This window comes from Sulfurospirillum cavolei (assembly GCF_001548055.1).
Taxonomy (GTDB): Bacteria; Campylobacterota; Campylobacteria; order Campylobacterales; family Sulfurospirillaceae; genus Sulfurospirillum.
Window position 1 is genome coordinate 401058 of record NZ_AP014724.1, and the last position, 54800, is coordinate 455857.

Sequence of the window (54800 nt, forward strand, 5' to 3'; positions counted from 1 at the left end):
AGTACGGGAGGTACGGAGGCTTTGAAAGTCGTCTTAAGAGGGCTGCCTAAAAATTCTCCGGCAGTCATTATCGTGCAACATATGCCCGATACGTTCATTGCTACGTTTGCGGCACGCCTGAGCGAATTGTGCGCTATCGACGTTAAAGTAGCGCAAAACGGAGCTTTTTTGGAAATCGGTACGGCTTACGTTGCACGCGGAGGATTGCACATGGTGTTGCGTCGTTCGGGAGCACGTTATTACGTCGAAATCGGAGAAGGTCGCAAAATCAACGGGCATTGTCCGAGCGTCGACGTGATGTTCAATTCCGTTGCGAAAGTGGCCGGAGCCAATGCGATCGGAGTGATTTTAACCGGTATGGGAAACGACGGGGCAAAAGGGATGCTTCATATGCATCAAAACGGTGCTAAAACAATTGCCCAGTCTGAAGAGAGTTGCGTCGTGTTCGGTATGCCAAGAGAGGCTATCAAACTAAGAGGCGTCGATGCCGTCGTACCGCTTGAAGAAATTTCGCAATCGGTCTTAAGCTTTTTGGAGACATAGCACCATGGAAGCTTCCGTCTTACACACGCATAACGTATCGTTGAATATTTTAGTGATCGGTGAGATGGTAGCGCATCAAGAACTTTTACATGTCGCTTCGTTGACGCACCATCGTTTCTATTGGGAAACCGATGCCGCGTCGATTTTTGAGTTGGCTTCGCACACGCGCTTCGATCTTATCTTCGGTACGATTTCGTATCAAGGAACGTCCTATTTCTCGACGCTTCAGAGCATCAAACAACACAATCTCGATCTTGCGATCATCATCTTTATAAGTCCCGAGGATGCATTTAATTTGAATGAAGTCTTGATGTTGCAATGCGAACGTTATTTGTGTTTGGAAACGGAAAAAGACAAAGCGGCGGTACATCTTAAATCTGCCATCCAAGAGTTGTCGCAAAGCGACATTTTTTTAAGCGATATGCAGTATTTTGAAGCACTCTTGGACGCTTCGATCGTATCGCAATCGGATACGGAAGGCAATATTACCTACATTAACGATAATTTTACCAAAGTCACCGGATATACTCCCGCCGAGGTTATCGGGAAAAACCATCGTATTTTACGCCATCCCGCTAACGGTACGGAAATTTATCAAGACATGTGGAGAACGATTACGCAAGGGAAAGTGTGGCGAGAGCGGGTTTTAAATAAAAATAAAGACGGTAGTGATTTTTGGGGCGATACGATTATTATCCCTTTTAAAGACACGCATACCGGAAAAATCGTACAATACTTAGCGGTCAGGCAGGACATTACGCAGATGCTGCTTGAAAAGCGCGCCGTGCAGGCGCAGGAAAAACAAGCGCAAGAACAGATGAAACTTTCCGAAGCCAAAGACGCTTTTTTGATTTTATTTACGCATGAATTAAAGACGCCGCTCAATGCCATTATGAACTTTTCGCAATACCTGTACAAGCATATGCCGAATATTGAAGAGATTCCCAAAGAAAAGCGGATGCATCTTTTGGAGCAAATTTACAAAAGCGCGCATTCAATGTTGGAAAACGTGAGCAATATTTTAGATTTGGGCAAGCTTCGCCATCAAAAGTTGCACTACAATCTGACGTTTTTTAACGCTAAAGAGAGCATTTTAGACGTGATCGAAAAACACGGTGCCTTGGCGTTAGAATATCATCGCACGATGGTATTTCATAGCGACGATAGCGAGCCGTTTTTGAGCAGCGACGAGTATCGCTTTAAGCAAATACTCTCCAACGTTCTCTCCAACGCGATTAAATACGGTACGTCGACCGTCGAGATCACGCTCTCTTCGAGCAAGGAGACTCTCGTAATTACGATCGAAGACGACGGTAAAGGTATCCGAGATCAAGATAAAGAAGAAGTTTTTGAGCTGTACAATCAAAGTGCTTCTAAACCGAGTAGCATGGAAAAAAAGGGGACGGGTATCGGACTTCATTTTGTGAAATTGTTATGCGAAGGCTTAGGCTTTGAGTATCGCTTAGAGGATTCCGCGCACTTAGGCGGCGTCAAATTTAGTTTAACGAAACGATTAAAGGAGCCAAAATATGTATAAAATATTGATCGTCGACGATAACGATAACAACCGTTTAACGCTCAATCTCTTACTCGAAGAGGTTGAAGAAATAGAAATACAAGAAGCCGAAGACGGGCAAGTTGCCGTTGAAATGTGCGTCAAAAATCATTTTGATTTGATTTTTATGGATATTATGATGCCCAATTTAGACGGTTTTGAGGCAACGCGTTACATCAAACAAGTCGACAAAAAAACGATGATTATCGCCTTAAGTGCTTTAGACGACGAGACCTCCAAGCACAAAATGCTCGCTTTGGGAGCGGAAGATTATCTCACAAAGCCTTTGTATTCGGAACATTTTTTACAACGCGTCAAACAGTATTTACGCATTATCGAATTTCGTAAGCAAGAACTTCGCAAAAATCAGCGCGCGATCAATCCTTTCAACAGTCGCGTTTTTCACCGTACGATCACGTTTCGCATCGATAGCGAAGAAGCATTAAGCGAATTTTGGGACTATTGGCTCAATGCTCCTAAAAATATTATCGATTTAAGCGATTGCGTACGTCTCTTTTTCGGTTTTTGTTTATGGCTCACGCACCGTGATTTTGAAAGTACGATCATCGTCGAAGAAAACGAAGATAAACTCTTTATGATGCTCTTACATGTAAGGCCGTTAAAGAGTGCGGTGATTAAAAATATTTTCTTAAAACACTTTTCCAACGCCAAATATATTTTAAGTCAAGATATGCTTTCGATCCAACTCGATAAGGGGCGCATCGAAGAGAAACTGAGCGTTTCGAGCTTGAGCGAAGAGGCTCAAAAAATTCTCTCAAAAACACACGACGATGTTTTAAGCGCGCAAGATTATGTCCAGTCGACCGCTATTTCGCTTATGCCGAAAATTGATGCGCTTGAAGCACTCAACGAGGAAACGGACAGTGCCATTTTGGCGTTTGAAAAAGAGCCGAGCAAACAACGTTTGGCAATTATTTACGAGAATCTTCAAGAGTACGCCGACGTTCTTGCCGAATTAATGGCGTTTGAACACTTGGGATTTGCGGTTCAGACCTTGATTAATTTTTTGAGCACTTTAACCGAAGATCAATTTGAGAGTGAAAAAATCAAGCGACTCTCAACGATGCTTTTTAGCCTTTTAAGCGATTTGGCTTCATGGCGCGAAAATGTTTTTATTACGCAAGTCGCACGCGATATCCACTATTTAGACTCTTCGCTTTTAAGCTCGTGTTTGCAAATAGAGGCTATTTTTGAAGAGAAAGGCTCCGTAACGGATGATGACGAAATCGAATTTTTTTAAAGTTTAGAAGGCGCAAAGACTTTGTAGGTATTGCGTCCGGCCGATTTGGCTTCGTAAAGAGCCACGTCGGCACTTTTAATAAGCTGATTGAAATCTTTACCGTGATCGGGGAAGAGGCTGATGCCGATACTCGTCGTAACGCCGATGTCCATATGATGCACGCGAATGGGTTGTTGTAAGTTTGTGACCAGTTTGGAAGCGATATGGCGTAGCACCTCCTCACTTTCGATGTCGTCAACCAAAATAATAAATTCATCGCCCCCGAAACGTGCTACCGTATCGGTTTTTCGCGTGGCAAGCAACAAGGTTTTTGCAACGTTAATTAAAATCATATCGCCGATGTCGTGCCCTAAGGAGTCGTTGATCTCTTTAAAATTATCAAGGTCTAAAAAGAGAACGCCGAATTTCTTACCGCTTGCTAGATTGCTTTCGATAAGAAGTTGCAGACGTTGATGCAGAAGCGTTCGATTGGCAAGCGAAGTAAGGTGGTCGTAGTGGGCTTGCTTATAGATCATGTCTTGTTGTTTGACCAGTTTATTACGTGCCGTTTCCAACTTTCGAATCGTTGCATTAGCTATTTTGACTGCTCTTGCAAGCTCGGCACTCTCTTTGTTGCACTTACTTTTTTCTTCCATCAACGTCGTTTGATCGTAAATCAACATCGTAACGATTTTTTGTTCTAAATCGTAAGGGACGATCGTAACGTCTTGTTGCATAAACTCAAATGCCGATTTGATCGTCATCGAGTGTTGCATTGCTAAGAGATAACCGTTGGCGTCGGCGGTAAAAAAAGAGGGACTATGAAGCGTGAGCGCGGCTTTGATATGGCGTTTGAGCGATTTGAGTTTTTCTTCCGGAATGTCAAAAACGCTTAAGAGGTTTTGTCCTTGAGCCTCATCGGGCTGAATATTGCTATGTACCGCTACCCATTTGTTGATGTAATGGATCGTTAAATTGGCATCGACGGTAATGATCCCGACGTTGATCGAGTCGATGAGGGTTTCGTAATGAATAGACATAGCTTACAGTTGGTCGATAGTTTGTTTGAGCTGCTCGAGCATCTCATTATTAAGAAGAATGAACATGTGACCTAAGATATTCTCTTTTTCGATGTCCAAAGCCGTTTTAATGACGATCACGTTGTCGTAACCTTCGATTTTATCGTATTTATCCATTTCCAAGACGTCGCGTTTTTCAATCGAAGGAACTTTGAAAATCGTTTCTCCGTGAATAATTTCGCAAAATTTACCGATACATGCGGACGTGATGATATTGGTCAGCTCTAAAATCGACGACTTAATATCGTTATCGTCGCACGTTGCTTGTTGGAGCAATAGATGCGTAAAAACATGCGCGGAATAAGGATTGAACACAAACAAAACTTCACCGTTAAACGAGCCTAAAAAGCGTTGTTTCGTAAGGTAAAATTCATTTTCTCTTCCTAAGACTTCGATGATTTTACCGTTAAGGTTCAAAATATCGATACTGGAGATTTCGGGAAGGTGCAACTTGGCATAATTGTCCAGCATATCTCCGATTAACGATGCCGCAAGTCCGAAAGAGACGTTAATCAACTCTTTTAAAATATCTTCTTGTTGAGCGCTAAAGTGTTGTACCATGTTAAAAAACCAATTTTAAAAGCGTTGAGCGAAACTCTTCCGCATCGATCGGTTTGGAGAGAATCGCAGAAGCACCTAAAGCTAAAGTCTTTTCTTTGGTGCTTTTTTGTCGGTCGGCCGAAATCATAACGACCAAAGCCTCATTATTAGCGGCACGAATCTGTAGAAGAGCCTCAAATCCGTCTAAGATCGGCATCGTAATATCGAGAAAAACGATATCGGGAGCGTATTGTTTAAAAAGTGCTACGGCTTCTTCGCCGTTTTCGGCTTCGATAATTTGCGTGTACTCGGCAATTTTTTTAGGGATCATTTCAATAAGCCATTTACGTGAAATTTTTGAATCGTCCACGACTAAAAAAATCATTTTTTCCGATAAACTCATCTCATAATCCTAACATTTTAAATTGCATTGTTTTAATAATACAAAAAGTATCTTTAAAAAACTATATAAGATATTTTTTAGCCGCATCCCGTTCAGGATACGCAGCCGCTAAAAGGCTACGACCTTGTGTCTCCAATGTATAAAAAGCGGCGGGATCTGCTTTGGTAAAGCTCAAAATAATACGACACGCCGTTTGTAAATCGTCTTCGCCCGCTTGTGCTGAGATGAGTGAAAAAGGAGCACCGAGGGACGTTTCGACGATGATGGGCGCAAACTTTGGGTTAAAAATACCTTCGAGCACCGCGTTTTCTTCTTCGTTGCGTCCGACAATCAGTTTTGCGCCGTTTGGAAGCCTAAAGTGTCTTCCGTATTTCAGTAACGGAATATCGTCTTTGCAAAGCGTGTCGTGGGCAATAAAATCGCGTAGTTTGAGGCTAAACTGCTGATCGGTCAACAAGCATCCGCCTGCGGGCGTGGGATAATCCTCCCAGCCGAACTGTGCCGCCAATGCAAGTTGGGCATGGCGACCCCGACCGCTAAGCCCCAGAAGCAGACTTCGATCGACCCAGCCTTCGCGTTCGGCTTTGCTCTCATCTAAAAGTTGTGCGCTCAGCGGTCGCAAAATCAGCCCGTCTTCAAGATCGTTTGCCAATTTGCGTACCAGTTTTAATGCGTCTCGCGTTTGGCTCATCGGTCGTTGTCCTATCACTTCGCCGGTTGCGATAAACGACGCGTTGAAAGGTGCCAATAGCTCTTTGGCGACTTTGAACATAAACCCGTGGCAATCGATGCATGGATTGAACTGTTTACCGTAACCGTAACGCGGTGAGAAAAGCACTTCTTGCAGGTAGCGATTTTGGACGTCGACGACTTCAAGCGAGGCTCCCGCCATCGCGGCTCTTTTGCGTAATAAAACTTCATGATCTTCTTTGCCGCTAAATCCGATGCGGATATGAACGGCAATAACGTCGATTGATTGGGCAGTGAGCAGTTTGATAGCCAACATGCTATCCAAACCGCCGCTAAAGAGGACTAATGCTTTCATACGGAACCAATTCACCTTTTTTTAATTTCATTAATTTTTCTTGAATTTTACGAATCATAAACTGTTTTTGCTCGTAACTTAGCGTTTTCGAGGTTTTGATGGCTTGAAACTTTTCATTATAAAAATGGTATAAAAACGCCGCCATTGAGGCGATCAACTCGTTTTCGTCATACACTTTGACGTCGTCCCAAAGCAAGATACGTCGGAGTTTGGGATGATCCAAACGGTTTTCGAGTAAAAGCAAAAACTCTTCTTGATGTGTTTTGAACATCGCATGGTCGATCGTATCTAAAACGGTGTCGATAAGCCCCGGTTGGCTCAAAATCGTTTTAATAATCGTCAATTCCAACATGTCTTCAAAACTTCGCTCGTTAGGGGCTTGTTTGGTCGGTTTATGGGTTTGGATTTTGACGAGATTTTGAGAAATATTGAGCGTGCCGGAGAGCAGTCCCGTATAGCTTTCCTGAACGGCTTTGGGAAGCGTTTTGAGGTAAGCGGTCGCTTCGTTAAGGGCTTGTTGTTTTACGAGAGGATCTTTGAGATCGTACTTTTTAACGATGCGCTCCAGCGCAAATTCGATAAACGGTTGCGGGGATAAAAAGAGTCGATTGAGCGTATCGATAAGGCCGTTTTGGACCATATCCGCAGGGTCCATACCGTTGCTAAAGAGCACGACGCCTCCTCGCAGACCGTGCGTGCTTAAAAGTACGGAAGCTTTCAGTGCGGCGTTGATACCGGCACTATCGCCGTCGTACGCGACGATGATTTCGGGGTCGCCTCGCATCAGTAAAGGAATGTGCTCGGAGGTTAAAGCCGTTCCGAGGGTTGCGACCGCTTGGGTAAATCCGGCTTGGTGGAGCATAATGACGTCCAAATAGCCCTCGGTCACGATGATTTTTTTCTCTTTAAAAACGGACTCTTTGGCAAGGTGATAGCCGTAAAGCAGTTGCGATTTATTAAAATGCTTGGTTTGCGGCGAATTGACGTATTTGGCGGGATGGTTGGAAAGGGTACGTCCTCCGAATCCCACGAGTCGATGCGTCGGACTGTAAATAGGAAAGCTGACGCGCTCGATGAAACGCGCGTAGGGTTGATTGCTTTCGCCAAGACCAGCAACGCCGTACTCCATCGCTTCGCTCATCGCATAGCCGCGCATTTTCAAAAAGTCCAACGTCGCAAACGATGCAGGCGCATAGCCGAGCTCGAATTTTTCGATCGAAACATCCGATATGCCGCGTTTAAAAAGGTATTCTTTGGCAAAAGGCGTTTTGTCAAGTTGTTTGACGTAAAAAAGGTTGAGGTTTTCCATTAATTTTCGATCTTCGCGTTTGACGCCGCCTTCGTCGGTCGTATACGCAAGCGAAAAATTGACCATACGTGCCAGTTTTTCAATGGCTTCGGGGTAGGAGAGTTTTTCGTACTCCATCACGAATTTGATACCGTCTCCTCCCGCGCCGCAGGCAAAACAGTGGTAAATCTGTTTGGAGGGGCTGACCACGAGGCTCGGCGTGGTGTCGTTGTGAAACGGGCAGACGCATTTGTAGTTGGCGCCGTTTTTTTTCAGTTCCAAGTACGAACCGACCACATCGACAATATCAAGACGTTGTTTGAGGTTTTCTATGGATGTTTTATCTATCATAAGTAAATTATAGCAAGTTTGGTATAATAGAGTTCTTTTCTAAAAAGTAGGGATCTCTCATCGCGTATTTTTGTCGGTGTCGGCACCGTACATGTAAAGGGTTGAATTTGGATAATTTTTTTATAGCGTATCGCGATCCGTTATTCGGCGTGATTATTTTGTGTGCGATTGTGTTCGTGATTTCGTTCGCAAACTATTGGTGGGGTGTTTTTAAAAACAAAGAAGAGAAACAAAGCATCGAAAAATTCGTCAAAAAATTTGAGATCGTAACCGACGAAAACGAATACAAAAAGCTCCTTGAAGACGCTTCGATTCCGCTAGAGTCTTTGGCGTTGCTTGCGCATGCGTATTCCAAAGGCGGCGATTACGAAAAAGCGATCAATATCTATTTGGTTACGCTCAAACGCGTTAAAGGCAAAGACGAGAAGCAGTATTTGCTCTCGACGCTCGGGAAAACCTACTTTAAAGCAGGTTTTTTGCGTCGAAGCTCCGAAGTGTTTTTAGAGTCTTTACGCCTGCATCCTCGAAACGAAGAGTCTTTGAAATACCTAAGCGTCGCTTACGAACAATTGCAAGAATACGTTAAAGCCGAAGAAGTTTTGGACTCTTTGGAAGAACTCGGCGCAAACGTCGCGCTTCAACGGACCTATTTGAAAGCACTCGGGCTTTTAAAGGATAAAAACCTCAAAGAAAACGACAAAATCGAACGTGTTTTAGCGTTGTGTGAAAAAGCGCCCTTTTTACGCCGTAAACTTTTTGAGCACATGCAAGAAAACGGTATCGCTATCGAAAAGCGTTTTTTTGAGACGCTTCCTTTTGAAGAGATGATCGATCTTTTGTGGTACGTCGATCCTATGGTGTACGATATTACGACCTCGAGCGAGCCTTTGGTACGCTACGTCGCGATGGCGCGAGGCTTAGTGCCTTATGCTCCCCAAGATGCGGACGTTCCTTTTGCCTTGGACGTCATGATGCGGTTGCGGACGCTTGAATTTACGAAAGCGACCGTCGGGTTTGAGTACGTGTGTCGCGAGTGCAAACAAATTTTCCCGATCCATTTTTACCGATGTCCTCAATGCCATAGCGTTCATACCGCATCGATTCAATCCAAATTGATTCAAACAGAGAATGAAGAAAATATCTCTTTTCTGTGACGGCTCTTCTTTGGGAAATCCGGGAGCAGGCGGTTATTGTGCAATTTTGCGGTACGGCGATAAGGAGAAGATCATCAGCGGAGGACAAGCCTGCGCCACGAACAACCAAATGGAACTTCTTGCCGTCATTGAAGGGCTTGCGGCACTCAAAGAGCCGTGCGACGTGACGTTAATCAGCGATTCGAGTTACGTGATTCGCGGTATTAACGAGTGGTTGGACGGTTGGCGGCGTAAAGCGTTTGTTAAAGTCAAAAATCCCGAGTTATGGCAACGGTATCTCAGCGTCGCTAAGCCCCATCGCGTGCAGGGTATTTGGGTCAAAGGTCATGCGGGGCATCTTGAAAACGAAACGTGCGATAAAATCGCCAAAGAAGAAGCTCTTAAAATTCAGTCTACGGAGTCGACACTATGCAAAAAAGATTAGAAGCGTTACAAAAGCGTTTGGGTTATCAGTTTAAGGATCAAAACCTGATAATCGAGGCACTGACGCATAAAAGTTCCAAACAACCCTACAATAACGAACGTTTGGAATTTTTAGGCGATGCGGTGTTGGATTTGATCGTCGGAGAGTATCTTTTCTTCGAATTTAAAGAGGTTGCCGAGGGCGAGCTCTCCAAACTTCGTGCTTCGTTGGTCAACGAAAAAAGTTTTGAAGTTTTGGCGCGCTTGCTTCGTTTGGGCGAATGCATCTTTATCTCCTTAGCCGAGGAAAATAACAACGGAAGGGAAAAACCCTCTTTGCTTTCCAATGCGTTTGAAGCGATTATGGGGGCGTTGTATCTGGAAGCGGGATTGGAATTTACACGACGTTTGGCGGTCGAGTTGTTAGAAGAAGCGTATCCGAAAATCGATATGGACGCTATTTTTCACGACCATAAGACGACTTTGCAAGAGTTGACGCAGGCGCATTTCGGGATGACGCCCGAATATCGGCTCGTTCGTTCGTTCGGTCCGGATCACAAAAAAGAGTTTGAAATCGCCGTTAGCGTGCGCGGGCGCGATTTGGCGCTTGCGAGCGGAAAAAGCAAAAAAGAAGCACAACAAAAAGCGGCGATGTTAGCACTTGAAATTTTGAAAAAAGAGACACGATGAGCAGCAATACGTTCGGTAAAAAGTTTTGTTTTACGACATTCGGCGAGTCTCACGGACGCGCGATAGGATGCGTGGTTGATGGCGTACCCTCGGGACTTGAGATCGACGAGGCGTTTCTTCAACGCGAGTTAGATCGACGCCGTCCCGGTCAAAATGCTTTTGCCACCGCACGGAAAGAGGGCGATAAGGTTGAAATTTTAAGCGGCGTCTTTGAAGGGAAAAGTACCGGAACGCCTATTGCGATGGTTATTTTTAACGAAAATCAAAAAAGCGGAGACTACGAAAACGTCAAAAATCTCTTCCGTCCAGGACATGCCGATTTTACCTATTTTTACAAGTACGGTTTGCGCGATTATCGCGGCGGCGGGCGTAGCAGTGCGCGGGAAACGGCGGCGCGTGTTGCGGCGGGTGCAATTGCGAAGTTGATGCTAAACGCCTTACATGTCAAAGTTCAAAGCGGTATTTGCGCGATCGGCGGGATCGAAGCGCATTCATACGATTTTGATCGTGTCAACGCAAGCGAGATTTACGCACTTGACGCGAACGTCGAAGCGGCACAAAAAGAGGCGATTTTAGAAGCCAAAAATGCACACGATTCGATCGGCGGCGTTGCGTTGGTACACGTCTTAGGTATGCCCAAAGGTTTGGGAGAGCCGTTGTACTATAAATTAGACGCTATTTTGTGCGAAGCGATGATGGGTATCAACGGCGTCAAAGGCGTTGAGATCGGAGAAGGCTTTCAGGCTTCAAGGCTCAAAGGCTCCGAAAATAACGACGCTATCGATAGCAACGGGTTTAAAACCAATAAAAGCGGCGGTATTTTAGGCGGCATTAGCAACGGCGATACGTTGACATGTAAGGTCTATTTTAAACCAACGCCTTCCATCTTTGTCGCGCAAGAGACGATCGATACCGAAGGAAAAGAGCTGACATGTAAGCTAAAAGGGCGACACGATCCGTGTATCGCGGTGCGCGGAAGCGTGGTTGCCGAAGCGATGGCGGCTTTGGTCGTCGCCGATATGGTGTTGTTAAATCTCGGTTCGCAAATGGAGCATTTACGCCGTATTTACGGCTGAGTTACATACTCTAAAGGTATGCTGATCGTAAAGCACGTGATAGCTCCTTCGGAGCGCACGTTTAGCCTACCGTGAAAGTAATTTTTGAGAATATTTTGACTCATATAAAGCCCTAGTCCCGTGCCGTTACTCTTTGTTTTTGTCGTAAAATAGGGCTCAAAAATATGTTTTTTGACCTCCTCGTCGATGCCTCCCGCATTATCTTCTACTTCAACGCTAAAGCAGTTTTTCGCGTCAACGGATACACGAATGGCAACGTATTTATGGGTCGCATGATGCGCAAAAGCTTCGTGTGCATTGTTTAAAAGATTTAATAATACGTGAATAAAATCGTTCTTATACAAATACAGCGGCGGTATGTTTTGTATGCTTGTGCGAACTTCGATACCTTCGTTTTCGAACGTTTTCCCGATCAGGGAAAGCGTCATGTCGATGAGCGTCTTGGGATCGTCGATCGGCTCTTTTGCTTTATTGGGCTTGAAATAGTCTTTAAAATCGTCGATCGTACGTGCAAGATCAACGATTTGCATTGAAAGATCGTCGTAATAACGTTTAAATTTTTCCGGTTTAACGACGCCCAACTCGCCGTCTACCTTAATCTGGTTGGCAATGGCGGAAAGAATTGCGAGCGGTTGTTTCCATTGATGGGCAATCATCGTAATCATTTCGCCCATTGCGGCACTGCGCGACTGGATGAAGAGCAGTTGATCCGCCTCTTTCAGGGATGCGATCGCGGCATTTAAACGGTGTTTAAGCCGGAAAAGCAGTAAGGTCAAAAGCAGTACAAGTAGCCCACCAAAGCCGAAAATCCACGGCAACCACGGCGTCGGATTATCGACCGGTTGCGGCGTATCCAGCCATTGTGCTTTGGCTCGGTAATAAGCGGATTGAGGGTCGCTTTTTAACGTTTTTAACCCTTCGTCTAAGCGTTGTTTCCATGAAGCGTTTGCGCCTTTGGTCAATGCAAATTTTAAAACGACGGGGTTGAGTACGACGGTTGTTTTATAGACCGTTGCGGCATGGGGCTCATTGTAAAAATTATTGACGATTGCCGCATCGACTTTTTTTTGTTTGAGCAATTCAAATGCTCTTTTAAAGCTGTCGACCTCGAGAAAAATAGGTTTAATATCGTAGAGGGAACTTTCGTGTTTGAGGGCTTCGGTTTGGATACTGTTTTTTAAAACGGCAACATGTTTACCGTGTAAATCCAAAATAGAGCTCACGGGGGTAGCGGAATGCGTGTAAACGACAGACCAGCTGGAAAGGGCACCTTCGTCGTTGAAGTCAAAACGCGCCTCACGGGTTTTAGAATAGGCGACGTCCGGCATCATATCGATTTCCCCGCTTTCAAGCTTTTGCAAGCACTCTTCCCATTGGCAAGGCACATAGCGCATATCCCAATGAGCCTCTTGTGCAATGGCATCGATCAGATCGACGAAAAAGCCCGCCGGTCGATTTTCGGTATCAAAAAATATTTTAGGGGGATTGTTATAAATGCCGATATTGACGGAGTCGGTTGCGTAAAGCGAATACGAAAGTAAGAATAACGCGATATATTTGCCCATGAGAAAACTCCTCGATGGGCAAATCATAACGTGTTTTTTCTAAGAAGCGATTAAAGCTCTTTTAGGCGAATAAAAGCAAGACGCGGTAGGTAATAAACGCTAAAACCCATGCGGTCGCAAACGTAAAGAGCACCAATAAAACGGTGTGTTTGAGACTCTCCGCTTCTTTGTAGAAAACAGCGGTTGCCGCAAGGCACGGTAAATAGACCATAACGAAAACGATAAACGCCATAGCGGAGGCGAAGCTGATATTTTCTTTGATAATATCGCGTAACGATGCGTCGTCTTCGCTCACTTCATCGCCTAGTGCGTATAAAACACCCAAAGTTGAAACGATCACCTCTTTTGCGGCAAGACCGCTGAGGGTTGCAACACCCATTTTCCAGTCAAATCCGAGCGGTGCAAAAAACGGTTCTACCGCTTTTCCCGCCATACCGAGATAGGTTTGCTCCATGATTTTTTCATGTTTTTCGTTTTCCAACGCGGCGATTTGATCCTCAACGCTTGTGCCTTCTTCCGCGCTCTCTTTTGGATCTGCGACAGGGGCTTCTTTGTCGGCTTCGGCGGAAGCGACTTTATCGTCGCTCGGTGCTGTTTCTTGTGCTTGAGCGGTGTCGTCTTTTTGAGCTGTTAAGGCTTCTTTATCCGTTGCTTGCGTTTCTTGCGTCGCTTGAAGGGCTTCTATTTTTGCGCCGTATTCTTCTTCAATGACGTCGTTTTTCGGATAAGAGCTGATAAACCAAATTAACATCGAAGCGAGTAAAATAAACGTTCCCGCTTTTTTAAGGTAAAGAACCGATTTGGAGTAAACCATAAACCAAAGCAGTTTAAGGCTCGGAAGACGGTATTTGGGCATTTCCATAACAAACGGTTCGTCTTCGCCTTTAAAGGCGGTAACGCGTAAAATTTTAGCGGCAATGAGCCCTAAAATCGCTCCGAAAATATAAATGGCAAATAAAACGTTTCCGGCGATGCTTTCGTCGAAAAACGCTCCGGCAAAAAGAACGTAAACGGGAAGTCGCGCGCCGCAACTCATAAATCCGATAATAAACATCGTCAGCAAACGATCTTTTTTATTTTTAAGTGTTCGTGCCGCCATGTAAGCCGGAACGGAACAACCAAAGCCCGTGACGAGCGGAACGAAACTTTTACCGTGTAGACCGAACTTGTGGAAAAAGCCGTCTAATAAAAAAGCGGCTCTTGACATGTAGCCGGTCGTTTCTAAAAGAGCGATGCCTAAAAAGAGAATGATAATGTTCGGTAAGAACATCAAAACGCTGCCTACACCCGCGATAATACCGTCGACAATCAACGATTTGAGTGCTTCGTTGTCGATGGTTTCGCCTAGCGTTTCACCGAGCCAACCAAAACCGCTTTCGATCCAATCCATCGGAAATTGACCTAACGTAAACGTGAGTTGGAACAGTGCCCACATTAAAAAAACAAAGATAGGGAGACCTAAAAATTTATGGATCAAAACGGCATCGATTTTTTGCGTTACGCTTTGCGCTTTGATTTTGGAAACGCTCAAGACTTCGGTGCATAAACCCTTGGCAAACGCCGCGTGCTGGCGGTGAATGACTTCGTCGATCTCGTCGCATTGGCAGTACATGTAAACATGTCCCAAGGCGTTGTTAAGAATGGGTTGAAGTTCGACGTAAAGCGGGTGTTCGTGTACGATGGCGTAGATTTCTCTTTTTTGCCATAACAGTCCGACGGCGATTTGTCGGTAGCTTAGACCTTCGATGGTAAAGTGTTTCTCTTCTAAAAAGCGCGCAATCGTTTGCAGTTGATCTTCGACTTCGCTACCGTAAATCAGTTTGGAAGGTATCAAGGCTTTTTCGTGAACGTCGATAATCGTATCGACCAATGTTTCGATATTGTATTTGGTTTTGGAAGAGACGCGAATACACGGAACGGAAAGAATTTTACTCATGTTCTGGGCATTGATATTGATGCCTTCTTTGACGGCCTCGTCATCCATATTGAGAGCTAAAACGATTTTTTTATTTAACTCCAACAGTTCCGTCGTGAGCATCAAGTTACGCTCAAGATTGGTCGAGTCTAACACGTTGACGATGAGATCGTAGTCGCCTTTTTTTAAAAACTCTTTGGTTACTTTTTCGTCGGCGGAAAAATCTTCAAGCGAATAAAGACCGGGTAAATCGATAAATTCGATCGCATAATCGTCCGTGCGAAGTTTGGCGGTCGCTTTTTCGACCGTAACGCCCGCAAAGTTACCGATTTTAAGGTTGGAACCGCTGATGGCGTTGGCTAAATGGCTTTTTCCGACGTTAGGCTGACCGACGAGGGCAATGGTGATTTTTTTCATGAAGCAAGCTCCACTTCGACTGTTTTGGCTTCGTCTAAACGTAAAGCGACCGAACTAAAACCCAGTGCGATTTTGATCGTGTTTTTTTGTAAACTCGTCTCGACGACTTGAACTTCTTGTCCGGCACTAAGACCGAGCGACTGTAAGCGTTTTTTTAAACTATGTTGTGCGTGGATAGTTTTAATGAATGCTTTTTGATTTTTATCGATCTGCGATAGATCAACCATTACGTTCTCCTTCATTTCTAAAGTAATGATCAATGCTTTTGGGTTAAGTCATTGATAATAGTTATTGAAATAATAGAGTAATAAAGCTTTCGTATACTTTAATTTTAATAGTTGCTATCAAATTGTTTTAAAAAAGCGTCGGTTGAGAAAGCTGTTTGAGTTTGAAGCTTTTGCGATGAATGTCGCAATACCCGTATTGACGAATACGATCGACATGTAAAGCCGTACCGTAGCCTTTGTGCTTTTCAAAAGCGTATTCGGGATAAAGCGGTGCTAGTTCGTACATGTAACGATCGCGCGAGACTTTGGCAAGGATACTGGCGGCACTGACTTCGGGAACGAGCGCGTCGGCTTTGACCATCGTTGAGATGCCCTCCACGCCGAACGTACAATTGCCGTCCATAAGAATGTCGTGCGTGCTAAAGTGAGCTTTGATGGTTTCGATCGCGTGGCGTAAACAAAAACTGAGTCCTCGGGTATCGATCATAGCGTGATCGCAAAAGACGATTTTGGATTCGCTTTTTTCCAAAAGGGTTTCAAAAAGAGCTTCACGGTGCTTTTCGCTTAACAGTTTGGAGTCGTTGAGTCCTGCAACGGGTTCTTTGAGTACCGCGCCCGCCACGACAAGAGGTCCCGCCAAACATCCGCGACCCGCTTCGTCAATTCCGCATAACATATCATCTCCTTATCCAAGCTAAGGAAGTTTAATATAGATTTGCTAAAATTCACGAGATACCTTGCAAAGGTATACCGACAAGGAGAGCGTATGCTACATGTCAAAGAAGATTTGGACAAAGCGTTTAATAAAGAACTTTTCGTGATTAAAAACGATCTGTATTACCAACAAATCGACCTTCACAAAAACGGAAAAAAAGAGCTTTTGCGCGTCGATATTTCGTATAAACCGCACAGCACGCTTAGCGGTGATACCTACTCTTTGCGAAAAACGAAAGACGGGCGCTTGGTCGGGTTTATCGCCGATGCGATGGGCAAGGGCATCACGGCGGCTTTGACGGCGATGGCTACGACGCGCTTTTTGAACTACTTTTTTGACGAGATGGAAGAAGACTCTGCGTTTCATCTGGAAATCTGGACGAAAAAATTATTAAAATTTATACAAACCAATCTTTTTGACGAAGAGATTATTTCGGTGTTACTTATGGAGTACGACGTCCACACTTCGACGCTCAAGTATGCTTCATGCGGCATGCCTCCTTTTTTTATGATGGAAGAGAATCAAGCGTGTCAATCGATTCGAAGCAATAACCCGCCCTTAAGCATTTTTACCGAATCGATTCGTATCGGAACGCTTTCAACGCATGCTATCGTTAAAATGCTCTGTTACAGCGACGGATTGAGCGAAAGTCTTTTAAATGACGAAAAAGCGTACGCTTCGTGCGTCAAGCAAGATTTTATCGAAGCCTTTTGCGTAAAAGAGTTTCACGACAAGGTCAATACGCGCATCGGTAAAGGCGACGACGATTTAACCTATATCTTTATTCAACGACTCGAAGTCCCCAAAGCGTTTAAGACCTTACGCATCGAGAGCACGTACGAAGCGATCGACCAAGCGTTAATGGTTGTGGCGGATGATCTCAAAAGGGCCGCCATCGATCCTAAAACGTCCAGTCAAATCTTACTTACCTGTTCGGAGCTTTTACTCAATGCACTGGAACACGGAAGTTTCGGTGTCGATAAAATGCGAAAAAATTATTTGATAGAGCACAATTTATTCGACGACGAGATGCAACGTCTTGAAGCTTTGCACCGCCGCAAAAAAATTAAAATCGTTTACGGACTCTTCCTCAACGGCAATCGCGAACTTTTTGAAGCAACGATTAGCGATCAAGGTGAGGGATTTGACACGATGGTGCTCAAAAACATCGTCATCAATCCTCATAAACTCAACGGACGCGGTTTTGTGATTATTCGAAAGCTTTTAGACCATTTTTATTTTAACAAAAAAGGAAACGCGATTACGATTCAAAAATTTATCACGCCTTCACGAGAGTTGTAGTGCCCATTCCCAAAACGGGATGATCGAAAAGCTCAGCCCTTCGATGTCTTGAGCACTTTCGCTGCTGAGCGTTACCACTTCGACGCGTTTAACATGTAAAGCCCAAAAGAAGGGTAAAAGTTTTTGAAGCCTTGCTTCAATGGCTTGCGTTGTGGAAAATCCCGCACACAAAATCGCCAAAGATTCTTCGGGCAGATAAAATTCGATACCTTCTTCGTAATAAATGATTTTATCGCGTTTGATCAGTTCTAAAAAGACCATATTTTCAAAGCGTTTCAAAAAATCCTTTTTAAAACTCAGTGCGTCTTTGAAGGTAAAATCGATCAAATAAACCTTTTTGTTAGCATTAGGTTGGCGGTACTTTTCCACTAAAAAAAGTAGCCTTTGATCTATGAGGCGCATTGCGAGCGCATAGAGTTTATCCTTGGAAATCTTCGTCATACTTTTGAGGTAGTTGTAGATTTGAAACAGCGAAACTTTTGAGCCTTGGAGTTCGCAAAAGCGTTTGTAGATTACATACTCTAAAGGATCTCTCAAAACGATATGCAACATCTCTTGCGTCAGTTTGGCATGTTCGCTTTCACTTTGTTGAATCAAATACGGGAAAGTGCCCTGATCGGTAAAGAGGTTGAAAAGATGCTCGACATTAGAGTGTTTCTTGTCAAATGCCAAAAATTCTTCAAAATCCAGCGGATAAAGCGTGAGCGTCTCAAAACCTTGAAGAGGCTTACATGTAGAAGTAAAAGTCGAAATAATCATCTCTTCGACGCGCGGCAATTCAAATGAAAAATCAAAATTTTCCACAATCAACAACCGGATAGGATGACGGCGGATAAAATCGTTTAAATGTTCGATAATTTCGTTTTTATCGATGCGTTCGTCTGCCCAATCGAGATACAAATACTCTTTGAGTTCGTAATGGCTTAAATGATCGAGAATTAAAGAGGTTTTCCCGCTTTTTCGAGGTCCGTCTAATAAAACTTTTTTAGACTGAATCGAAATTTTACGATCAATAAACAAAGGATTTTTAAGAGGGATTTCGTATAAAAATTGTAAAGATTCCATGGTTGACTCCTTGACGAATATCATATAGTTTTCCTTTTTAAAAGGAAATAAAATAGACTTACTTCTATCAAAAAGCCCTATATTTCTTGACTTTTGCTATCTATTATAGTAAAATCACAGTCCTTTAATTAGGTCATCATCACGATGACAAGTTCTTTACAGGGGTCCTGAATGGAAAAAATTAGACTTAAACTCAAGGCGTACGACCATAGAGTTTTAGACAGATCTGTTGCAGCTATCGTCGAAGCTGTTAAACGAACTGGAGCCGAGATCGTCGGACCAATTCCTATGCCTACAAAAATCAAGCGCTATACGGTGCTTCGATCACCGCACGTAAACAAAACTTCTAGAGAGCAATTCGAAATGAGAATTCATGCACGTATGATTGACATCGTGTCTGCAACCACAGATACCGTTGATTCACTCATGAAGCTTGATCTTGCGCCTGAAGTCAATGTTGAAGTAAGAGCAATGGGTAAATAAGGGGTAATGATGGAATATATTATTGAAAAAATCGGCATGAGCCGAACAATTGCAGTACCAAGCGTTCCTGTCACGTTACTCAGAGTATTGGATGCCAAAGTATGTTCGGTCGATGAGAACAAACGTGCTTTAGTTTCATATGTTAGTGGCAAAAAAATGAACAAAGCCATTGCGGGTCAGCAAAAAAAGTATAACCTTTCTGCTGAATATAACCGCTTTGTAACGCTTGACGTTGCAAACCAAGAAGCCGGTGATTTGGATACGGCACCTTTGGGCGAAGCAAAAACGCTTAAAGTGTCTTTGAAAACAAAAGGTAGAGGTTTTGCGGGTGTCATCAAACGTCACAATTTTCAAGGTGGTCCAGGTGCACACGGTAGCCGTTTTCACAGAGCTCCCGGTTCAATCGGTAACCGCGAATGGCCCGGTCGCGTTCAACGCGGTAAAAAAATGCCCGGACACTACGGTAACACCCAAGTGACGGTCAAAAACGAGATTGTTTCTTTTGACGCTCAAAATGGTATTTTAGCCGTTAAAGGTTCCGTTCCCGGTGCCAATGGATCATTAGGTAAAGCAAGGATTGTTAAATGAGTAGCGCAATCGTATTAAACGAAAAATTTGAAAATGCCGGCACGATGGCTCTTCCGGAGGCATACGGCGACATTCACTCACATAACTTATATTTGTATGTCAAATCATACCAAGCGGCGCTTCGCTCAAATACGGCAAACACAAAAACCAAAGGCGAAGTAAGCGGCGGCGGTAAAAAACCTTGGGCACAAAAAGGTCGAGGCGGCGCGCGTGCGGGTAGTAGAAGAAGCCCCGTATGGGTAGGCGGCGGTGCGGCATTCGGTCCCAAAGCCAATAAAAATTACGATCAAAAAGTAAACAAAAAACAAAAAAAACTAGCACTTGAATACGCTTTAAACGAAAAAGCGGCGAACAATGCGTTATTTGTTGTCGATTCGATTCGCGTAGAATCCGGTAAAACCAAAGAAGCGGCGCAAATCATTAAAACGCTTGGAACCAGAGATGCGTTGATCGTAAAAGAGTTGGTTGACGAAAAAACATTGTTAGCGTTTCGAAACATTCAAAACTGCTACCTTGTAGAAGCAAACGAACTCAATGCGTATTTAGCAACGGCATTTTATGCGGTTGTTATCGAAAAATCAGTGCTTGAAACAATCACGAAAGAGGGCTAAGAATGGCTGATATTACTGATATTAAAGCAATCCTTTATACTGAAAAGAGCTTGAGCCTTCAAGAGAATGGCACGGTCGTCATCCAAACATCTGTAAGAATGACGAAAAACGGACTTAAAGAGGTTTTGAAAAATTACTTCGGTTTTACGCCGCTTAAAATCAATTCTCTTCGCGTTATGGGTAAAGTGAAAAAGTTTAAAGGCATTGAAGGCAAACGTAATGATTTTAAAAAGTTTTATGTTCAGTTGCCAGAGGGCGCTAAACTAGAGAATGTGGAGGCGTAATCATGGCAATAAAATCATTTAAACCTTACACTCCGAGTCGTAGATTTTTAACAAGTCTTGATTCCGGTGATATTACCGCAAAAGCAAGCGTTCCTTCACTTCTTGTGAAAATCGCAGCAACTGCGGGTAGAAATAACAATGGTAGAATCACATCTCGCCATAAAGAAGCGGGAGCAAAAAAACTCTACAGAATTATCGATTTTAAACGTACAAAATTTAACATCGAAGGTACTGTTGCCGCAATCGAATACGATCCGAACAGAAACTGTAGAATTGCGCTTATCAATTACGCTGACGGTGAAAAACGTTATATTCTTCAACCATCAGGCTTACAAATCGGCGATAAAATTCAAGCGGCTGAGTCCGGTCTTGATATTAAACCGGGTAACGCAATGAAACTCAAAAGCATTCCTGTCGGTACGATTTTGCATAACATCGAACTTAAACCCGGCAAAGGCGGACAAATGGCACGAAGTGCCGGCGGTTACGCTCAACTTATGGGTAAAGAGACTCAATACGTTATGGTCAGACTTCCAAGCGGTGAAATGAGACAAGTTTTGGCTGAATGTATGGCTACAATCGGCGTCGTCGGAAATGAAGATTGGGCAAACGTCGTTATCGGTAAAGCGGGTCGTAACCGACATCGCGGTATTCGTCCTCAAACACGTGGTTCTGCAATGAACCCAGTGGATCACCCGCACGGTGGTGGTGAGGGTAAAACCAATTCGGGACGTCATCCTGTAACGCCATGGGGACAACCGACCAAAGGTAGAAAAACTCGTAAGAAAAAAGCGAGCGACAAACTGATTATTTCTAGAAGAAAAGGAAAATAGATGGCTAGATCGCTAAAAAAAGGTCCTTTTGTTGACGCTCATTTGTTGAAAAAAACACTCGAAGCAAAAGAGACAAAATCCAGTAAGCCGATTAAGACATGGTCTCGTAGAAGTACTATTATTCCTGATATGATCGGTTTAACGTTTAATGTTCACAACGGTAGAAACTTTGTTCCCGTATACGTCACGGAAAACCACATCGGTTATAAAATGGGCGAATTTGCTCCAACGCGTACGTTTAAGGGTCACAAAGGCTCTGTTCAGAAAAAAATCGGTAAGTAGGTAAGAAGATGAGTAAAGCAGTATTAAAATTTATCCGTTTATCACCTACAAAAGCAAGACTCATTGCCCGCGAAGTTCAAGGAATGAATGCCGAATTTGCTATGGCAAGCTTAGAGTTCATGCCAAATAAAGGTGCGAAAATTATCTCTAAAGTGATCGCTTCTGCCGTTGCTAACGGTGGATTTGAACCGAATGAAGTCGTTGTCGCTTCTTGCCGCGTTGACGCAGGTCCGGTACTTAAACGTTTTATGCCAAGAGCTAGAGGCAGCGCAGGCGGTATTCGTAAACCAACTTCTCATATTATGGTTGAAGTAGCAAAAGCAGCAAAGAAGGAAGACTAAGATGGGTCAAAAAGTAAATCCGATTGGTTTAAGACTTGGTATCAATAGAAACTGGGATTCACGCTGGTTTCCGGGTAAACAAACCTTAGCAACAAGTATTGGTGAAGATTATAAAATCCGAACATTTTTGAAAAAAGAGCTTTATTATGCAGGCGTAAGTCAAATTTTGATCGAGAGAACCGCTAAAAAGCTTAGAGTAACGGTCGTTGCCGCACGTCCCGGTATCATTATCGGCAAAAAAGGCTCTGACATCGAAAAATTAAGAGTTAAACTCAGTAAATTAATCGATAAAGACGTCAACGTCAACATTAAAGAAGAGAGACGCCCTCAATCTTCCGCACAACTTTGTGCCGAAAACGTTGCTATGCAACTTGAGCGTCGTGTTGCGTTCCGCCGTGCGATGAAAAAAGTGATCCAAGGTGCCCAAAAATCAGGTGCAAAAGGTATTAAGATTTCCGTTGCAGGACGTCTTGGCGGTGCTGAGATGGCGAGAACGGAATGGTACCTTGAAGGACGCGTTCCTCTTCATACGCTTCGTGCAAAAATTGATTACGGTTTTGCTGAAGCGCATACGACATACGGTGTTATCGGTGTTAAAGTATGGATCTTTAAAGGTGAGGTTCTTGTAAAAGGGCTTGCTCCGGAAAAAGACGAAGCACCTGAAAAAGAAAATACGCGTAAGCCAAGAGCACGTAGAGAGAGAGGTAAAAACTAATGTTAATGCCCAAACGTACGAAATATAAAAAGCAGATGAAAGGCCGCAATCGCGGTGAAGCCGGTAGCGGTGCATCTATCTCTTTCGGCGAAATCGGTTTAAAAGCCGTTGAAGCCGGACGTATCGATTCACGCCAAATTGAGGCGGCGAGGATTGCGTATACACGACATGTAAAACGTCAAGCTAAGACTTGGATTCGCGTATTCCCTGATAAACCTTTAACCGCTAAGCCGCTTGAGACCAGGATGGGTAAAGGTAAGGGTTCGGTAGATAAATGGGTTATGAATATCAAGCCCGGTAGAATTATTTTCGAAATGGCAGGTGTTCCCGAAGAGTTGGCGCGTGAAGCGTTAACCCTTGCAATGCATAAATTGCCTTTCAAAACCAAGATCGTAACTCGAGAGAGCGAAAATGAAGTATATTGATTTAAACGGCAAAAGCACGTCAGAGCTTTTAGAGTTGTTGAAAGAGAAAAAGGTTCTTTTGTTTACGTTAAGACAAAAGCTAAAAACAATGCAACTGACTAATCCGAATGAGATTAAAGAAGTTAGAAGAGATATCGCACGTATTCATACGGCAATTTCTGCTCAAAACAAGTAGGAGTAACTAATGGCTTTAAAACGAGAGATTCAAGGCGTAGTTGTTCAGAAAACGGGTGATAAAACTATCACTGTTTTGGTAGAGAGACGCGTTATGCACCCACGATATCGTAAGTTCGTTAAGCGTTTCAAAAAATACTTAGTCCATGACGAGAGCAACCAAGTAAAAATCGGCGACACGGTAAGCGCAATCGAGTGCAGACCACTTTCCAAAAGAAAGTCTTTTAGACTGAGCGCAATCGTTAAAGTGGGAGTTGAATAATGATACAAAGTTTTACAAGATTAGCCGTAGCTGATAATAGCGGTGCTAAAGAGATTATGTGTATTAAAGTTCTCGGCGGTAGCAAACGTCGTTATGCGACAGTCGGCGACGTCATTATCGCTTCCGTTAAAAAAGCACTCCCTAGCGGTAAAGTGAAAAAAGGACAAGTGGTTAAAGCGGTTATCGTTAGAACCAAAAAAGAGATCCAAAGAGAAAACGGTTCATTGATTCGTTTCGATGAAAATGCCGCCGTCATTCTCGATAATAAAAGAGAGCCAATCGGTACGCGTATTTTTGGACCCGTCGGTCGTGAAGTTCGTTATGCAAACTTTATGAAAATCGTATCTTTGGCACCGGAGGTATTATAATGGCGACGAAGATGAAAATTAAAAAAGGCGATACCGTAAAAGTTATCGCGGGCGACGATAAAGGCAAAGAGGCAAAAGTACTTCAAGTAATGCCTAAAACGTCTCAAGTCGTTGTTGAAGGTTGCAAAGTAGTAAAAAAAGCCATCAAGCCGAGCGAGAGCAATCCAAAAGGCGGTTTCGCGAATGTCGAAAAGCCGATTCATGTCTCTAACGTGGCTAAAGTAGAGGGTAAATAATGAATAGATTGCAAGAAAAATTTAATGCCGAAGTGCAACCGGCATTGGTTAAAGAGTTTAATATTACAAACCCTATGTTGGCTCCTAAAATCGAAAAAATCGTCATCAGCGTCGGTGCGGGTGAAGAAGGCAAAGACAGCAAACTTATGCAAAATATTGCCGATACGATCTCTTTGATTGCAGGACAAAAAGCGGTTATTACCAACGCTAAAAAATCCGTTGCGGGTTTTAAAGTGCGTGCAGGTTATCCCGTCGGTGTTAAAGTAACATTGCGTAAAGATAAAATGTATGCATTTCTTGATAAACTCATTTGTGTTGCCCTCCCAAAAGTAAAAGACTTTAGAGGACTCCCAAGAACGGGTTTTGACGGACGATCAAACTACAATTTCGGTTTAAACGAGCAATTGATGTTTCCGGAAGTCGTGTATGATAATATTATGAAAACTCACGGTATGAATATTACAATCGTAACCACCGCTAATAACGATAAAGAAGCGTTTAGACTTCTTGAACTTATTGGCTTACCGTTCGTAAAAGGTAGTAAATAAGATGGCTAAAAAATCAATGATTGCAAAGGCTGCACGAAAGCCTAAGTTTCAAGTAAGAGCATACACGCGTTGCCAAATTTGCGGACGCCCACACTCGGTTTACAGAGATTTCGGTATTTGCAGAATTTGTTTACGTAAAATGGCGAATGAAGGTCTGATTCCCGGCCTCAAAAAAGCAAGCTGGTAAGGAAAAAAGAGCATGATTAATGATCTCGTAGCAGATTCTTTAACAAGAATCAGAAATGCGTCAATGAGAAGACTTGACGTAACAAAATTAATGCATTCTAAGCTTGTGGAAGCAATTTTAGTGATTTTCCAAAACAAAGGTTACATCGAAAGTTTTAACGTTGTTGAAGAAGGTCCTAAAAAATTCATTAATGTCGTATTAAAGTATGACGCAAGAGGCAATCAAGTTATCAATGAAGTGAAAAAAATCTCTAAACCGGGTCGCCGCGTTTATAAGGGTTCCGATGAGATCAAACGCTTTAAAAACGGTTACGGTACGATTGTCGTTAGTACGTCAAAAGGTGTTCTGAGTAATGACGACGCGCACAAAGCAGGGCTTGGCGGCGAAGTTATTTGCAGTATTTGGTAATTAGCGCTTCTTTTATGGTATTCGATATCCATATCTAAGATGTAAGCTTATCGTAGACAAGTAAAAGGAAGAAAATGTCACGTATCGGTAAAAAACCTGTTAAGATACCAGCCGGTCTCGAAGTATCGGTGAGCGGTGATTTGGTAGAGTTTAAAAAAGGAAGTGTCCAAAAAGTATTGGATACAAAAGGTAATGTTGAGGCTAAGGTCGAAGACGGTGAACTCGTATTCGCTCCAAAAGGTAGCGATAGACAAAGCAGTGCGTTTTGGGGAACTTATCGCGCACTCGGTCAAAATATCGTTACCGGCTTAACCGAAGGCTTTAAAAAACAACTAGAGATTAACGGCGTTGGTTACAGAGCTGCCGTTAGCGGTAACGTCCTTGAACTTCAACTCGGTTTTTCGCATCCGATTAACTATGAGTTTCCAAAAGACGTTCAAATCGTCGTTGAAAAAAACGTTATTACGGTTCAAGGTAACGACAAGCAAGTCGTGGGTCAGATTGCTGCCGAGATTAGAAGTTTTAGAGCTCCAGAGCCTTACAAAGGCAAAGGTGTTAAATATTCTGATGAAACTATTATCCGTAAAGCCGGAAAAACTTCTAAGAAGTAAAGGGTAGGGAATGAAAGCAAATATTTTAAAACGTAAACTTGCATTACGCGTTAAACGCAAAAGAAGAATTAGAGCCGATATTTCCGGTACGGAATTAAGACCTAGAATTTCCGTATTTAAATCGAATCGATATATCTACGCACAAGCCATTGACGATCTTAGCGGCGTAACGCTTGCAAGCGTTGACGGTAAAAAATTAGGATTTAATTCAAGTAAAGCCGGTGCGGCAGAAGTAGCAAAAGCGTTTGCCGAAACACTTAAGGCTAAGAACTTGACGCAAGTGGTTTATGACAGAAACGGTTATTTGTATCACGGCGTCATTGCTGCTTTTGCAGATAGTCTTCGTGAAAACGGCATAGTGCTGTAAAGATCAAAAAGAGGAAAACGATTCAATGGAAAAATATAACAGAGAAGAGTTTGAAGAAGTCATCGTTAACATCGGCCGCGTAACAAAAGTTGTTAAAGGCGGTAGACGTTTTAGATTTACAGCACTGGTCGTTGTTGGAAATAAGAAAGGTCTTGTTGGCTTTGGTTTTGGAAAAGCAAAAGAGGTTCCCGATGCAATTCGTAAAGCGGTTGACGATGCGTTTAAAAACATCGTTAAAGTGAACATTAAAGGTTCTACGATCGCTCATGACGTTGAAGTAAAATTTAATGCAAGTCGTATTATTCTTAAACCGGCAAGCGACGGTACCGGCGTAATCGCCGGTGGTGCAACGCGTCCGGTTGTTGAACTTGCAGGTATTAAAGATATCTTGACTAAGTCACTCGGTTCAAATAATGCTTCTAACGTGGTAAGAGCAACGATTAAAGCTCTTAGCATGATTAAAAGCTAAACGGCACAAAAGGACGAAACATGGCATTAGATAATCTTACACCCGCAGAAAATTCTACCAAAGAGATCAAACGCGTAGGTCGCGGTCAAGGTAGCGGTATGGGTAAAACGGCTAGCCGCGGTGCTAACGGTCAAAAATCTCGTACGGGTTATAAGCAAAAAAGAGGTTTTGAGGGCGGACAACAACCGCTTCAAAGAAGATTGCCGAAAGTCGGTTTTACTTCTAAAATCGAAAAACCTTACGTTATCAATATCGACAAAATTAAAGCCGTCGCTGATCTAAGCGAAATCACGGTTGATGCGATTCGTACCGTTCATAAAATGGCAAGTACCGTCGTTAAAGTTAAATTAATCGGTGCAGGTGCAAAAGAGCTTGCAGCTAAGATTAAAGATGAAAACGTCGTTTTTACCGGAATGAGTAAATGAGCCAAGAACTTACTAAGAAGATTTTAGTAACGCTTGGTTTTATTTTTGCATACAGGATACTGGCATACGTGCCGGTTCCTGGCGTAAATCTTGATGTTATTAAAGAGTTCTTCGATTCTAACAGCTCTAACGCTCTTGGAATGTTTAATATGTTTAGCGGCAATGCTGCTCAACGCCTTAGCATTATTTCTCTTGGAATTATGCCTTATATTACTGCTTCGATTATTATGGAACTTCTCGCAGCTACCTTCCCCGCACTTGGAAAAATGAAAAAAGAACGCGACGGTATGGTAAAATACATGCAAATTATTCGTTATGCAACGATCGGTATTACGATCATTCAAGCAATCGGCGTATCGGTTGGTTTGGGTGGCTTAACGGGACGCGCAGGCGAAAGTGCTATTATGATCGATATGACGGTTTTTACGGCGATTGCAGCGGCTAGTATGTTAACCGGCACAATGCTTTTAATGTGGATCGGTGAACAAATCACGCAACGCGGTATCGGTAACGGTATTAGCTTGATTATTTTTGCGGGTATCGTATCGGGTATTCCTCATGCTATCGGCGGCACGATTAACCTTGTGAATACGGGTGAACTCAACTTCCTCGTCGTTATAGGCATTTTAGCGGTTATTCTTGCAACGGTAGGCTCCATTATTTACGTTGAAATGGGCGAACGTCGTATACCGATTTCATATTCACGTAAAGTGGTACTTCAAAATCAGCATAAACGTATTATGAATTATGTACCGATTAAAATGAATTTGAGCGGTGTTATTCCTCCAATTTTTGCCAGTGCGATTTTGATGTTTCCTTCAACGATCATGCAAGCAAGTACTAATCCGATCGTTCAAGCCATTCACGATTTTTTAAATCCGAATAGCTATGTTTTTAATATCCTGACGTTCTTATTCGTGATTTTCTTTGCTTATTTTTATGCATCGATTGTTTTTAATGCAAAAGATATCTCCGAAAATTTGAAAAAACAAGGCGGATTTATTCCCGGCGTTAGACCCGGTGAAAGTACGGCTCTTTTCTTAAACGAAGTGGCCGGACGATTGACGCTTTGGGGTTCTATTTATTTAGGACTGATTTCGACTCTTCCATGGGTTCTTGTAAAATTTATGGGCGTTCCTTTCTATTTCGGTGGAACGGCTGTCTTAATTGTCGTGCAAGTGGCACTGGATACGATGCGAAAAATTGAGGCACAAATGTACATGAATAAATATGAAACATTGAGTGCCGTCGGACTTTAATGCAATGGCTATTACGATAAAAAAACCGCAAGAGATCGCAAAACTTTCGGTGGCAAATCAAATCGTTGCAAAAACGTTAGAGTATCTTTCTACACAGATTCACCCCGGACTTAGTTTGAAAGAATTAAACGCTATGGGTGAATCTTTTATTCACTCTCACGGAGCACGACCTGCGTTTAAAGGTCTTTACGGTTTCCCCGCCGGGGTGTGTACTTCCGTCAACGAAGTGATTATTCACGGTATTCCCACGGATTATAAATTGCAAGAAGGCGATATTATCGGTTTGGATATCGGAACGGAAATTGACGGATGGTACGGTGACTCTGCCGTAACGTTAGGTGTCGGTACCATTTCAAAAACAGACGAAGCTTTGATTGCATGTGCCAAAGACGCGCTTTATTTCGCGATCGATATTATTGAACCGGAAATGCGCTTTAAAGAACTGAGTTATGCAATAGAGCAATTTATTCTCCAAAAAGGGTTTGTACCTTTGCGAGGGTTTTGCGGTCATGGAATAGGTCGAAAGCCGCATGAAGAACCGGAGCTACCTAATTATTTGGAAGGAATCAACCCTAAAAGCGGACCGAAGATCAAAAACGGGATGGTGTTTTGCATAGAACCGATGATTTGCCATAAAGACGGTACGCCAAAAATCTTAGCGGATAAATGGTCGGTTGTTTCAAAAGACGGGTTGAGAGGTAGTCATTACGAGCATACCGTAGCGATAATAGACGGTAGAGCCGAAATTTTATCAAAAGCGTAAATTCATTAGGGAGGTAAAATGGCAAAAGACGATGTGATAGAGATTGACGGTAAGGTAATAGAAGCTTTACCCAATGCTACGTTTAAAGTTGAAGTACAAAATAGCCATGTGATTTTATGTCACATTGCCGGTAAAATGAGAATGCATTATATTAAGATAATGCCGGGAGATACCGTTAAAGTAGAGTTAACACCGTATAGTTTGGATAAAGGGCGTATAACCTATAGGTATAAGTAAATTATTAGCTTAAATTCTGTATAATTTACCCCTTTTGTAAAGCTGTGTGAAGAATAATCGAAAAAAGACCACTGTTTTTTCGATTGTTGGTTTGATATTACTCGTCAAACCTGTGACAGTTTAACTCAAAATTCCAGTGGAAAAAAAAGTTCAGGAGTCACAATGAAAGTACGACCTTCTGTAAAGAAGATGTGTGATAAATGCAAAGTGATTAAACGAAAAGGTATCGTTCGAATCATTTGCGATAATCCAAAACATAAACAAAGACAAGGATAAGCATGGCAAGGATTGCAGGTGTAGACCTTCCAATGAAAAAGAGAGTAGAGTACGGTTTAACGTATATCTACGGTATCGGTTTAACAAGTTCTAGAGCGATTTTAACCGCAACCGGAATTTCATTCGATAAGAGAGTTCATGAGTTAAGCGAAGACGACGTTGCCGCTATTCGTAAAGAGATCCAAGCCGGATTCCAAGTAGAGGGTGATCTTCGTAAAAAAGTAGCGATGGATATTAAAGCTTTGATGGATATGGGAAGCTACAGAGGTCTTAGACATAGAAAAGGCTTACCGGTTCGCGGTCAAAAAACGAAGACGAATGCACGTACCCGCAAAGGTAAAAAACGCACCGTCGGCGCTAAAGCTAAATAACGAAGTCTCAAAGGGAAACAGATGGCAAAAAGAAAAGTAGTACGTAAAAAAGTTGTTAAAAAGAATATTGCGAAAGGGATTATTTTTATCTCAGCAACCTTTAATAACACTGTCGTAACTGTCACCGATGAGATGGGAAATGTCATTGCTTGGAGTAGTGCCGGTAGTTTAGGCTTTAAAGGAAGTAAAAAATCAACTCCTTATGCCGCGCAACAAGCCGTAGAAGATGCACTCACTAAAGCAAAAGAACATGGTCTCAAAGAAATCGGTATTAAAGTTCAAGGCCCGGGCAGCGGTCGTGAAACGGCCGTCAAAAGTGCCGGTACAACAGAGGGTATCAAAGTGTCTTTCTTGAAAGATATTACGCCTCTCCCGCACAACGGTTGTAGACCTCCAAAAAGAAGAAGAGTCTAATTTCTTTTCGGAGATATTGGCTAGAGATAAAACAAAATAATTTTTTCGTTTACGCAATAATTAGGAGAAAAAATGGCAAGATATAGAGGACCGGTCGAAAAGCTTGAGAGAAGACTTGGTGTTAGCTTGGCCCTTAAAGGTGAGCGCAGACTTGCTGGTAAGAGCGCACTAGACAAGCGACCGTATGCCCCGGGTCAACACGGACAAAGAAGAGCAAAAATTAGTGAATACGGGCTTCAATTACGAGAGAAGCAAAAAGCTAAATTTATGTATGGAGTTTCTGAAAAACAATTCAGACGTATATTTGACGAAGCAGCTCGCAAAGAAGGAAACACGGGTATTAACCTTGTACTTTTAATCGAGAGAAGACTTGATAACGTTGTTTACCGTATGGGTTTTGCAACGACGCGAAGATTTGCACGTCAGTTAGTCACGCACGGACATATTTTAGTTAACGGAGCTCGCGTAGATATTCCGTCTTACGTAGTTCGCGCCGGTGATAAAGTAGAAGTATGTGAAAAATCGAAAAATAACCCTCAAGTTAAACGCTCTCTTGAATTGACGCAACAAACCGGTATCGTACCGTGGGTTGACGTTGAGAGAGAAAAAGCGATGGGTATTTTTACACGCATCCCAGAGAGAGACGAAGTAGTAATTCCGGTTGAAGAAAGATTAATCGTTGAGCTTTACTCTAAATAATAAAGTAGGTAGTAAATGAAAAAAATCAATACATCAGCTTACATGCCAACTGAAATTGAGGTAGAGAATATTGCAGCCAATAAAGTTCAGGTAAGTGCGTATCCGTTTGAATCCGGATTTGCGATTACATTGGCACATCCGTTACGTCGATTGCTTTTAAGCAGTACCGTCGGATCTGCTCCAACGGCTGTAAAGATTGAAGGCGTAACCCATGAATTTGATAGCATGCGCGGTATGCTTGAAGATGTTGCACTTTTTATCATTAATCTTAAAAATATTCGCTTTAGAATTAAAGGCGATGAAAAACGCGTGGAAGTCAATTACTCGTTTAGCGGTCCTAAAGAGATTAAAGGAAGCGACTTAGCTAACGCACAGATCGAAATCGTTACGCCTGATACGTATTTGGCGACGATTAACGAAGATGCGGAGCTTAATTTTTCTTTGATTATCGAAAAAGGAATCGGTTACGTACCGAGCGAGAATATTCGAGGTTTGGTCGGAGACGATTATATAGCACTCGATGCATTCTTTACACCGGTTAAAAGAGCCGTTTACGATATTGAAAACGTTTTGGTCGAAGACAATCCAAACTATGAAAAAATCGTTTTTACGATTGAAACGGACGGTTTGGTTTCTCCGATTGAAGCATTTAAAAACGCTTTGGAAGCGATGTATGCTCAAATGTCCGTATTTAACGGTATTTTAGACATTGCAGTAGCTCCGAAAAGCGATAGCTCGAACGACGGCGTCGAGTTTGGGAAATTGCTTCAAAGTATTGAAGAGTTAAACCTAAGCGCACGCAGTTTTAACTGCCTAGACCGTGCCGAAGTGAAGTACATCGGCGAACTTGCTTTAATGAGCGAGTTAGAGCTTAAAAACCTTAAAAATCTCGGCAAAAAATCGTTAGAAGAGATTCGAGACGTCATGGAAGAGAGCGGATATCCGGTCGGGTTTAACTTCCCGGACGATGCAGCAAGCTTGCTCAAGAAAAAAATTGAAGATTTAAAATCTGAAGCCAACGAGGGTTAATTTATGAGACATAAGCATGGATATAGAAAGCTTGGTCGTAGTTCTTCACACAGAGCGGCATTGCTCAAGAACTTGGCTATAGCGGTTATTAAATATGAGAAAATCGAGACGACGCTTCCTAAAGCTAAAGAGCTAAGAGGCTATGTCGAGAAATTGATCACAAAAGCTGGAGTTGGTGGCGATCATGCACACAAATTCGTTTTTGCGGCACTTCAAGATAAAGAGTGTACGAAAAAACTCGTGAATGAAATTGCTCCTAAATATTTAGAGCGAAATGGCGGATATACCCGTATCGTTAAAACAAGAATCCGAAAAGGCGATGCAGCCGCAATGGCATTTTTAGAGCTCGTCTAAATCTTTATTCGGGAGAGAAAGAGCCTCTTTCTTTCCCTCTCTACGTTAAAAAAATTTGTCCTTTTCTACGTGTATCCCTTCTTCATTAAGTCATTTTTAACGCAAACTATTGTTAAATTAGAAACATTTGCTATAGGAGAATTTATGATACCATTTAGTGACGAAGAGTTGCTTCCCGTTGTCGAAAAATCATTGGAAAAAATTAAGCCGATGCTTGCACTGGACGGAGGCGGCCTAACGCTTTTAGGCATTAAAGGCGGTCGTGTTTTTGTGCAATTACAAGGCGCATGTCAAGGATGTGCCTCTAGTGGGCAGACACTCAAATACGGCATTGAGAGGCAACTTCGCATTGATATTCATCCCGAACTCGAAGTGGTAAACATTTTACCCGGATCGGAAGATCAATTCGATCAATAGGAGCAGAATGAATCCGCATTTCCAACAAGGTATCGAGTACTTTTACGAACGTCGTTTTATGGAGGCTATGCGCCATTTTGCGCTAGCACTTAGCGACAATCCGCAAGATAAAGAGGCTCGCATAGGAGCTATCTTATGCGATATGGCATCGAGCAACGAAGAGCAGGCAATGGCACTTTTCGAGTACTATTTACTGACGAAACAAAACGGTGCGCAAGACTGTGAAGATGTCATGGAAGAGATTATTAATTCCGTCGAAGAAAATAGCGATAAAATCGCGCATCTTTTTAACCGCAAAGATTTAGAGGCGCGCATCAATGCCGAAAACGGCATTAAATACGAAGATTTTATGGCACTCATTGAATCGCGTGGCAGTTTTAAAGAGGCGTTTGAAGACATTATGTTCTCTACGAAAGTGATTATTTCGAAAAAAGAGGATTTTGTCGACTTCCTTGCGAAATTGATCGACAACGGATTTATCGAAATGTCGCTTAACTACCTTGAGAGTGCCGTAACGCTCTTCCCGAACGACGAGCAACTGCTCTCGTTAATCAAAAAAGTTCAAAAATAAAGAGCCTATCGTGAAAATCGAGTTAAAAAATTCAGCACCGTTTTTACATGTAACGGATAATTCCAATGAATGCGATGCCTCTAGCATCTTTGTCGTCACCGATTTGAACGCTTCGTATCGCCAAAGCGCGTTGGATCGCGGTTGTACGAAAGTTATTTCGCCGCAGGCATGCTTGGAGCTTTTAGGCATCCAAGACCGTATTAAAATTATCGGTATTACCGGTACGAACGGCAAAACGACGACGGCTGCCGCGATTTATTCGATTTTGCTTGATTTGGGAAAGAAAGCGGGTTTGCAGGGTACGCGCGGTTGTTTTATCAACGAAACCCGTATCGAAGACAAAAGTTTAACGACGCCGCCTATTTTACAAACGATTAAAAATTTGAAAACGGCACTAGATGCAGGATGCGAGTATTTCGTAATGGAAGTCAGTTCGCATGCGATTGTTCAAAACCGTATCGACGGACTCCCGTTTGCTTTGAAAATTTTAACGAACGTGACTCAAGATCATCTGGATTTTCATAAAACGATCGACGAATACATTGCCGTGAAAAGCCGTTTTTTTGAAGACGAGGGTTTAAAGCTCATCAACAAAGACGAGAGCAATATTCGCTACAACCGTATGCAAGCGTTTAGTTACGGTATCGAGCATCCCGCCACGTATAAAATTCTTGCGTATGCGCTTAAAGACGGTATTAGTGCAGCGGTTGCCAAAAACAATTCGGTGTACGAATTCGAATCGCCTCTGCACGGTTTTTTTAATCTCTATAACCTTCTTGCCGCCGTAAGCGCGATCGATTGTCTGGGCGTAGCTTCTATGGAAGCCATTTGCGAAGCCGTGGAAAACTTCGGCGGTGTGGAAGGACGTATGGAAGTCGTGAGTCGAGAGCCTTTGGTCATCGTCGATTTTGCGCATACGCCCGATGGTATGGAAAAAGTGATGGAAAGCATGAAAGACCAAAATATGATCGTCGTCTTCGGCGCAGGCGGCGATCGAGACCGCACGAAGCGACCGAAGATGGGAGCAGTCGCAGAGCGTTACGCTCAGAAAATTATCGTTACGAGCGACAACCCTCGCTCGGAAGAACCTCAAAGCATTATTGACGAAATCTTAGCGGGTATGCACGGTTCCAGGCCGATTTACGTTGAAGTCGACCGCGCTTGCGCCATTGAAAAAGCGCTACGCCTCCAAGCACCGAACGAAGTGCTTTTGATCCTCGGAAAAGGGGATGAAACCTACCAAGAGATCGCCGGAAAAAAATATCCGTTCGACGATCGCGAAATCGTTAAAGCGTTAATCGCCGAATTGCCTAAGCAAAAATAGGGTAAAATTAAATAATTTTATTCATGAGGATTACAAAGCGATGACCCTAGAGATGTTGTACGCCAAAATTCATCGAGCGACGGTCACGGACGCCAACTTAAATTACGTCGGTTCCATTACGATCGATAAAGAACTGATCGAAGCCAGCCGCTTAAGAGTCGGACAAAAAGTCGAAGTCGTCAATATCAATAACGGAGAGCGTTTTACGACGTACGTGATCGAAGGAAAAGCCGGCGCAAAAGATATCTGTTTGAACGGAGCGGCGGCACGCAAAGCACACATCGGCGATAAAATCATTATTATTGCCTATGCTCATTTGAGCGAAGAAGAGCTCAAAACGTTTAAACCGACGGTTGCTTTAGTCGATGAAACCAATGCTTTGGTCGAAGTGCGAGATTATATCTGATGTTTGATAATTTTGATTTATCGAAAATGACCGCAATGCTTGAAGAGGCGCAAAAACAAGCGCAAAAAATGCAAGAAGAGGCTCAAAATAAAGAATTCACGGCTAAAAGCGGCGGTGGATTGGTTCGCGTGAGTATGAACGGTTCGGGCGAAGTGATCGATATCGGTATTGACGATTCGCTTTTAAGCGATAAAGAATCGCTGCAAATTTTGGTGATGAGCGCGATTAACGACGTGTTAAAAATGGTTGAAGAGAATAAAAAATTAGCCACGACTCAAATGCTCTCAAGCATTGGAGGATTCGGTACGAAAAGCTAAGGAGTAGCACGTGAAATACATAGGCTTTGTTTTAGGATGCTTGGCATATTCTCTCATCGCGGCCGACGCTCCCGTCGTTCCCGTCGCAGCTTCAAAAGCGGAATTTGTTTATCCCGATTTTACGCAATGTTACGAAAAAAACAGACAATCTATCGTCTATTTCGGTAAAACGCGCGCCGTTGCCGTCAATGAAAAACAAGCCGTAGCCTATCTCAAAGAAAAACCGAACGAAGCTTTCGTACGTCACGATTACCTCTCTAATCTCTACCTTTTCGAATCGCCAAAACCGCTGATTCCCGTTAAGCTTAAACCGACCGTCGATTTGAAACTCGGCGAATGGTTAGAATCCCTCACCGATAATTCGTTGCTGGTCGTTAATGCCTCAAAAGTCGGTAAAACGTCCGACGAGCTTTTTGAATTTGCCGGTAAAGGCGAAATCAACAGCATTGTAGGCGGCCTTTGTTGCGACATGTACGGATTGGGTATCGGCGAAGGTGCTTTTATCGCTTCGGAAGTATTGGAAAAATTCATTGCCGGTAAATCGGCCTCGTTTAAAGAACTCGGTGCGCGATTTAGCGAAGACAACGAAGGTATTACGGTCGACTTTATCGATCCGGCTTTTAAAGATTCCAAACTCAACGTCGGCGATAAAATACAATCGCTCAACGGTATCCGCGTGAAGACGTTGGCGGATTTAAACGATGTGATTAAAAGCTTAAAAGAAGCCCCTAAATGGAACGCGCAAATTCAAAGAGGGACGTTATCGCTCGAAGTCAGCCTCTTAGCTTCCAAACCGATCGCGAAAAAGAGCGTACCGAAAAAAGTACCGTTACCGCAAGCCAAACAAGAGAGTTTTTTCCAAGCGAAAGGTTTTGCGTTTGATAAAAATTTGAATATTATCAATGTCTCCAAAGGATCGTTTGCCGACCAAAGCGGGCTTAAGGCGGGCGATCGCTTGATGCAGATCGATACGACGCCGATCGAAACCGTTTTGCAGGCCGATGCGTACATGGCTAAAGCGTTTTCGGGAGAACATCATCTCTTGTTCGATCGAAGCGACTTTCAATTTTTCGTAACGATCAAACGCTAGAAAGGTTATTTTGAACTCCGTAGATTTATTACGCCGATTTGAACGGTTTTTGCAAGAAGCTATGCCTTCGATAGAGAGTTTTCATCCGCACTTCAACCACGCGTTTCGCGAAATGCTCGACGTGGGAGGCAAGCGATTTCGTCCTTTATTGCTCTTAAGCGTAGTGCAAACATGTAAGCCGCTTTTGGTAGAAAATGCCTTACATGTAGCTCTCGGTTTAGAGATGATGCACACGTATTCGTTGATTCACGATGATCTTCCGTGTATGGATAATGCCGCGCTTCGAAGAGGCCATCCGACCTTACATGTCACGTATGACGAAACGACGGCGGTACTCATCGGCGACGCGTTAAACACGCATGCGTTTTATGTACTTTCAAACGCGCCGTTGAGTGATGCGATCAAAGTAAAACTGGTGTCGATTCTCTCAAGCGATGCCGGAATTTACGGTATGGTTTTAGGGCAGGCCATCGATTGTTTTTTCGAGGACAAACCTCTTTCGATCGATGAATTAACGTTTTTACACCTTCATAAAACAGCTAAATTGATTGCCGCATCGCTTCAAATGGGAGCGGTCATTTGTGAATTAGATGAAGCGACGCAAAACGCCCTATACCGCTTCGGGTTAAAATTGGGGCTTTTGTTCCAAGTGCAAGACGATATTATCGATGCGACGCTCTCCAGCGAAGAAGCGGGAAAACCGACGCAAAACGACGGGCATAAAAATTCGTTTGTCAACCTTTTGGGGCTAGAGGGCGCACGTGCGCAAAAAAGAGCACTCTTAGAAGAGTTAAATCGCGAGGCGAATACTTTAGACGAAGCCTTGTCTCAAAAACTCAAAAGCATCGTGAACGATTATTTCAAAGGATAAAATAAACTATGGAAAATGAATCTTTATTAAAAAAACAAGCCGATACGATTCGATTTTTGGCGGCCGATATGGTGCAACAAGCCAACAGCGGACACCCCGGTGCGCCGATGGGACTCGCGGATATCGTGACGATTTTGGCGCGCCATATCACGCACAATCCTCAAAATCCCAAATGGCTCAACCGCGATCGCCTTGTTTTTAGCGGTGGACATGCTTCGGCGTTAGTGTATTCGTTTTTGCATTTAAGCGGTTACGACATTAGCTTGGACGATCTTAAACAATTTCGACAATTGGGCAGTAAAACGCCCGGACATCCCGAATACGGCGACGTTCCCGGCGTAGAAGTCACGACGGGGCCTTTGGGACAAGGCATCTCCAATGCGGTCGGTTTTGCGATGGCGAGCAAATATGCGGCGACGCTTCTTAATACGCCTGCAACGCCTTTAATTACGCATAAAGTGTATTGTTTATGCGGTGACGGAGATTTGCAAGAGGGGATTAGTTATGAAGCATGTTCTTTAGCGGGACATTTGGGGTTGGATAACCTTGTCGTCATTTACGACAGCAATGCAATTACGATCGAAGGCGACACGTCGATTGCATGGAGCGAAGACGTGAAACACCGTTTTGAAGCACAAGGTTGGGAAGTTTCACGTATCGACGGACATGATTACGATGAAATTAATGCCGTTTTGGAGCAAGCCAAAGAGCAAAGCAAACCCTATTTAATTATTGCCGATACGACGATTGCCAAAGGTGCATGTGCTTTAGAGGGTAGTCATCACGCTCACGGTGCGCCATTGGGTGTTGAAGAGATTAAAAACGCTAAAATCAAAGCGGGTTTCGATCCCGAAAAAACGTTTTTTGTCGCCGAAGAGGTTAAAGCACGTTTTGAATGTGCTCGCGAAAAAGGCGACCTTGCCGAGGCAACATGGAACAAACGTCTTCAAACCGAAGCGAGTGCAGAACAAAAAGCGTTGCTTGAGGCGTTGGAACATCCCGATTTCTCACGTATTCAATGGCCCGTTTTCGATAAAGATATTGCCACGCGCGACAGCAACGGGCAGATTTTAAATGCGATTGCGCAAGCGATTCCCGGCTTTTTGGGCGGAAGCGCCGATCTTGGGCCTTCCAATAAAAGTGAATTAAAAGAGATGGGCGATTTTCCTTTAGGACGCAATATTCACTTTGGAATCCGTGAACATGCCATGGGCGCGATTTGCAATGCTTTTGCGTTGTACGGTCTGTTTATCCCTTATGGTGCGACTTTTTTTATTTTTAGCGATTATATGAAACCTGCCGTTCGTTTAGCGGCATTGATGAAACTCAAAAATTTTTACATCTGGACGCATGACAGTATCGGTGTAGGCGAAGACGGCCCTACGCATCAGCCTATTGAGCAATTAACCCAATTTAGGGCATTACCGAATTTCTACGTTTTCCGCCCGTGCGACGGAAGGGAAAACGTTAAAGCATGGCAAAAAGCACTGCGTATGCATGCTCCGTGCGCCTTTGTCTGTTCCCGCCAAAAATTAAGAGCCTTGAAAGATACGCGCGATTTCGGCGACGTGGAAAACGGCGGATATTTGCTTAAAAAGCGCGAAAACGCCAAAGTAACCGTCATGGCAAGCGGTAGTGAAGTCTATTTGGCATTGGAAGTCGCGTGTTATCTTTCGATGTTCGGTATCCCAAGCAACGTTGTGAGCGTTCCGTGTTTCGATCTTTTGGTCGAGCAAGACGAGACCTATCTGCAAACTATTATTGAGCCGCAAACGAAAGTAATCGCGATCGAAGCGGGAGCGGGCTTGGAGTGGTACCGTTTTGCCGACAAAGTGATCGCAATGGAGCGTTTCGGAGCGAGCGGACCTGCGGAGTTATTGTTTGAAAAATTCGGTTTTAGAGCGCACGAAGCAACCAAAGCGGCATGTGAATTTTTGAACCTCAATTACGATGCGTTAAAAGCCGAGTTAGAGCGGGATAATGAAAAAAAACATTGTGTTTGATTTGGACGGTACGCTGCTTGATACCCTAGAAGATATTGCGATTAGCGCGAATGAAGCTTTGAAAACTTTGGGTTTTGAAGCGCGTCCTATCGAGTGTTACCGTTATTACGTCGGTGAAGGTGTTTTTAAACTGTTTGAAAATATCTTTGCCCAAGACGTACAGTCGCACGAAACGATCCTTCGTGCGGTCGAACTTTTTGAAGCGCACTATGCAACGCAATTTGATCGCCATACCCAACCTTACGAGGGTATCGGTAAACTTTTGAGTTTTTTACAGGCTCGAGGGTTTAAAATGGCGATTCTTTCCAACAAGCCCGATGCATTTACGAAAAAATGCGCCTTAAAATATTTTAGAACGTGGAAATTTGAAGCGGTTTTCGGCGTCCGCGAGGGCGTGCCTCGCAAACCCGATCCTACGGCTGTTTTAGAGATTTGCGAGCGTTTTTCTGCGCTGCCTGAAGAGTGTTTTTATTTGGGCGATACGATGATCGACATGCAAACCGCCAATCGTGCGGGAATGAAGGCCATCGGAGCGTTATGGGGGTTTCGTGACGAAGCAGAATTACGCGAACATCATGCGGCGCATCTTGCCAAAACGCCCGGCGAGGTTATCAAACTGCTCGCCGCGGTTTAACAAAAAAGTCACCTCACGTTTCAGGCAAAGCTCTTGAAGCGTCTAAGACAATTTCTCTCTAATCTTCCATTTGATCGTAAAAAAGCGACCTTGGCGTGTTTGTCACGGCATAAGGTCGATTTGCGATTAGGATTTAAATTTCCCCAGTTCGTTGTTGAGGTTTTCGGTCATGACATGTAAGTGTTCGGACGCCTGAGAAACGTTGTCGATGCTGAGCGTATTTTCTTTGGATAGGGCGTTGATTTTCTCGATCTCTATGACCATCGCTTTAATTTGCGCAGCGGTATCGACAAAACTTTCAAGCGTGACGCGTGTCTCTTGAAGCGTCTCTTGAATTGTCGTATCGATAGCGTTCATACCGTCTTGCAAAGCGGCGGAAATATGCGCTAATTCGCCTACTTCATGCGCATTGTGCGCAATGTCGGTATTGGCATCCATGATGGATTGAACGACGACGTTGATGGTCGCGTCGATTTCCACAAGGCTTTTTTGCGTACGCTCTGCCAGTTTCCTCACTTCGTCGGCAACCACGGCAAATCCTCGTCCATGTTCTCCCGCCCTTGCTGCTTCAATAGCAGCATTGAGTGCTAAGAGGTTGGTTTGGTCTGCAATATCACGGATAATGCTTAAGACCTCTTTGACTTCATTAGCATTTTGGCTGACCGTATTCAGACGTTCTGCTAAGTTTTGCTCTTTGGCTGCTGTGGCTTGCATGGTATTTTCTAGCTGTTCGACTTTGGTTTTAACCCCTGCAATATCTCCTTGGGTCTTACGCAACGCTTCTTGAGATGATTTAGCTTTGGTCACAGACGTTTCAATATTTTTCACCAAAGCGATACCCTCTTCTTTGGTATGTTCTACAATCTTGGATTCGGTATCGACATTTTTAACCACTTCAGAGGCGGTACGAGAGAGCTCTTCTGAGATAGAAGCATTTTCGCTACTGATGGTTTTTGATTTATTGACAATCTCATGAAGTTTTTCAATAAACTTATTAATATTACTGGATACATGAGAAAACTCATCATTGGCTGCAACACTTAGTCTTTGTCTTAAATCACCTTCACTACTGGATAACTCTTCGACAACACTATTGAGTTTATCCAGTGGTCTTAGCAATGCTTTGATGAGCACGATCATTATCCCGATGGATACTATTAGCATTACGATGCCTAGGAGTATTAAATCTCTGATTTGAGACGTTAAAAAGCGGTAAGCTTCATCTTTATCGAACGTAATACCAGGAATCCATCCACTCTCTTTGGAAACTTTGTAAGCGAAGATTTTATGTTCGTTATTGAATTCATAGTTCAGTAAGCCCTCCTTCACATCGCCAAATTTGGATGCCAAGATGGACTCTTTATTTAAACGGTTTTTATCAGGATGTGCAATAATAATTTTTTTGGTGTCCAAAAGCATGCCATGGCCACCGTTAAAATTAACATCACCTACGGTTTTTACTAATGTGTCCAGTGTGATATCGATGCCGATAACACCTTGAAATTGATTATTGTACATAATAGGTGCCATAATCGTTACCATGAGCACTTTAGCAGTTGCTCCGATGTAAGCATCGGTAATGCCGACTTTTCTTTCTTCTTTTGCTTGCTTATACCAAGGTCTTAATCGTGGGTCGTAACCTTCTTTTTGTGCTTTCCCACTTCCATAAATCATTCTGCCATCTTCGAATCCTATGTAAGATTCAAGAGCACCACATGTGAGCATAAAATTTTTGAGTTGTTTTTGCAACGTTTGTTGATTCATAGAAGCACTATTGTCCAAGGAATGCGCCGCTCCATCGACACTTCTTTTGGTAGAAGCAATCCACAAATCAATATAATCTGTCAGTGAACGCGACGCCATTGTCAGACTTTTTTCCACTTGGGCGATGCTATTTTTTTTCGTATCTATGTAGCTAAAAAAGCTAAAGATACTGAGACTTAGAAACATTAATACGGAAATACTCAAGATAATTTTGGCTTTGAATGACATTTCCATTCTCCTTTTTGATGTCATAAAACATTAATGATTGATTTTACTCATTTACAAAGATTTGAAAATGACTTTTAAATCTATAGTATGAAAAAAAGTGGAACTTTGAATACTAAAGAAACAACAAGCAAGATTGCGTTACAATTGCCTATAAAACTACATTTTTTGAGGATTTTTTATGTTATTGTTAACGCCCGGTCCTACTCCCGTTCCCGAAGCGGTTCGCGTTGCGATGAGCACGCCGACGATTCATCACCGAACACCCGAATTTGAGGCTATTTTTGGAAAAGCAAGAGCGTATTTAAAAGAGCTTTTTGCCATGGAAGACGTTTTGATGTTGGCATCAAGCGGCACGGGTGCAATGGAAGCATGCGTGCTTCATTTGTGTCAAAGCAAAGCCATTGTCGTCAATTCGGGCAAATTCGGCGAGCGTTTTGGCAAAATTTGTGCCGCATACAATAAACCGTTTGTCGAAATTAAAAATGAGTGGGATACGCCGGTTAGCGTCGAAGCAATCGTCGATCTTGTCAAAAACGATGCGAGTATCGATGCGGTATGCCTTCAAGTGTGCGAGAGTGCCGGCGGACTGCGCCATCCGCTTGAAGCGATTGCCAAAGCGGTCAAAGCGATTCGTTCTAACGTGATGATTATTGCCGACGGTATCACGGCGGTCGGCGTCGAAAAAATCGATACGACGGGGATTGACGCATTGATTTCCGGTAGCCAAAAAGCCCTAATGCTTCCTCCCGGACTCGCGTTTATCGGCCTGAGCGCACGCGCTTTGGAAATGATTGAAAGCGGTGAGGGGGTTGGATACTATTTTAATCTCAAAACCGAATTGAAAAACCAACGCAAAAATACAACCGCATGGACGGCGGCGACGACGCTGGTCATCGGTCTTGTCGCGATGTGCGAATTGATCGAAAAAGAGGGCGGTTTGGAAGCACTGTACGCCGATACGTACAAAAGAGCGCGTGCGTCAAACGCGGCACTTCAAGCTTTAGGTTTGCGTATTTATCCGAAAGTTCCGGCACCTTCGATGAGTGCCGTTTTGGACGACGATGCGTTGAAAATCCGTAAGCTTTTGAAAAGTAAATACGGCGTCAATATGGCGGGCGGACAAGATCATATTAAAGAGACTTTGTTCCGTATCAATCATATGGGACTCGTGAATGTTTACGAAACGGCATGGACGCTCAATGCCGTCGAAATGGCATTGTCCGAACTGGGACGTCGTCCTTACGACGGTAGTGCCAATCGCGTTTTTACGCAAGAATTTTATCAAGGCTAAGGTATGATTTACGAGCACGAAATACCCACGGGGAGCAAGCTCTACTTTGGAGAGAGTGCCAAATTAAAACGCGAACTCGAAAAAGTCGCGAGTGAACTTTTCTACGATGCCGGTTTTGAAGAGATCGTAACACCGTTTTTCTCGTACCATCAGCATAAAAGTATCGACGAAAAAGAGTTATTACGTTTCTCGGACGAGGCAAACCACATCGTCTCGTTGCGCGCGGACAGTACGATGGACGTCGTACGTCTCATCACCAAACGCGTCGAGCGCAGTACAAATCACGCAAAATGGTTTTACGTTCAACCCGTTTTTCGTTATCCTAGCCATGAAGTGCATCAAATCGGCGCGGAAATGATCGGCGAAGAGGATTTAAACTTAAGCATTCAGACCTGCTTGGCACTTTTTGACAAGTTTCGTATCGATTCGTTGTTGCATATCAGCAATATCAATATCCCTAAAATCCTCTCATCCATGTTACATGTCGATTTAAGCGTCTTTGAAAAAGGCGAGCTACAAAAGCTTTTAGCGCTCAATATTCCGTGGTTGACGAAGCTAACGTGCCTTGAAACCTTAGAGGAACTAGAAGCGATCTTAGACGAAGTTCCTTTTGAGCTTCAAGGCGAATTGCAAAAGCTTAAAGCACTTTCATGCGCCTTGCCGACGAAAAACGTCGTGTTCGCGCCTTTGTATTATGTGAAAATGCGCTATTATAATGCGTTATTTTTTAGATTTATCCATCATAATTTTACGCTAGGATCGGGCGGAAGCTACGATTGCGAAGGAATTGCTTCCAGCGGATTTGGATTGTATACGGATAATTTAATCGAAATATTAATTAAAAGAGACGGTAAGTAAATGAAAGCAGATATGATCGTAGGCATTCAATGGGGTGACGAGGGTAAAGGAAAAATCGTCGATTTGATGGCGCAACACTATGACGTCGTTTGCCGCTATCAAGGCGGACATAACGCAGGACACACGATTTGGGTGGACGGCGTTCGTTATGCGCTGCATCTGATTCCCTCGGGTATTTTAAATCCAAAAGCCTTGAATGTGATCGGCAACGGTGTGGTCGTTTGTCCCGAAGCACTGATCAAAGAGATGGCGCAGTTTGATAAACTAGAAGGTCGTTTGTTCGTCAGCGACAAAGCGCATATGATTTTAAACCACCACATTTTAATCGATCAGGCCAAAGAGAAATTGCGCGGCGATAAAGCGATCGGTACGACAGGACGCGGTATAGGACCAAGTTACGGCAGTAAGATCGAGCGTAGCGGACATCGTTTGGGCGAGTTACGCGATACGCAAAAACTGGCCGACGCGTTGATCGAATTTTACACCGAAAATCATGCGCTTTTTGAAGCACTCGGTATCCAAACGCCTTGCAAAGCGGCACTTAAAGAAGAATTGGACGTGTACGCCAAAGCCTTACTTCCGTTCTTGACGGATACGACGCAAATGGTCTGGAAATGTTTAGACGAAAAGAAAAAAGTTTTGTTGGAAGGTGCGCAAGGTACGATGCTTGACATCGACCACGGAACCTATCCGTTCGTAACCAGCTCCAATACGATCAGCGCGGGTGCTTGCATCGGTTTAGGGCTCAATCCTAAAGATATCGGAAAAGTGACGGGAATCGTCAAGGCGTACTGCACGCGCGTGGGTAACGGTCCTTTCCCGACCGAAGATTTCGGTGTGGACGGTGATGCGCTTCGCGAAAAAGGGCATGAGTACGGAACGTCGACCGGACGCGCGCGCCGTTGCGGTTGGTTTGACGCGGTTGCCTGCCGTTACGCAAGTCGTATCAACGGATGTGACGAGCTTGCCATTATGAAACTTGACGTTTTAGACGGTTTTGAGACAATCAAAGTATGTGTGGCATACGAAGCGGGCGGTAAGCGTCTTGAAACTTTGCCGGAGGATTTAGAAAATATTCAACCGATTTACGAAGAGCTTCCGGGCTGGAAAAGTGTCGTAGGATGTCGAAAATTTGAGGATTTACCCGAAGCGGCAAAAGCATATCTCAAACGCCTTGAAGAGCTAACCGGTACGAAAATCGGTCTTATTTCCACGAGTCCCGATCGAAACGATACGATTATTTTATAAACTTACATGTAAGGGCGGCCATGAAAAGTCAGTTCTCGAAAATTGCCAAAATTCGCAAACAAAAACGCGATGCGATTGAGCGAGAACTGATTAAAAGTCAAAACAAAGAACGGCTGATCACGCATAAGATTGCGTCGATTTACGAAGATATCGCCGCCATGACGCTTCCCAAAGAGGGAACGGTGTCGCTTTTGGTGATGATCGGCGAACAAAAAACGGTAATGGGGCGTGAAAAAAAACGCTACGAGCAAGAGTTGATCGTTACGCAACGCCAAACCAAACAGCTTCAAGTCGATTATCAAAAAGCACATATTGAATACGAAAAAATCAAATACCTCGAAGAGCAAGAACTTCAAGCGATGATCGAGAAGATGAAAAAACAAGAACAACTCTACTTGGACGAGGTGTCAACCCTTTTGTTCGCCGGAGAACTTCATAAAAGAGGAGAATCATGAAACGGTTGTGGATCGTAGCTTTGAGTACCTTATTGTATGCCGAGACGATTGATTGTACGAAAGTCTTTGAGGAGCGTAAAAGCGAACTTCTTAAAGAGGTCGAAAAAATCGACGAAGCACGCCAATCGTTTGAAGCGCTCCAAGCGGCGACCAACGCACTTTTTGAAAAGCAAAAAGCATCGTTAAAAGCGAAAGAGGCGGAATTAGCGAAAACCAAAGAAGCGATCGAAGAAAAAGAGCGACGTATCGCCTCGATGCTCGACGAAAATAAAAAACTCTTGGAGCTCGTTGAAGCGAAAAAGGGCGAAAAAGTCGATGAAACATACGTCAAAATGAAAGACGGTGCCGCAGCCGCCATTATCGAAAAATTACCTCCGCACGAAGGTGCTTCCATTCTTTTTGGATTGCCGGCAAAGAAAATATCCCAAATTTTTGCCAAAATGAATCCTCAAACGGCGTCCGAAATTACGCAACGGCTCAAAAAAGGACCCCCTTTTGTCGAGGACAATCAAACAAAAGAGTGACAAAAAGAGTCTAAGCTTACTCTAAACAGATATTTACCTTACTTTGGTTACAATGTGAAAAATTCAGAAGTAAGGTACATGGATGAAAATCAGATTGCCGCATGCCCCCTATATTGCCAACAAGATAGCAATCGATCTTTTTAATTGTGGATTTGTAACCATGCTTAAAGGGCTAGAACCCGTCATGAAGGTTGCAGAGGATTTGATTTTAGAAGATATTAAAAAAGAGATCGCTCTTGAAGAGCGCGTTACGGAAATTTTAGAGCAAAACGAAGACGAAATGGAATTTCAAAGAGTCGATCGACGCAATATGTTTTGGTTGATTAAGAAAAAGCTCTCTTCCGAGTACGGCGTGATTTTGTCGTACGAAGACAGGTACAACGCCATCGCTCACAAACTACTCGAGACTTCATGGAAAATGGGACTGATCGAATACAACGTCTCCGAAAACCGCGTTAAAAATATTGCTTACAATGCGATCGAGACGTATATTTCGCATTTTCAAGCCATTGAAGACGATGTCGCGGAAAGAATTTCGAATTATAAGCGAAAATTGGTTCCCGGCTCGGAAGAGTACGATTTGATTTTTGAAAAGCTTTACGAGGAAGAGTTACGTAAAAGAGGAATGGTATCATGACGCTAAAACCGGTATGGATTTATCTTGAAAACGGCGTATTTTTAGAGGCAAAAAGTTTTGGATTTGAAGGAACGAAAACGGGCGAAATCGTTTTCAATACGTCGATGAGCGGCTATCAAGAAATCTTAAGCGATCCTAGTTACGCCGGTCAGTTTATCGTTTTTACGATGCCCGAAATCGGTATCGTCGGAACCAACGATAATGACATGGAAAGCCGTACGATCCACGCAAGCGGAATGTTTGTTCGAAGTTTGAATCTTACGCCTTCCAATTTCCGATCGCAAGCCGGTTTATCCGATTTTTTGAAACAGCACCAAAGTATGGGAATTTGCGATATCGACACGCGCTATTTGACAAAGATGATTCGAGACGGCGGTCCTCGGATGATGATCGCATCTACCGAAGTGAACGATGTCGAAGTACTCAAAGAGATGCTTCGTAAAAGTCCTCGCATCGAAGAGGTAAACTATATCGAAAAAGTGAGTACGCCTGAGAGTTATCGACACACGCACGGAGCGTGGAATGCAGAGACGCAAAGCTATAACGCTTCCCCGAAACGTTTAGGAAAAAAGATTTTAGCGGTCGATCTTGGCATCAAACGCAATATCCTTAACGAACTGTGCGAAGTAGGCTTGGACGTTGAAGTCGTTCCGCATAATTTTAACGGCGATGAGGTTATCGCTCGTTATAAAAAAGGTGAGATTCACGGGCTCTTTTTGTCCAACGGTCCGGGAGATCCTTTGATTTTAAAGAGCGAAGCGCAAGAGGTTAAAAAGCTTATTGACGCGAAAGTGCCTATTTTTGCGATTTGCTTAGGCCATCAACTGCTCTCGATCGCACACGGATACCCGACGTATAAGCTAAAATTCGGACAACACGGCGGCAATCATCCGGTCAAAAATATGACGAATCATGTCGTGGAAATTACGACGCAAAACCATAATTACAACGTTCCCGATTCGATTTGTAAAATTGCAAAAATCACACATGTCAATCTCTTCGATAACACGATTGAGGGGTTGGAATACAACGATTCACCGATTTTTTCGGTACAGCATCATCCCGAAGCAAGCTCCGGCCCGCAAGAGAGTCGCTATATTTTTCAAGAGTTTGCCAACAGACTTTAACGTAACGGAGTAGGTCATCAACGCCATCGATATTACGACGATTATCAGCGTAGCTTTTTTAGGAAGCCTTGGACATTGTATCGGTATGTGCGGCGGGTTTGTTATGGCATACAGCAGTGCCAAAATAGACCCTACCGCTTCGTCTTCGTCGCAGTTTTTAGCACACTTAACCTACAACGTCGGTCGCATCAGCGCGTATACGTTTTTAGGAATGTTTTTCGGTGCACTCGGTTCTATTTTTACATTTTCGGCGCATCTTAACGGTTATTTTTATTTTGTGATCGGTATCGTGATGGTCTTGATGGGCTTGTCGATGATGGGAAAAATTAAATTTTTGACCTCGCTTGAATCGACGATAGCATTTAATCCGACGATCAAAAAGCTTTTTTCGCAGCTCATTCATTCCAAAACCTTGGGTAGTTTTTACGGTTTAGGTTTATTAAACGGCTTTTTGCCGTGCGGTTTGGTCTACTTCTTTTTAGCGGCCGCCGCGACGTCGGGCTCTTTTTGGCTAGGAGGCGTTAAGATGGCACTTTTCGGTATCGCTACGATGCCCTCGATGTTGGGTCTTGGTTTTGTGGTAGGTTTTCTCAAAGGGAGTAACTTTCGCGAAGTCATGATTAAGGTCGCGTCTCTTATTATTATCGTTTACGGCATTTATATGGCATATTTAGGGTATAGCGCGGTTATTGCATGAAACTCGAACAGTATCAAACCGCCATTGAGAGTAGCAATATTATCTCTAAAACCGATATTAACGGCATTATTACGTTTGTTAACGATGAATTTTGCAAAATTTCTGGCTATACCAAAGAAGAACTTATCGGGCAAAATCACAATATCGTACGACACCCCGAAGTTCCGCCTTCCACTTTCAAACAGCTTTGGCAAACGATTTTACAAAAGCAAACCTACAAATCGACGGTTAAAAATTTGGCAAAAGACGGTAGCACCTTTTACGTCAATACGACCGTATGTCCTATTTTAGATGAAAACGGAGACATTGAAGAGTTTATCGCTATTCGCTACGACGTGACCGAAAGCGTTCGCTTAAGCGAAGCGTTGATTACCAAAGACGAAGAGTTAGAAGAGCTCAACGCAACGTTGGAAGAACGCGTCAAAGAGCAGACGAAGGCGTTAACGCAACTGAATCAAACCCTTGAAGAACGCGTCAAAGAAGAGGTTGAAAAAAACCGGGAAAAAGACCGTTTTTTATTTCAACAAGCACGCTTGGCTTCGATGGGTGAGATGATCGCCAATATCGCTCACCAATGGCGTCAGCCTCTTTCGGAACTGAACATTACGCTCTATAAAATGAATAAACTGTACCAAGCCTGTAGGAATAAAGAAGGCGGATTTGAAGAAAGCTACGAACATGCGAAAAAAATTATCGTCAAGATGTCGGAGACGATCGAAGATTTTCGTAATTTTTTCAGCCCGAATCGTGAAACGGAACTTTTTTCACTCAGCAGCGTTGCCAAAGAAGCAATCGATATTATGCGCGGTACGTTGGAGCGCAACGAAGTAGAAATTCGGCTTAACATCGTTCGTGACGCCGACATTCAAGGGTATTTTAACGAATTTTCACAAGTGTTGATTAATCTTCTCAACAACACGATAGACGCTTTTTCTCATAATAAAATAAAAAGTAGATTAATTTATATTGAAATTGACACATTAAGCGCGGGAGATGCTATAATAAAAGTCTGCGATAATGCAGGGGGTATCGACGCGACTATTCTCGATAAGATTTTCGAGCCTTATTTTACGACAAAGCATGCGAGTGCCGGAACGGGACTCGGTCTTTATATGAGTAAAATGATTATTAAAAATAGTATGATGGGCACCATTGAGGCATATAACCACGAAGACGGTGTTTGTTTTTCGATCAAGATACCCGTAAAAACGGTTCTAAAGGAAGAGGAATGAGCGGATTATCGAAATTGACGGTTTTGTTTGTCGAAGACGAAGAAGATCTTAGAAACGCGCTGGAAAGCGCAATCGGGGACGAATTTGCCAAATTTATCACGGCACGCGACGGTGACGACGGGTTAAAAAAATTTAAAAAGTTTAAACCGGACATCGTTATAACGGATATTATGATGCCGGTCGTCGACGGTTTGATGATGTCTAAAGAGATTAAACACATTTCCAAACAAACTCCGATCATTATTTTAAGTGCGTTTAGCGAGAAAGAACGCTTATTAGAAGCGATCGATGTCGGAATCGATAAGTATTTGATTAAACCGATCGATCCCGATCAGTTGATGAAAACGTTACAATTGGTATCGAAAGAGATGTTGGATCAAACGGATGTCGTTGATTTAGGCGGCGTTTATCAGTTCGATAAAAGCAAACGGGTTTTGATTAAAGAGGGTAAAACGATCTTTTTGACGAAAAAAGAGTTACTTTTTATCTCTATCTTAGTGAAAAATCTAGGCGTTTTTGTGCTTCATGAAGAGATCAAGAAGTATGTCTGGACAAATAAAAAAGTAACAGATTCAGCGATTCGTACGTTTATTAAGCGGGTTCGCGAAAAAACCGATAAAGAGTTTATCAAAAATATTCCGGGGCTCGGGTATAAGATCAATACGTAAGAACGATCGTTGCATCGTTCTTATGTTTTTTGCTATTTTTAAAATCTTCTTAAACTTTTTTATTTAACACAAATTTAATCTTCTTAAGCTTCGTTGTAGATTTGGTGCACTATAATTTCCCATTATGTGATATTTTTGTGACATAAAAACACATGTTAGGAGGAATTGATGCAGGCTAAAGATGCATTGAACTATGACTATTCGGTAGCCAAATGTTTTACCTACGCAGCGATCCTGTTTGGAATCGTTGGTATGTTAATAGGCGTGGTTATCGCCTATCAAATGGCTTTTCCTGAGTTGAATTACTTGGCGGGTGAATACGGTACATACAGTCGTTTACGACCGTTGCATACTTCCGGAGTAATTTTTGGATTCTTATTGAGCGGAATCTTTGCAACGTGGTACTATGTCGGGCAGAGGGTACTCAAAGTTTCAATGGCGGAATCACCGTTCTTGATGATCGTCGGAAAGCTTCACTTCTGGCTTTACATGATCTTAATGACGATTGCCGTCGTTAACTTATTTATGGGTATCGGTACGTCAAAAGAGTATGCCGAACTTGAATGGCCTCTTGATATTCTCGTCGTTGTCGTATGGGTATTATGGGGTTTTAGTATTTTCGGTTTAGTCGGTATTCGCCGCGAAAAAACGCTTTATATCTCCATGTGGTATTATATTGCAACTTTCTTGGGTGTTGCGATGTTGTACCTTTTCAACAATATGGAAGTTCCGACGTATTTTGTTGCCGGTATGGGTAAATGGTATCACTCCGTTTCCATGTACGCAGGTTCAAACGACGCAATGGTTCAATGGTGGTACGGTCACAATGCGGTTGCATTCGTTTTCACGGTGCCTATCATCGCGATGATCTATTACTTCTTGCCGAAAGAGTCCGGTCAACCGGTTTTCTCTTATAAATTATCACTTCTTTCTTTCTGGGGTTTGATGTTTGTTTACCTTTGGGCCGGCGGACACCACCTTATCTATTCAACGGTTCCCGATTGGGTTCAAACGATGGGTTCTATCTTCTCTATCGTCTTAATTCTTCCGTCTTGGGGTAGTGCGATTAACATGCTTCTTACGATGAAAGGACAATGGGGCCAACTCAAAGAAAATCCGTTGGTTAAATTTATGGTATTTGCTTCAACGTTCTACATGTTAAGTACGCTTGAAGGACCGATCCAATCTATCAAATCCGTTAACGCCTTGGCACACTTTACCGACTGGATTCCAGGACACGTTCACGACGGTACGCTCGGTTGGGTTGGCTTTATGACGATGGCGGCATTGTATCATATGGCTCCACGTATGTATAAACGCGAGCTTTACAGTAAAAAATTGATGGAATCACAATTTTGGATTCAAACGACGGGTATCGTTATGTACTTTTCAAGCATGTGGATTGCCGGTATTACGCAAGGTATGATGTGGAGAGCGACGGATCAATTCGGTAACCTCGCATATTCATTTATCGATACCGTAACCGTTTTAATTCCTTACTATGCACTTCGTGCAACGGGCGGTTTGTTGTATCTAATCGGTTTCTTTATGTTCACGTATAATATGTACAAAACCATGACTGCAAGTAAAGCAATTGAGTCTGAGCCTCAAAATGCTTCACCTATGGCAGCGTAAGGGGAGGGTAAAATTATGTTTCATTGGTTAGAAAAAAACCCATTCTTTTTTGCGGTAGGCGTCTTTTTAGTCATTGCCTATGCCGGTATCGTTACCATCCTTCCTGACTTTATGGAAAGCGCACGTCCCGTTACGGGAACAAAACCGTATACGGTATTGGAACTTGCAGGTCGACATGTGTATATTAAAGACAGCTGTAACGCCTGCCATTCACAATTGATCCGTCCTTTCAAATCTGAGACAGACCGTTACGGTATGTACTCTTTAAGCGGCGAGTATGCGTATGATAGGCCGTTCCTTTGGGGTTCTAAACGAACGGGACCTGACTTGATGAGGGTCGGTAACTACAGAACGACGGACTGGCACGAATATCACATGTTAGATCCGATCAGCGTTGTCCCTGGCTCTATCATGCCGGCGTATAAACATATGTTTAAAAATAATGCAGACATTGAAACGGCGTATGCGGAAGCATTAACCGTGAAAAAAGTATTCAATGTTCCTTACGATCAAGCGGATATGCCACAACTCGGAACGTACGACGAATCGAAAAAAGCGGTCATGGAACAAGCGGCTGCTATCGTTGCCGATATGAAGAGTACGGAAGTAAAAGAGGCATTTAAACGCGGTGAGATCAAAGAGATTGTTGCATTAATCGCCTATCTCAATAGCTTAAAATAAGGTGTCAGCGGTGGAAATGGAAACAATCAGAGAATTACAGGCTTATGGTTATATTTTTGCTACGATTTTTTTATCGGTCATTATGTACGGTTATTTGTACCATCTTTATAAAGCCGAAAAAAAAGGCACAAGGAACTATGAGCAGTATGCCAATATTGCTTTAAACGACAATATTGACGATGCTCCGATTGAATCTCGAACACCGTCCAACAAAGAGAAAGAATAAAGAGGAGCAATATATGAATTGGCTGAATGATAATGTAAATGCATTAGCATTGCTTGGTGCAGCAGCAATTTTAATTCTCAGCATCGGTGTTTCTTTAAAATATATCAAACAGATGAAAACCGATAAGAGTACCGGAGAATTAACGAAAGAGAATTGGGACGGCATCGGCGAATATAAAAACGCACTTCCTATCGGTTGGGCACTTTCATTCGTCGGAACGATCGTATGGGCTTTGTGGTATTTCTTAGCGGGATATCCTTTGGCAAGCTATAACAAAATCGGTGAGTACAACGAAGAAGTGAAAAGCTATAACGCGCAATTCGAGAAAAAATTTGCCAATCCCGATCAAGCAACGCTTATGAGTATGGGTGAGGGTGTTTTCTTGGTACAATGTGCACCGTGCCACGGCGTGACGGGTGACGGTATGAACGGCAAAGCGGCAAACTTTGCTAAATGGGGTAACGAAGAAGCGATCGTCGCATCGATCTTAAACGGTGCGAAAGGCTCAAGCTATCCTCTTGGCGAAATGCCCTCCGGTTTACTTGACGCTGAGAGCGCAAAAGCGGTTGCCGCTTACGTTATGCAAGAAGTTTCTTCGGTTAAAAAGAGCAAAAACCCTGCATTGGTTGAAAGCGGTCGTGCTCTTTGGGCAACATGTGCGGCATGCCACGGCGAAGACGGTAAAGGTATGGACGGCAGTGCTCCGGATCTTAGTACGTACGGCACGGCGAAGTTTGTTGCTAACGTCCTTAATATGGGCAAAAAAGGCACAATCGGAAATATGCCGCAATTTAACGACGGACGTTTAACCAATATTCAAAAAACAGCGGTTGGCACGTATGTCAGCTCTTTAGCGAAATAAGGATCAGTCGATGGAAAATACAAATCGTAACGTATTTGGACTCAACGGCATTACGGGAATGTTGATTGCAACGGTGTTGTTGCTCTCGATTTTAGGCGTATTGACGTTTTTTGGCTTGAAGGCACAACAAGCAGTTGCTGATAAACCTTATAAGCTAACGGATCCGCAAGCGCTTCAAATGCGAGACGCCGCGAATGCGAATCAAAAAGTTATCGCAAAGTAAGGGAGAAGTAAAATGGCTGAAAATATGGATAAAATCATAACGTTCGGATTGGTCGTGCTTGCTCTTGTAACGGCTTGGGCAGTGTTAACGCCTCATCATCTTTTTGTTGGCTAATGAAAAGCTTAGTAACGATTCGAAAAGTAAAGGGGCTCATGCTCCTTTGCTTTTTGACCTTAGTCTGTCCGCAGATCGTTTTTGCCAAAGATTTTGTCGTACACGA

Annotated in this window: 72 protein-coding genes and 1 pseudogene (2 of these 73 cut by a window edge); 62 read left to right on the forward strand and 11 right to left on the reverse strand. The window is 43.2% G+C overall.

Annotated elements, in window-relative coordinates; genetic code table 11:
* The 3 genes in view from UCH003_RS02095 to UCH003_RS02105 are tightly spaced (at most 4 nt apart) and all read left to right on the forward strand, a layout consistent with a single transcriptional unit that may run on beyond the window.
* Window positions 1-543: the 3' portion of a protein-glutamate methylesterase/protein-glutamine glutaminase gene (locus tag UCH003_RS02095; RefSeq protein WP_060825252.1), read on the forward strand. 483 nt of this gene lie to the left of the window's left edge; the window shows 543 of its 1026 coding nt (coding positions 484-1026); its start codon lies off the left edge, out of view; its stop codon occupies window positions 541-543.
* A gap of 4 nt (window positions 544-547) precedes the next feature.
* Complete coding sequence (locus tag UCH003_RS02100) at window positions 548-2080, forward strand: PAS domain-containing sensor histidine kinase (protein WP_060825253.1); 1533 nt, start codon at window positions 548-550, stop codon at window positions 2078-2080.
* Window positions 2073-3359, forward strand: a complete 1287-nt coding sequence (locus UCH003_RS02105) for a response regulator (protein WP_039673562.1) — start codon at window positions 2073-2075, stop codon at window positions 3357-3359. The genes UCH003_RS02100 and UCH003_RS02105 overlap by 8 nt, the downstream gene beginning before the upstream one ends.
* Here the strand turns inward: UCH003_RS02105 and UCH003_RS02110 are convergent.
* The 5 genes from UCH003_RS02110 to dnaG all read right to left on the reverse strand — a co-directional run bounded on the left by UCH003_RS02110 (window position 3356) and on the right by dnaG (window position 8044).
* Window positions 3356-4378: a sensor domain-containing diguanylate cyclase gene (locus UCH003_RS02110; protein WP_060825254.1), complete on the reverse strand. Its 1023-nt coding sequence runs from the start codon at window positions 4376-4378 to the stop codon at window positions 3356-3358. The two genes, UCH003_RS02105 and UCH003_RS02110, sit on opposite strands and share 4 nt — an antisense overlap.
* A gap of 3 nt (window positions 4379-4381) precedes the next feature.
* Window positions 4382-4978: a chemotaxis protein CheC gene (locus UCH003_RS02115; protein ID WP_041962403.1), complete on the reverse strand. Its 597-nt coding sequence runs from the start codon at window positions 4976-4978 to the stop codon at window positions 4382-4384.
* Between the two features lies 1 nt (window position 4979).
* Entirely contained in the window at window positions 4980-5360 is a 381-nt protein-coding gene (locus tag UCH003_RS02120; protein ID WP_197653532.1) for a response regulator, read from the reverse strand.
* Between the two features lie 61 nt (window positions 5361-5421).
* A complete protein-coding gene (locus UCH003_RS02125; RefSeq protein ID WP_060825255.1) occupies window positions 5422-6405 on the reverse strand; it encodes an argininosuccinate synthase domain-containing protein in 984 nt (327 codons plus the stop codon).
* Window positions 6383-8044: a DNA primase gene (gene dnaG, locus UCH003_RS02130; protein WP_060825256.1), complete on the reverse strand. Its 1662-nt coding sequence runs from the start codon at window positions 8042-8044 to the stop codon at window positions 6383-6385. The genes UCH003_RS02125 and dnaG overlap by 23 nt, the downstream gene beginning before the upstream one ends.
* Before the next feature lie 107 nt (window positions 8045-8151).
* Here dnaG and UCH003_RS02135 point away from each other — a divergent pair, with 107 nt between their 5' ends.
* Genes UCH003_RS02135 through aroC form a run of 4 tightly spaced genes read left to right on the forward strand, consistent with a single transcriptional unit; the run spans window position 8152 to window position 11366 of the window.
* Window positions 8152-9198 (forward strand): tetratricopeptide repeat protein, encoded by a 1047-nt coding sequence (locus tag UCH003_RS02135; protein WP_060825257.1) that lies wholly within the window; start codon window positions 8152-8154, stop codon window positions 9196-9198.
* Complete coding sequence (gene rnhA, locus UCH003_RS02140) at window positions 9173-9622, forward strand: ribonuclease HI (protein ID WP_060825258.1); 450 nt, start codon at window positions 9173-9175, stop codon at window positions 9620-9622. The genes UCH003_RS02135 and rnhA overlap by 26 nt, the downstream gene beginning before the upstream one ends.
* Window positions 9607-10290: a ribonuclease III gene (rnc, locus tag UCH003_RS02145; RefSeq protein WP_039673546.1), complete on the forward strand. Its 684-nt coding sequence runs from the start codon at window positions 9607-9609 to the stop codon at window positions 10288-10290. Before rnhA ends, rnc begins: the two co-directional genes overlap by 16 nt.
* Complete coding sequence (gene aroC / locus UCH003_RS02150) at window positions 10287-11366, forward strand: chorismate synthase (protein ID WP_060825259.1); 1080 nt, start codon at window positions 10287-10289, stop codon at window positions 11364-11366. Before rnc ends, aroC begins: the two co-directional genes overlap by 4 nt.
* Here aroC and UCH003_RS02155 read toward each other — a convergent pair.
* From UCH003_RS02155 to UCH003_RS02170, 4 genes are all read right to left on the reverse strand, one after another.
* A complete protein-coding gene (locus UCH003_RS02155) occupies window positions 11357-12931 on the reverse strand; it encodes an ATP-binding protein (protein WP_060825260.1) in 1575 nt (524 codons plus the stop codon). The genes aroC and UCH003_RS02155 overlap by 10 nt on opposite strands.
* A gap of 61 nt (window positions 12932-12992) precedes the next feature.
* Window positions 12993-15263 carry a ferrous iron transport protein B gene (feoB, locus tag UCH003_RS02160; RefSeq protein ID WP_060825261.1) on the reverse strand — a complete coding sequence of 757 codons (2271 nt, stop codon included), beginning with the start codon at window positions 15261-15263 and terminating at the stop codon, window positions 12993-12995.
* On the reverse strand, window positions 15260-15490 hold the full coding sequence (locus UCH003_RS02165; RefSeq protein WP_039673540.1) for a FeoA family protein: 231 nt from the start codon (window positions 15488-15490) through the stop codon (window positions 15260-15262). The genes feoB and UCH003_RS02165 overlap by 4 nt, the downstream gene beginning before the upstream one ends.
* A gap of 127 nt (window positions 15491-15617) precedes the next feature.
* Window positions 15618-16166 carry a ribonuclease HII gene (locus tag UCH003_RS02170; protein WP_041962393.1) on the reverse strand — a complete coding sequence of 183 codons (549 nt, stop codon included), beginning with the start codon at window positions 16164-16166 and terminating at the stop codon, window positions 15618-15620.
* 90 nt (window positions 16167-16256) lie between these two features.
* Between UCH003_RS02170 and UCH003_RS02175 the strand changes: the two genes are divergently transcribed.
* Entirely contained in the window at window positions 16257-17507 is a 1251-nt protein-coding gene (locus UCH003_RS02175; protein ID WP_060825262.1) for an ATP-binding SpoIIE family protein phosphatase, read from the forward strand.
* On the opposite strand, the gene UCH003_RS02180 is transcribed toward UCH003_RS02175, so the two are convergent.
* A complete protein-coding gene (locus UCH003_RS02180) occupies window positions 17493-18572 on the reverse strand; it encodes an ATP-binding protein (protein ID WP_060825263.1) in 1080 nt (359 codons plus the stop codon). The genes UCH003_RS02175 and UCH003_RS02180 overlap by 15 nt on opposite strands.
* Before the next feature lie 171 nt (window positions 18573-18743).
* On the opposite strand from UCH003_RS02180, the gene rpsJ reads away from it, so the two are divergent.
* The 38 genes and pseudogenes from rpsJ (at window position 18744) to UCH003_RS02370 (ending at window position 40224) form a co-directional block, all read left to right on the forward strand.
* Window positions 18744-19055 carry a 30S ribosomal protein S10 gene (rpsJ, locus tag UCH003_RS02185; protein ID WP_012857732.1) on the forward strand — a complete coding sequence of 104 codons (312 nt, stop codon included), beginning with the start codon at window positions 18744-18746 and terminating at the stop codon, window positions 19053-19055.
* A 9-nt stretch (window positions 19056-19064) separates the two neighbouring features.
* Window positions 19065-19643 carry a 50S ribosomal protein L3 gene (gene rplC, locus UCH003_RS02190; RefSeq protein WP_039673532.1) on the forward strand — a complete coding sequence of 193 codons (579 nt, stop codon included), beginning with the start codon at window positions 19065-19067 and terminating at the stop codon, window positions 19641-19643.
* A complete protein-coding gene (gene rplD, locus UCH003_RS02195) occupies window positions 19640-20254 on the forward strand; it encodes a 50S ribosomal protein L4 (protein ID WP_060825264.1) in 615 nt (204 codons plus the stop codon). The genes rplC and rplD overlap by 4 nt, the downstream gene beginning before the upstream one ends.
* A 2-nt stretch (window positions 20255-20256) precedes the next feature.
* Window positions 20257-20538 (forward strand): 50S ribosomal protein L23, encoded by a 282-nt coding sequence (locus UCH003_RS02200; protein WP_039673528.1) that lies wholly within the window; start codon window positions 20257-20259, stop codon window positions 20536-20538.
* A gap of 2 nt (window positions 20539-20540) precedes the next feature.
* Window positions 20541-21371: a 50S ribosomal protein L2 gene (gene rplB / locus UCH003_RS02205; RefSeq protein WP_060825265.1), complete on the forward strand. Its 831-nt coding sequence runs from the start codon at window positions 20541-20543 to the stop codon at window positions 21369-21371.
* Entirely contained in the window at window positions 21372-21653 is a 282-nt protein-coding gene (gene rpsS / locus UCH003_RS02210) for a 30S ribosomal protein S19 (protein ID WP_039673524.1), read from the forward strand.
* A gap of 8 nt (window positions 21654-21661) precedes the next feature.
* Window positions 21662-21991, forward strand: a pseudogene (rplV, locus tag UCH003_RS02215) (50S ribosomal protein L22); the annotation flags it as partial.
* 4 nt (window positions 21992-21995) lie between these two features.
* A complete protein-coding gene (gene rpsC / locus UCH003_RS02220; RefSeq protein WP_060825267.1) occupies window positions 21996-22709 on the forward strand; it encodes a 30S ribosomal protein S3 in 714 nt (237 codons plus the stop codon).
* Window positions 22709-23134 (forward strand): 50S ribosomal protein L16, encoded by a 426-nt coding sequence (rplP, locus tag UCH003_RS02225; RefSeq protein ID WP_039673518.1) that lies wholly within the window; start codon window positions 22709-22711, stop codon window positions 23132-23134. The genes rpsC and rplP overlap by 1 nt, the downstream gene beginning before the upstream one ends.
* Window positions 23121-23309 (forward strand): 50S ribosomal protein L29, encoded by a 189-nt coding sequence (gene rpmC, locus UCH003_RS02230; protein ID WP_039673516.1) that lies wholly within the window; start codon window positions 23121-23123, stop codon window positions 23307-23309. Before rplP ends, rpmC begins: the two co-directional genes overlap by 14 nt.
* Before the next feature lie 9 nt (window positions 23310-23318).
* Window positions 23319-23570 carry a 30S ribosomal protein S17 gene (rpsQ, locus tag UCH003_RS02235; RefSeq protein ID WP_012857722.1) on the forward strand — a complete coding sequence of 84 codons (252 nt, stop codon included), beginning with the start codon at window positions 23319-23321 and terminating at the stop codon, window positions 23568-23570.
* The gene (gene rplN, locus UCH003_RS02240; protein WP_012857721.1) at window positions 23570-23938 is read left to right on the forward strand and encodes a 50S ribosomal protein L14; all 369 of its coding nucleotides are present in this window, start codon (window positions 23570-23572) and stop codon (window positions 23936-23938) included. Before rpsQ ends, rplN begins: the two co-directional genes overlap by 1 nt.
* The gene (gene rplX / locus UCH003_RS02245; RefSeq protein ID WP_039673513.1) at window positions 23938-24174 is read left to right on the forward strand and encodes a 50S ribosomal protein L24; all 237 of its coding nucleotides are present in this window, start codon (window positions 23938-23940) and stop codon (window positions 24172-24174) included. Before rplN ends, rplX begins: the two co-directional genes overlap by 1 nt.
* Window positions 24174-24722, forward strand: coding sequence for a 50S ribosomal protein L5 (rplE, locus tag UCH003_RS02250; protein ID WP_039673511.1), 549 nt, complete (start codon window positions 24174-24176; stop codon window positions 24720-24722). Before rplX ends, rplE begins: the two co-directional genes overlap by 1 nt.
* A gap of 1 nt (window position 24723) precedes the next feature.
* Window positions 24724-24909: a type Z 30S ribosomal protein S14 gene (locus UCH003_RS02255; protein ID WP_012857718.1), complete on the forward strand. Its 186-nt coding sequence runs from the start codon at window positions 24724-24726 to the stop codon at window positions 24907-24909.
* 12 nt (window positions 24910-24921) lie between these two features.
* The gene (gene rpsH / locus UCH003_RS02260; RefSeq protein WP_039673509.1) at window positions 24922-25317 is read left to right on the forward strand and encodes a 30S ribosomal protein S8; all 396 of its coding nucleotides are present in this window, start codon (window positions 24922-24924) and stop codon (window positions 25315-25317) included.
* Window positions 25318-25391: 74 nt separating this feature from the next.
* A complete protein-coding gene (gene rplF, locus UCH003_RS02265) occupies window positions 25392-25928 on the forward strand; it encodes a 50S ribosomal protein L6 (protein ID WP_039673507.1) in 537 nt (178 codons plus the stop codon).
* 10 nt (window positions 25929-25938) lie between these two features.
* Entirely contained in the window at window positions 25939-26295 is a 357-nt protein-coding gene (gene rplR, locus UCH003_RS02270; protein WP_039673505.1) for a 50S ribosomal protein L18, read from the forward strand.
* A gap of 25 nt (window positions 26296-26320) precedes the next feature.
* Window positions 26321-26764, forward strand: coding sequence for a 30S ribosomal protein S5 (gene rpsE / locus UCH003_RS02275; RefSeq protein WP_012857714.1), 444 nt, complete (start codon window positions 26321-26323; stop codon window positions 26762-26764).
* Window positions 26765-26784: 20 nt separating this feature from the next.
* The gene (gene rplO / locus UCH003_RS02280) at window positions 26785-27189 is read left to right on the forward strand and encodes a 50S ribosomal protein L15 (RefSeq protein WP_060825268.1); all 405 of its coding nucleotides are present in this window, start codon (window positions 26785-26787) and stop codon (window positions 27187-27189) included.
* Entirely contained in the window at window positions 27186-28448 is a 1263-nt protein-coding gene (secY, locus tag UCH003_RS02285) for a preprotein translocase subunit SecY (RefSeq protein ID WP_039673501.1), read from the forward strand. The genes rplO and secY overlap by 4 nt, the downstream gene beginning before the upstream one ends.
* Window positions 28449-28452: 4 nt before the next feature.
* Window positions 28453-29211, forward strand: coding sequence for a type I methionyl aminopeptidase (map, locus tag UCH003_RS02290; protein ID WP_060825269.1), 759 nt, complete (start codon window positions 28453-28455; stop codon window positions 29209-29211).
* A gap of 18 nt (window positions 29212-29229) precedes the next feature.
* Window positions 29230-29448 (forward strand): translation initiation factor IF-1, encoded by a 219-nt coding sequence (infA, locus tag UCH003_RS02295; protein WP_012857710.1) that lies wholly within the window; start codon window positions 29230-29232, stop codon window positions 29446-29448.
* Window positions 29449-29610: 162 nt separating this feature from the next.
* The gene (gene rpmJ, locus UCH003_RS02300) at window positions 29611-29724 is read left to right on the forward strand and encodes a 50S ribosomal protein L36 (protein ID WP_060825270.1); all 114 of its coding nucleotides are present in this window, start codon (window positions 29611-29613) and stop codon (window positions 29722-29724) included.
* Between the two features lie 2 nt (window positions 29725-29726).
* Window positions 29727-30095 (forward strand): 30S ribosomal protein S13, encoded by a 369-nt coding sequence (rpsM, locus tag UCH003_RS02305; protein ID WP_012857708.1) that lies wholly within the window; start codon window positions 29727-29729, stop codon window positions 30093-30095.
* Between the two features lie 21 nt (window positions 30096-30116).
* The gene (rpsK, locus tag UCH003_RS02310; protein WP_039673494.1) at window positions 30117-30509 is read left to right on the forward strand and encodes a 30S ribosomal protein S11; all 393 of its coding nucleotides are present in this window, start codon (window positions 30117-30119) and stop codon (window positions 30507-30509) included.
* 72 nt (window positions 30510-30581) lie between these two features.
* The gene (rpsD, locus tag UCH003_RS02315) at window positions 30582-31208 is read left to right on the forward strand and encodes a 30S ribosomal protein S4 (protein ID WP_039673492.1); all 627 of its coding nucleotides are present in this window, start codon (window positions 30582-30584) and stop codon (window positions 31206-31208) included.
* A gap of 15 nt (window positions 31209-31223) precedes the next feature.
* On the forward strand, window positions 31224-32237 hold the full coding sequence (locus UCH003_RS02320) for a DNA-directed RNA polymerase subunit alpha (RefSeq protein WP_041962386.1): 1014 nt from the start codon (window positions 31224-31226) through the stop codon (window positions 32235-32237).
* A gap of 3 nt (window positions 32238-32240) precedes the next feature.
* Complete coding sequence (rplQ, locus tag UCH003_RS02325) at window positions 32241-32591, forward strand: 50S ribosomal protein L17 (protein WP_039673488.1); 351 nt, start codon at window positions 32241-32243, stop codon at window positions 32589-32591.
* Window positions 32592-32735: 144 nt separating this feature from the next.
* The gene (locus UCH003_RS02330; protein WP_039673487.1) at window positions 32736-33008 is read left to right on the forward strand and encodes a NifU family protein; all 273 of its coding nucleotides are present in this window, start codon (window positions 32736-32738) and stop codon (window positions 33006-33008) included.
* A 7-nt stretch (window positions 33009-33015) separates the two neighbouring features.
* Complete coding sequence (locus UCH003_RS02335) at window positions 33016-33579, forward strand: tetratricopeptide repeat protein (protein ID WP_060825271.1); 564 nt, start codon at window positions 33016-33018, stop codon at window positions 33577-33579.
* Between the two features lie 10 nt (window positions 33580-33589).
* Complete coding sequence (locus tag UCH003_RS02340; protein ID WP_060825272.1) at window positions 33590-34903, forward strand: UDP-N-acetylmuramoyl-L-alanyl-D-glutamate--2,6-diaminopimelate ligase; 1314 nt, start codon at window positions 33590-33592, stop codon at window positions 34901-34903.
* A 40-nt stretch (window positions 34904-34943) separates the two neighbouring features.
* Entirely contained in the window at window positions 34944-35309 is a 366-nt protein-coding gene (gene panD, locus UCH003_RS02345; RefSeq protein WP_060825273.1) for an aspartate 1-decarboxylase, read from the forward strand.
* A complete protein-coding gene (locus UCH003_RS02350) occupies window positions 35309-35626 on the forward strand; it encodes a YbaB/EbfC family nucleoid-associated protein (protein ID WP_039673480.1) in 318 nt (105 codons plus the stop codon). The genes panD and UCH003_RS02350 overlap by 1 nt, the downstream gene beginning before the upstream one ends.
* Window positions 35627-35636: 10 nt before the next feature.
* Window positions 35637-36716 carry a DUF7488 domain-containing protein gene (locus UCH003_RS02355; protein WP_060825274.1) on the forward strand — a complete coding sequence of 360 codons (1080 nt, stop codon included), beginning with the start codon at window positions 35637-35639 and terminating at the stop codon, window positions 36714-36716.
* A gap of 61 nt (window positions 36717-36777) precedes the next feature.
* Window positions 36778-37587: a polyprenyl synthetase family protein gene (locus UCH003_RS02360; RefSeq protein WP_173636949.1), complete on the forward strand. Its 810-nt coding sequence runs from the start codon at window positions 36778-36780 to the stop codon at window positions 37585-37587.
* A gap of 8 nt (window positions 37588-37595) precedes the next feature.
* Entirely contained in the window at window positions 37596-39590 is a 1995-nt protein-coding gene (gene tkt / locus UCH003_RS02365) for a transketolase (RefSeq protein WP_060825275.1), read from the forward strand.
* Window positions 39568-40224: an HAD family hydrolase gene (locus UCH003_RS02370; protein ID WP_060825276.1), complete on the forward strand. Its 657-nt coding sequence runs from the start codon at window positions 39568-39570 to the stop codon at window positions 40222-40224. Before tkt ends, UCH003_RS02370 begins: the two co-directional genes overlap by 23 nt.
* 126 nt (window positions 40225-40350) lie before the next feature.
* On the opposite strand, the gene UCH003_RS02375 is transcribed toward UCH003_RS02370, so the two are convergent.
* On the reverse strand, window positions 40351-42216 hold the full coding sequence (locus tag UCH003_RS02375) for a methyl-accepting chemotaxis protein (RefSeq protein WP_060825277.1): 1866 nt from the start codon (window positions 42214-42216) through the stop codon (window positions 40351-40353).
* Between the two features lie 178 nt (window positions 42217-42394).
* Between UCH003_RS02375 and UCH003_RS02380 the strand changes: the two genes are divergently transcribed.
* The 16 genes from UCH003_RS02380 to UCH003_RS02455 form a co-directional block, all read left to right on the forward strand.
* Entirely contained in the window at window positions 42395-43507 is a 1113-nt protein-coding gene (locus tag UCH003_RS02380; RefSeq protein ID WP_060825278.1) for a pyridoxal-phosphate-dependent aminotransferase family protein, read from the forward strand.
* Between the two features lie 3 nt (window positions 43508-43510).
* Complete coding sequence (locus UCH003_RS02385) at window positions 43511-44365, forward strand: ATP phosphoribosyltransferase regulatory subunit (RefSeq protein ID WP_060825279.1); 855 nt, start codon at window positions 43511-43513, stop codon at window positions 44363-44365.
* Window positions 44366-45613 (forward strand): adenylosuccinate synthase, encoded by a 1248-nt coding sequence (locus UCH003_RS02390; protein ID WP_060825280.1) that lies wholly within the window; start codon window positions 44366-44368, stop codon window positions 45611-45613.
* Between the two features lie 20 nt (window positions 45614-45633).
* Window positions 45634-46068: a flagellar export protein FliJ gene (locus UCH003_RS02395; RefSeq protein ID WP_041962375.1), complete on the forward strand. Its 435-nt coding sequence runs from the start codon at window positions 45634-45636 to the stop codon at window positions 46066-46068.
* Window positions 46065-46592 carry a MotE family protein gene (locus UCH003_RS02400; RefSeq protein ID WP_041962374.1) on the forward strand — a complete coding sequence of 176 codons (528 nt, stop codon included), beginning with the start codon at window positions 46065-46067 and terminating at the stop codon, window positions 46590-46592. Before UCH003_RS02395 ends, UCH003_RS02400 begins: the two co-directional genes overlap by 4 nt.
* An 82-nt stretch (window positions 46593-46674) precedes the next feature.
* Window positions 46675-47229, forward strand: coding sequence for a DUF507 family protein (locus UCH003_RS02405; RefSeq protein WP_039673461.1), 555 nt, complete (start codon window positions 46675-46677; stop codon window positions 47227-47229).
* A complete protein-coding gene (gene carA, locus UCH003_RS02410) occupies window positions 47226-48356 on the forward strand; it encodes a glutamine-hydrolyzing carbamoyl-phosphate synthase small subunit (protein WP_060825281.1) in 1131 nt (376 codons plus the stop codon). The genes UCH003_RS02405 and carA overlap by 4 nt, the downstream gene beginning before the upstream one ends.
* Window positions 48357-48399: 43 nt before the next feature.
* Entirely contained in the window at window positions 48400-49053 is a 654-nt protein-coding gene (locus tag UCH003_RS02415; protein ID WP_280937468.1) for a sulfite exporter TauE/SafE family protein, read from the forward strand.
* On the forward strand, window positions 49050-50285 hold the full coding sequence (locus UCH003_RS02420) for a PAS domain-containing sensor histidine kinase (RefSeq protein ID WP_060825283.1): 1236 nt from the start codon (window positions 49050-49052) through the stop codon (window positions 50283-50285). Before UCH003_RS02415 ends, UCH003_RS02420 begins: the two co-directional genes overlap by 4 nt.
* Window positions 50282-50953: a response regulator transcription factor gene (locus UCH003_RS02425; protein WP_039673454.1), complete on the forward strand. Its 672-nt coding sequence runs from the start codon at window positions 50282-50284 to the stop codon at window positions 50951-50953. Before UCH003_RS02420 ends, UCH003_RS02425 begins: the two co-directional genes overlap by 4 nt.
* 168 nt (window positions 50954-51121) lie before the next feature.
* Window positions 51122-52588, forward strand: coding sequence for a cytochrome-c oxidase, cbb3-type subunit I (gene ccoN / locus UCH003_RS02430; RefSeq protein WP_039673452.1), 1467 nt, complete (start codon window positions 51122-51124; stop codon window positions 52586-52588).
* 15 nt (window positions 52589-52603) lie between these two features.
* A complete protein-coding gene (ccoO, locus tag UCH003_RS02435) occupies window positions 52604-53269 on the forward strand; it encodes a cytochrome-c oxidase, cbb3-type subunit II (RefSeq protein WP_060825284.1) in 666 nt (221 codons plus the stop codon).
* A 16-nt stretch (window positions 53270-53285) separates the two neighbouring features.
* The gene (locus UCH003_RS02440) at window positions 53286-53495 is read left to right on the forward strand and encodes a cytochrome c oxidase, cbb3-type, CcoQ subunit (RefSeq protein WP_052435306.1); all 210 of its coding nucleotides are present in this window, start codon (window positions 53286-53288) and stop codon (window positions 53493-53495) included.
* A 13-nt stretch (window positions 53496-53508) separates the two neighbouring features.
* Window positions 53509-54357, forward strand: a complete 849-nt coding sequence (locus UCH003_RS02445) for a c-type cytochrome (protein ID WP_039673446.1) — start codon at window positions 53509-53511, stop codon at window positions 54355-54357.
* Between the two features lie 10 nt (window positions 54358-54367).
* Window positions 54368-54580 (forward strand): DUF4006 family protein, encoded by a 213-nt coding sequence (locus UCH003_RS02450; RefSeq protein WP_039673444.1) that lies wholly within the window; start codon window positions 54368-54370, stop codon window positions 54578-54580.
* A 152-nt stretch (window positions 54581-54732) separates the two neighbouring features.
* Window positions 54733-54800, forward strand: the 5' end (the start) of a protein-coding gene (locus UCH003_RS02455; protein WP_231964798.1) for a TPM domain-containing protein. Its footprint extends 505 nt past the window's final position; 68 of the gene's 573 nt are visible here — the first part of the coding sequence; its start codon is at window positions 54733-54735; its stop codon lies off the right edge, out of view.

Coding starts and splice junctions, on each gene's coding strand:
- UCH003_RS02385 (WP_060825279.1), top strand. CDS start 43,511: ATGATTTACGAGCACGAAATACCCACGGGGAGCAAGCTCTACTTTGGA.
- rpsD (WP_039673492.1), top strand. CDS start 30,582: ATGGCAAGATATAGAGGACCGGTCGAAAAGCTTGAGAGAAGACTTGGT.
- panD (WP_060825273.1), top strand. CDS start 34,944: ATGACCCTAGAGATGTTGTACGCCAAAATTCATCGAGCGACGGTCACG.
- UCH003_RS02425 (WP_039673454.1), top strand. CDS start 50,282: ATGAGCGGATTATCGAAATTGACGGTTTTGTTTGTCGAAGACGAAGAA.
- rplN (WP_012857721.1), top strand. CDS start 23,570: ATGATACAAAGTTTTACAAGATTAGCCGTAGCTGATAATAGCGGTGCT.
- UCH003_RS02180 (WP_060825263.1), bottom strand. CDS start 18,572: ATGGAATCTTTACAATTTTTATACGAAATCCCTCTTAAAAATCCTTTG.
- UCH003_RS02370 (WP_060825276.1), top strand. CDS start 39,568: ATGAAAAAAAACATTGTGTTTGATTTGGACGGTACGCTGCTTGATACC.
- rplE (WP_039673511.1), top strand. CDS start 24,174: ATGAATAGATTGCAAGAAAAATTTAATGCCGAAGTGCAACCGGCATTG.
- rpsK (WP_039673494.1), top strand. CDS start 30,117: ATGGCAAAAAGAAAAGTAGTACGTAAAAAAGTTGTTAAAAAGAATATT.
- rplB (WP_060825265.1), top strand. CDS start 20,541: ATGGCAATAAAATCATTTAAACCTTACACTCCGAGTCGTAGATTTTTA.
- UCH003_RS02105 (WP_039673562.1), top strand. CDS start 2,073: ATGTATAAAATATTGATCGTCGACGATAACGATAACAACCGTTTAACG.
- UCH003_RS02375 (WP_060825277.1), bottom strand. CDS start 42,216: ATGTCATTCAAAGCCAAAATTATCTTGAGTATTTCCGTATTAATGTTT.
- rpsE (WP_012857714.1), top strand. CDS start 26,321: ATGGAAAAATATAACAGAGAAGAGTTTGAAGAAGTCATCGTTAACATC.
- feoB (WP_060825261.1), bottom strand. CDS start 15,263: ATGAAAAAAATCACCATTGCCCTCGTCGGTCAGCCTAACGTCGGAAAA.
- aroC (WP_060825259.1), top strand. CDS start 10,287: ATGAGCAGCAATACGTTCGGTAAAAAGTTTTGTTTTACGACATTCGGC.
- rplC (WP_039673532.1), top strand. CDS start 19,065: ATGGAATATATTATTGAAAAAATCGGCATGAGCCGAACAATTGCAGTA.
- carA (WP_060825281.1), top strand. CDS start 47,226: ATGACGCTAAAACCGGTATGGATTTATCTTGAAAACGGCGTATTTTTA.
- tkt (WP_060825275.1), top strand. CDS start 37,596: ATGGAAAATGAATCTTTATTAAAAAAACAAGCCGATACGATTCGATTT.
- UCH003_RS02420 (WP_060825283.1), top strand. CDS start 49,050: ATGAAACTCGAACAGTATCAAACCGCCATTGAGAGTAGCAATATTATC.
- UCH003_RS02405 (WP_039673461.1), top strand. CDS start 46,675: ATGAAAATCAGATTGCCGCATGCCCCCTATATTGCCAACAAGATAGCA.
- UCH003_RS02445 (WP_039673446.1), top strand. CDS start 53,509: ATGAATTGGCTGAATGATAATGTAAATGCATTAGCATTGCTTGGTGCA.
- UCH003_RS02320 (WP_041962386.1), top strand. CDS start 31,224: ATGAAAAAAATCAATACATCAGCTTACATGCCAACTGAAATTGAGGTA.
- UCH003_RS02350 (WP_039673480.1), top strand. CDS start 35,309: ATGTTTGATAATTTTGATTTATCGAAAATGACCGCAATGCTTGAAGAG.
- UCH003_RS02400 (WP_041962374.1), top strand. CDS start 46,065: ATGAAACGGTTGTGGATCGTAGCTTTGAGTACCTTATTGTATGCCGAG.
- UCH003_RS02175 (WP_060825262.1), top strand. CDS start 16,257: ATGCTACATGTCAAAGAAGATTTGGACAAAGCGTTTAATAAAGAACTT.
- map (WP_060825269.1), top strand. CDS start 28,453: ATGGCTATTACGATAAAAAAACCGCAAGAGATCGCAAAACTTTCGGTG.
- UCH003_RS02360 (WP_173636949.1), top strand. CDS start 36,778: ATGCCTTCGATAGAGAGTTTTCATCCGCACTTCAACCACGCGTTTCGC.
- UCH003_RS02440 (WP_052435306.1), top strand. CDS start 53,286: ATGGAAACAATCAGAGAATTACAGGCTTATGGTTATATTTTTGCTACG.
- rplP (WP_039673518.1), top strand. CDS start 22,709: ATGTTAATGCCCAAACGTACGAAATATAAAAAGCAGATGAAAGGCCGC.
- rplD (WP_060825264.1), top strand. CDS start 19,640: ATGAGTAGCGCAATCGTATTAAACGAAAAATTTGAAAATGCCGGCACG.
- ccoN (WP_039673452.1), top strand. CDS start 51,122: ATGCAGGCTAAAGATGCATTGAACTATGACTATTCGGTAGCCAAATGT.
- rplQ (WP_039673488.1), top strand. CDS start 32,241: ATGAGACATAAGCATGGATATAGAAAGCTTGGTCGTAGTTCTTCACAC.
- UCH003_RS02380 (WP_060825278.1), top strand. CDS start 42,395: ATGTTATTGTTAACGCCCGGTCCTACTCCCGTTCCCGAAGCGGTTCGC.
- rplF (WP_039673507.1), top strand. CDS start 25,392: ATGTCACGTATCGGTAAAAAACCTGTTAAGATACCAGCCGGTCTCGAA.
- rpsQ (WP_012857722.1), top strand. CDS start 23,319: ATGGCTTTAAAACGAGAGATTCAAGGCGTAGTTGTTCAGAAAACGGGT.
- rnhA (WP_060825258.1), top strand. CDS start 9,173: ATGAAGAAAATATCTCTTTTCTGTGACGGCTCTTCTTTGGGAAATCCG.
- rpsM (WP_012857708.1), top strand. CDS start 29,727: ATGGCAAGGATTGCAGGTGTAGACCTTCCAATGAAAAAGAGAGTAGAG.
- UCH003_RS02395 (WP_041962375.1), top strand. CDS start 45,634: ATGAAAAGTCAGTTCTCGAAAATTGCCAAAATTCGCAAACAAAAACGC.
- rpmJ (WP_060825270.1), top strand. CDS start 29,611: ATGAAAGTACGACCTTCTGTAAAGAAGATGTGTGATAAATGCAAAGTG.
- UCH003_RS02100 (WP_060825253.1), top strand. CDS start 548: ATGGAAGCTTCCGTCTTACACACGCATAACGTATCGTTGAATATTTTA.
- UCH003_RS02155 (WP_060825260.1), bottom strand. CDS start 12,931: ATGGGCAAATATATCGCGTTATTCTTACTTTCGTATTCGCTTTACGCA.
- rpsS (WP_039673524.1), top strand. CDS start 21,372: ATGGCTAGATCGCTAAAAAAAGGTCCTTTTGTTGACGCTCATTTGTTG.
- UCH003_RS02255 (WP_012857718.1), top strand. CDS start 24,724: ATGGCTAAAAAATCAATGATTGCAAAGGCTGCACGAAAGCCTAAGTTT.
- UCH003_RS02335 (WP_060825271.1), top strand. CDS start 33,016: ATGAATCCGCATTTCCAACAAGGTATCGAGTACTTTTACGAACGTCGT.
- rnc (WP_039673546.1), top strand. CDS start 9,607: ATGCAAAAAAGATTAGAAGCGTTACAAAAGCGTTTGGGTTATCAGTTT.
- UCH003_RS02165 (WP_039673540.1), bottom strand. CDS start 15,490: ATGGTTGATCTATCGCAGATCGATAAAAATCAAAAAGCATTCATTAAA.
- rpsC (WP_060825267.1), top strand. CDS start 21,996: ATGGGTCAAAAAGTAAATCCGATTGGTTTAAGACTTGGTATCAATAGA.
- UCH003_RS02450 (WP_039673444.1), top strand. CDS start 54,368: ATGGAAAATACAAATCGTAACGTATTTGGACTCAACGGCATTACGGGA.
- infA (WP_012857710.1), top strand. CDS start 29,230: ATGGCAAAAGACGATGTGATAGAGATTGACGGTAAGGTAATAGAAGCT.
- rpsH (WP_039673509.1), top strand. CDS start 24,922: ATGATTAATGATCTCGTAGCAGATTCTTTAACAAGAATCAGAAATGCG.
- rplR (WP_039673505.1), top strand. CDS start 25,939: ATGAAAGCAAATATTTTAAAACGTAAACTTGCATTACGCGTTAAACGC.
- UCH003_RS02115 (WP_041962403.1), bottom strand. CDS start 4,978: ATGGTACAACACTTTAGCGCTCAACAAGAAGATATTTTAAAAGAGTTG.
- UCH003_RS02330 (WP_039673487.1), top strand. CDS start 32,736: ATGATACCATTTAGTGACGAAGAGTTGCTTCCCGTTGTCGAAAAATCA.
- secY (WP_039673501.1), top strand. CDS start 27,186: ATGAGCCAAGAACTTACTAAGAAGATTTTAGTAACGCTTGGTTTTATT.
- UCH003_RS02110 (WP_060825254.1), bottom strand. CDS start 4,378: ATGTCTATTCATTACGAAACCCTCATCGACTCGATCAACGTCGGGATC.
- UCH003_RS02125 (WP_060825255.1), bottom strand. CDS start 6,405: ATGAAAGCATTAGTCCTCTTTAGCGGCGGTTTGGATAGCATGTTGGCT.
- rplX (WP_039673513.1), top strand. CDS start 23,938: ATGGCGACGAAGATGAAAATTAAAAAAGGCGATACCGTAAAAGTTATC.
- UCH003_RS02200 (WP_039673528.1), top strand. CDS start 20,257: ATGGCTGATATTACTGATATTAAAGCAATCCTTTATACTGAAAAGAGC.
- UCH003_RS02390 (WP_060825280.1), top strand. CDS start 44,366: ATGAAAGCAGATATGATCGTAGGCATTCAATGGGGTGACGAGGGTAAA.
- UCH003_RS02170 (WP_041962393.1), bottom strand. CDS start 16,166: ATGTTATGCGGAATTGACGAAGCGGGTCGCGGATGTTTGGCGGGACCT.
- dnaG (WP_060825256.1), bottom strand. CDS start 8,044: ATGATAGATAAAACATCCATAGAAAACCTCAAACAACGTCTTGATATT.
- rpsJ (WP_012857732.1), top strand. CDS start 18,744: ATGGAAAAAATTAGACTTAAACTCAAGGCGTACGACCATAGAGTTTTA.
- rpmC (WP_039673516.1), top strand. CDS start 23,121: ATGAAGTATATTGATTTAAACGGCAAAAGCACGTCAGAGCTTTTAGAG.
- rplO (WP_060825268.1), top strand. CDS start 26,785: ATGGCATTAGATAATCTTACACCCGCAGAAAATTCTACCAAAGAGATC.
- ccoO (WP_060825284.1), top strand. CDS start 52,604: ATGTTTCATTGGTTAGAAAAAAACCCATTCTTTTTTGCGGTAGGCGTC.
- UCH003_RS02120 (WP_197653532.1), bottom strand. CDS start 5,360: ATGAGTTTATCGGAAAAAATGATTTTTTTAGTCGTGGACGATTCAAAA.